The sequence below is a fragment of the Streptomyces sp. NPDC048295 genome (assembly GCF_040652135.1).
GTDB lineage: Bacteria > Actinomycetota > Actinomycetes > Streptomycetales > Streptomycetaceae > Streptomyces.
On sequence record NZ_JBEZLL010000024.1, the window covers coordinates 55,854 to 111,770 of the forward strand.

The following is a 55,917-nucleotide window of genomic DNA, read 5'->3' on the forward strand; positions in this document are numbered from 1 at the left end:
GCCGCGGTCCAGGGCGGCGGGCAGCGCGGTGGTCAGCCCGTGCCGCGTGATGGCGCGGGCGTCGGCCTCGTCGTCGGCGAGCTCGAAGCGGTTGCCGCCCGCCGACTTGGCCCGGTACATCGTGATGTCGGCGCTCCGCAGCACCTCGGCGGCGTTGCGCTCGCGGGCCGGTCCTTCGACGACCCCGATCGATCCGCGTACGGTCAGCTCGCGGCCTTCCAGGCGGATCGGGGTGCCGAGCACGCCGAGGATGCGGCAGGCGAGTTCGGCGACCTCCGTCTCGGTGTCGGGGCCGGTGGTCAGGGCCACGAACTCGTCGCCGCCGAGTCTCGCGACCATCTCGCCGGGCGCGGTCGCACAGCTCTGCAGCCGGTCGGCCACCTCGACCAGCAGCCGGTCCCCGGACGCGTGGCCGAGGCTGTCGTTGATCGCCTTGAAGCCGTCCAGGTCGAGGTAGCACAGGCCGAACCGACTGCTGTCGTCGGCGGACAGCGCCTTCTCCAGCCGCTCGAAGAACAGCGTGCGGTTGGGCAGGCCGGTGAGCGCGTCGTGCGTGGCCTCGTACCGCAGCCGCAGATTGAGCAGCCGGCGCTCGGTGGTGTCCTCCATCAGCGCCAGCTGGTACTGCGGCCTGCCTTCGGCGTCACGCAGCAGGGACACCGTCAGATTGGTCCACAGCACGGTGCCGTCGTTGCGGTAGTACGGCTTCTCGACCCGGTAGTGCTCGCGTTCGCCGCGCACCAGCTCGTCGTAGTACTTCCAGACGTGCGGCGAGTCCTCCGGGTGGACCCATTCGTTGACCTTGTGGCTGCGCACATGGTGGTCGAGTCCGCCGAACATCCGGGTGAGGGTGTCGTTGACCTCCAGCACATTGCCGTCCAGGTCGGCGATGCCGATACCGATGGCCGCGTCCTTGAACACGGCGCGGAAACGCGCCTCGGTCGTGTGCAGTGCCTGTTCGGCGTCGGACCGGGCGGTGAGCGCCGAGCGCGCGATGGCCTCCTGCTCGGACAGAGTGCGTTCGCGCAGCGCCTGGGTGAAGCCTCCCGCGAGGGCGTGCTGGATCCGGGCGCAGCGGGCTCTGCTGTCCTCCGTCGACAACGGCGTCACGCCGTTGCCTCCGCAGTAGAGCACCAGGTAAGAGTCGACGACGCCGAGCGTGCTGCTCAGCGCGTCCGGGTCCGTGCAGTGCGCGGCGACGAGGGCGGCACCCACCCCGCTCGCGGGCGCGGCGTCGAAGGGCCGGGCGTGCAGGATGTCGCTGAGCCCGCGGGCCAGCGGCAGCAGATGCTGTTCGAACTCCGTGCGCGTCAAGGAGGTGGCCGTCGAGGGGAAGATGGCCCGGCTCCAGATCGTGGCGAATCTTCGGAGCCGGTCCTCGGGACCGTCGGGCTCCGTGTCCGGCGTACCGGAGGACTGGGCGGGAATGCTCACGCCTTGCGTCCCACTCCCGCGAAGCCCGAGAACGCGAATGGGTCCTCCTGCTCCGCGACCACCGGGGTGTCCGGGCGCCAGTGCGGCATCGACACGAGTCCGGGCTCGACCATCTCGTACCCCTCGAAGAAGTTCGCGATCTCGTCGCGGGACCGCATGACCAGGGGGTTGCGGATGTTCTTGTAGACCTCGACCGTGCCGCCCGCCTCTTCCCGGGTGAGCGGAATGCCCTCGTAGGAGGCGTGGGTGAGGACGAGGAGGCTGCCGGGGGCGAGTGCCTCGCGCAGTTCGGCGACCGCGGTCTGCGGGTCGTCGGAGTCCTCGATGAAGTGGAGCACCGCGACGAGCAGCAGCGCCACCGGGCGGTCCAGATCGATCAGTCCGGAGACCTCCGGACTCTTCACGATCTCCTGCGGGCGGCGCAGATCCGCGGCGGCGATCACCGTGCGGTCGTTTCCGTCGAGTACGGCCTGGCTGTGCGCCACCGCGACCGGGTCGTGATCGACGTATGCCACCCGGGCCTCGGGGTCGGCCGCCTGGGCGACTTCGTGGACATTGCCGAAGGTCGGTATTCCGGAGCCGATGTCCAGAAACTGGGTGATGCCCTCACTCACCGCGTAACGCACGGCTCTGCGCATAAACGCGCGATTCGCCTGCATGATCTTGGGGAGTCCAGGCATGAACTCCATGGCCTTGCGCGCCGCTTCCCGGTCCACCTCGAAATTGTGCGATCCGCCCAGATAGAAGTCGTACATGCGGGACACGCTCGGCACCGAAATGTCTATGCCTCGCGGTGCCCAGGCGGGACGCTCCATCAATGTCTCCAACAAGTCGCCACGGCGATCCGGCCATGTTCATGGTCAGTGTTGTCCAGAGGCTACTGATCGTCCGCCAAGAGAGCGAGCGGAAACGGAAATTAGCCGTCCGTTATTGGTCACACACCAGTGGCATGTGCAACCAGCCCGTCGCTACGGGTGACATTTGGCATCGGACCGCTCCCGGGAGGTGTCGCGCGATGCCGGCGATACCCTGCGCCGCTCACACCCCGGCCGTTGAAGTAGCCGGTCATACAACCGGTTTCACATCGCGGAAAAAGGTCTGGACCGGATGGCGGCCGATGTCGTGCCACTTGACTCCGCCGGACCGATTGCGGGTGGCAAATCACTTGGTGGCGACGTGATCGGCAGCATTCTTTACCAATGCGGCAATAGCCGTTCCCTCCGCGGGGAAGGCGCCGGCGCCGGCCTGCTCCACCGGCCGTACGGTCCCCGCTTCCCACCACCGTCCGCCGCAGGACAGGCGAGGGGTTCGGCCAGGAGACCGCGTCAACTCACGAACCGGGCAACCTGGTTGCGAAGCGCGCCCGCTGCAACCCCCGCCTCGGGCACGGACCGTGTGCCCGCCCGGTTCACCAGGGCCTCATGACTTCCCCCGGCGGCAAACACCCGCCACCCCATGTCCCCACCATCAGGCGAATCCCGGCCTCGCTCCGCGTGTCCGGCGAGCGGCCGGAACATGCTCCCGGTCGTGTACGGATCACTCATAGGACGGCTCACGGCAGCCGTCACCCTGCTCTGGCTGCTGAGCACCCCGACGCCCGCGGCGGCGGACAGCTGCGCATACGCCTCCATCGGTGAAAGCGGCGGCAGTTCCGCGGTCGCCACGTCGGGCGACGGCAACTGCTTCGCGGGACCCATGCCCGAGCCGACGCCACCGCCCTCACCACGACCGCCGCCCCCGCCGCCCTCACCGGCTCCGCCACCTCCTCCTCCCCCGGCGCCACCCGCACCGCCGCGACCGGAGCCGGAGCCCGTGCCCCCGCTGCCTGCACCGACGCCCACACCCACCCCTACGCCCACTCCGACACCACCACCCTCACCCTCGGCACGCCCCACACCGCCATCACCCCGGCCCGTGGCCCTGCCCGCCTACCACAAGCCGGCACGCAAGGCCGTGCGGCACGGCACCTCCCTGGTCACCCTCACCCTGGTGATCACCGCGCCCGCGGTGTTCGCCGTCGCCGTACTGCGTCCACGCTCCCGCTGACCTCCGGAGGATCACCATGTCGGAATGGCTTGTTCTCGCCCTCGCCATGGTCGCGGCGAGCGCCGTCGTCCTGACCATCGCCGTGCTCAACAACCGCCGGGTCGGGGAGGACGACGACCCGTCCGAGACACCTGACGTCATCGAGTACATGACGATGATGATCGGCGTGGTCTACGCGATCGTGCTGGGCCTCGCCATCGCGGGCGTCTGGGAGGGCCGCGGCGCCGCCCAGGAGTACGTACGCCTGGAAGCCCAGGCCCTGCACGAGGTGCAGGCCCGCTCCGCCGTCTACCCGGCCGAGGTGCGCTCCCGCATCCGCGCAGACGTCGACGCCTATGTCCACCACGTCGTCCACGACGAGTGGCGGGCGATGAGCGAGCACGGCACCCTGACCGCCGAGGGGACCCGCCTCCTGGACCGGGTGCGCGCCGACGTCACCCAGTACCGGCCGAAGAACGACCACGAGGGGCAGGCATATCAGCCACTGGTCGACGAGGTGGCCGCGGCCGACGACGCGCGGGGCGCACGCGGCCAGAGCGCCGGTGCGACCATGCCGGGCGTGGTCTGGTTCGGCCTGATCACCGGAGCCCTGGTGACGGTCGGGCTGTTGTTCACGCTGCAGATCCGCAGAACCTTCCGCGAACTGCTGCTGGCCGGCCTCTTCAGTGTCCTGATCGCCTTTCTGCTCTTCCTGATCTGGGACTTCGACTCCCCCTTCGGGCGGGAGATCTCGGCCACCGCGGCACCGTTCCTCGATCTGTTCCCGCGCGCCTCGGGCGGATAGCGATCCGCCGGAACACGGGTGATGCGCCGCTCGGGCGAAGCCGGTGCCCCGAGCGGCGCACTCCGATCGCGGGCACGATGCGCGACTCCTAGCGTTCAGCGGGTCGAGGTGCATTTCTGACACTTTGTGGAAACTCGTTCCGCAAGTGCTCCTCGGGGATCCGGAGGAATCACCCATGCGCGCCGCAATACGTGTCGCACCCGTCGCCCTGCTCGGCACCGCGCTCGCCCTGACCGCTCCGTCCGCGATCGCGGACGCGGCGACGCCGGGGAGCGCGTCCTCCGCGACCGGATTCACCGTCACTCCGTCGGTGATCACGCCGGGAAGCCGGGTAACCCTGGCCGCCCGGGGGTGCCTTACCACCGCAACCGCCGGCTCGGGCGTCTTCGACACCGTCACCATTCCCACCGGCCGCTCCGTCGCGGCCACGGTCGACTGGGACGCGAGACCCGGCGCCTCCTACGAAGTGACGTTCATCTGCGACACGTCGCCCGACTCCCCCGCGAGGTCCGGTCTCACGATCGCCGCGCTCTCGCACGCGCCCGCCACCGGTGCCACGGTGGCCGCGGCCGGTGCGGGGAGCGAGTCCGGCGGCGGCGCAGTCACGAGCGGCATCGTGAAGACCGCCACCGGAACGGCGTTGGCGGTGATCGCGGCGGCCGGCGGCGTGTATCTGGCACGCCGCCGCGGGGAGAGCCGCGCGCACTGAGAGCAGGGGCGGTGCGCCGACCGGACGAGAAGTCGCCCCGGGTCCTGCCGCGGGACCCGGGGCGCCGTCGGCTCAACGGCGCTGCGGCACCGTGATCCGGTAGCCCTCGTCGAGCAGTTCCGGCAGGTAGCGGCGGAGCGCGGTCACGCTCTGCGAACGGTTGCCGCCCGCGTCGTGCGACAGCACGACGACGCCGGGTGCGGCGCCGTCCCGGACGCGGCGGACGATGGTGCCGACGCCGGGTTCGGTCCAGTCCAGGGTGTCGACGGTCCAGGCCATCGGTTCCATGCCCAGGCCGGCACCGATCTCGAAGGAGTTGCGGTTCCACGCCCCGTACGGTGCCCGGTACCAGAGCGGCGGGGCACCGGTGATCTTCTCGATGACCTCGCTGGTGGCGCCCAGTTCGTCGCGGACACCGGACCGGGAGAGCCTGGTGACCAGGGGATGGGTCCAGGTGTGGTTGCCGATGGTGTGGCCGTCGTAGGCGATGGCCCGCACCAGGTCCTGGTTGTCGTGGGCCATCTCTCCGCAGAGGAAGAACATCGCGCGGACATCGTGTTCGCGCAGGATCGCGAGGATGTGCGGGGTGTACAGCGGGTCGGGCCCGTCGTCGAAGGTGAGCACCATGGCGTGCCCGATCCCGGGCAGCTCCTCGAAGGGCCTCGTGCGGACGGGCGGTGCGGTCGGCCGGTAGCGGGCCGGGGCACCCGCGGTCATGGGCTGGAGCCGGTAGGCGGCGGGTCCCGCACGGAAGGCCGACGGGGGTCCGGCCGCCCCGGCCGAGGGCGATGCGGTGGACCGGAGCACTTCTCCGGCCGGATTCGCCGCGAACGTGTGCACGGCGGCGGTCGCACCGAGTCCGGCGGCCAGCCGCAGCAGTGCCCTGCGCCCCGGCAGCCTCTGATCATTTTTCATGACCTACTGCTCGCACGGCGGTGGTCCCGCCCTCGTCATCGACACCGGCCGCCGAGGGGTTTGCACCCAATGGAGGGATCTCCGGCACGCCATCCGGCAGCTTCCGACGAGGCCGTGCCGCAGCCCGCTACGGGGGCGGACCGGGCAGCGGATAGCCTCACTGCCGTGACAGAACCGCAGCCTCATCAGTTCGAACGTGGCACAGACGGCCCGAAAGTGATCGTCGCAGGCCTGGACGGGTCCGATTCCTCCATGCGTGCCGCGGCTTACGCTGCGGGACTGGCCCGCCGTCAGGGCGCCATGCTCGCCCTCGTATACGTCCAGCCCGTGCTGCCCGCCGGGGCCGCTCTCGGCGCCCCGGTCGCCGACACGACCGGCGAGGTCGCGGAGGGGCTGGTGAGCGAGATCCGGGAGGCGACGCACCGGATGAAGGACATATGGGACGTGCGCTGGGAGTTCCACACCTTCCGCGGCGACCCGTACAACGGCCTCGTGACCGCGGCGGACGAGCTGAAGGCGGATGCCGTGGTCGTGGGCGCCTCGGAGTCGGCGGGGCACCGGTTCATCGGCTCGGTCGCGATCCGGCTGGTGAAGGCGGGCCGTTGGCCCGTCACGGTGGTCCCGTAAGCGTCCCGGAATGCTCCGCTCCGCCGGACGGCACGCCGTCTTCCGCACCGGCCCCGCCTGAGCCATCATGAGCGCCCGTCAGGGACAGCCGTCAGCGAAGAGGTGACTCATGGCAAGGCTCCGAGTGGGCGAGGGTGTGCTGCGCCGCAAGCCGATCGAGCAGATCGACGAGAAGAGGCCCGCGGGAGATGCCTCCACTCAGCTCACCAGAACGCTCGGACTCTGGCAGCTCACCGCCATCGGCGTGGGCGGCATCATCGGCGCGGGCATCTTCACCCTCGCCGGCACGGTGGCGAACGGCACCGCCGGCCCCGCCGTCCTGATCTCGTTCCTGATCGCGGGTGTGGCGAGCGCGGCGGCCGCGTTCAGTTACGCGGAGTTCGCGGGCCTGATCCCGAAGGCCGGCTCCGCCTACACCTACGGCTACGCGGTACTCGGCGAGCTGGTGGGCTGGTTCATCGGCTGGGACCTGCTGCTGGAGTACACGGCGATCGTGGCGGTGGTCGCGATCGGCATCTCCGGCTACTTCAGCTTCCTGCTCGGGGAGATGGGGCTCGACGTGCCGAAGTGGATGCTGGGCGCGCCCGGCACCGGCGACGGCCACAAGGTGGACCTGTTCGCCGCGCTGCTCTGTCTGCTCGTCGCGTATCTGCTGACCCTCGGGATCAAGAACGCGGCCCGCTTCGAGACGATCGTGGTCGTCCTGAAGGTCCTGGTCGTCCTGCTGGTCATCGGCGTCGGTGTGTTCCACATCAACACCGCCAACTACACCCCGTTCTTCCCGTTCGGGATCGGCGGGGCCTTCACCGGTGCGGCCACGGTGTTCTTCGCGGTGTTCGGTTACGACGCCATGTCGACGGCCGCCGAGGAGTCCAAGGACGCCCAGCGCCATATGCCGAAGGCGATCCTGTACTCCCTCGCGATCTCCATGGTGCTCTATGTGGCGGCGTGTCTGGTGCTCACGGGGATGCAGAGCTACAAGGACATCGATCCGGAGTCCGGATTCTCCACGGCCTTCAAGTCGGTGGGGCTCGACCGGCTCGCCGATGTGATCGCGGTGGGCGCGATCATCGGCATCCTCACGGTGATGTTCACCTTCATGCTCGGCGTGACCCGGGTGTGGTTCTCGATGAGCCGTGACGGGCTGCTGCCGAAGTGGTTCGCCAAGACCCACCCGACCCGGCACGTGCCGACCCGGGTGACCTGGATCGTCGGTTTCGCCTCGGCCCTGATCGCCGGGTTCCTCCCGATCGGCGAGGCGGCCGAGCTGACGAACATCGGCATTCTGCTGGCGTTCGTCGTGGTGTGCATCGCGGTGATCGTGCTGCGTTACAAGCAGCCGGACCTGCCGCGCACCTTCCGTACCCCCGGCATGCCGTTCGTCCCGGCCCTCGGGGTGGTGTTCTCGGTCTGGCTGATCACCTTCCTGCAGTGGCAGACCTGGGTGCGGTTCGTGGTGTGGTTCCTGATCGGTCTGGTCATCTACTTCGGCTACTCGTACCGGAAGTCGGAGATGGCGAAGGCGCCCGGCACGGATACGGGTACGGGCTGACCCCGCTGGAGGGCGGCTGCCCGGCGCGCGTGTGCCCACCGCGCCGGCCGCCGCCCGACCGTTCACCGCACCATTCGCCGCACTGTGCGACCGCTCGTCGCACGGAGCCGCCCACCGCCTGTTCCCCGGCGCCCCGATGCGTTCGTATACGCCAGTCGGCAGCCAAACGGCAGGACCTCGGCGGAAAGGGCGTTCACGATGACCACCACGACGACCGATGAGCGGGCCCTCGCGGAGCTCCAGCGGGAGCACGGGCCCGCCCTCCTCCACTTCCTGCTCGGTCTGACCTTCGGCGACCGGCAGCGTGCCGAGGACCTGCTCCAGGAGACGCTGGTACGGGCCTGGCAGCATCCGGAGGCCTTCGACGCCCCGTACGACTCGATGCGGCCCTGGCTCTTCACGGTCGCACGGCGGCTCGCGATCGACGCCCGCCGCTCCAGGCAGGCACGTCCGGCCGAGGTCGGCGACGCGGTCCTGGAGACCACCGCGACCGAGGAGGACACCGCCGAGGCCGCGGTCTCGGCCCTCGATGTGCGCGACGCGGTACGCACCCTCAGCCCGGAACACCGCGCGGTCCTGGTCCAGATGTACTTCCGCGGGCTCACCGTGGACGAGACGGCCCGGGTGCTCGGCATCCCGGCGGGCACGGTCAAGTCCCGCTCCTACTACGCGCTGCGTCAGCTCTCCCGCAATCTGCCCGGCTACTCCAGCAGATCCTCCTCGCGCAGCAGGGCGAGCAGCGAGACGGCCTCCGCGACCGCCACGTAGTCGGCGGCGCAGCGGTCGCAGGACTGCAGATGACAGGAGACCGTGCGGGTCTCGCCGGCCGTGAGCGCGTCGAGCACGTAGGCACCGAGCGCATGCCGCATGTGGGGGCCCTTCCCGGGATCGGCGGTCATCGCATCCTCGTGTCGTGAACGGATCCTGTCCTTCTGGCCACGCGGGCCGCACTCCCCCGGTTCAATGCTCCGTGAAGCGCGGTGCCGAACAGAGAAAGAGGCGAGACGGGATGCGCCCGGAGCGTCAGGACGGAACCAGTGGGAACGGTCTGCTGGTCCCGATGGACTGGATGTACGCGGAGTACATCGCCGATGAAATGCTGCGGACCGGCGATCTGATGGAGCCGGCCACACTGGAGTACCGCGCGGGCCGCGACGCCCTCGCGCTCACCGTCTTCCTCTCCGACGGTGCGGTGCCCGATGCGCTGCCCGCGGCCCGGCTGGACGAGCTGCGCCTGCTGACGGCGTACGGGGCGGCGTGGTGCGGCTGGGTCCGGGAGCGGCTCGACGCGCTCGGCGCGGCCCCGGCGGCCGGGCCCGCCGGTGCGGGTCCCGATCTGGCGCTGGCCCGCGCGGCCTGGCGCTGGCTGGAGGAGACCGAACTGCTCGCGGCCGACCTCGATGCGATCGGTGCGCCGCCGCGCGAGGCGGTGGGCTACGAACCGGACGAGGAGGAGGCGGCCCAGGTGTGGACGCCGGCCTGGCAGCTGGGCCTTCCGCTGGGGCATCTGGCGATCCATCTCCACTGAGCGGCGACCGGCCCGCCGGTCAGGAACCGTGCACCCCGGCACGGTACTTCGGCAGCCGTACCGTGATCTTCATCCCGGCGCCGATGCCGGTCTCGATGACGAGTCCGTAGTCGTCCCCGTACACCTGGCGCAGCCGTTCGTCGACGTTGAGCAGTCCGATCCCGGTGGAGTGACCGCCCTCGCCGCGCAGGATGTGGCGCAGCCGTTCCGGGTCCATTCCGGTGCCGTTGTCCTCGATGACGACCTCGGCCTCGGAGCCGGCGTCGAAGGCGCTGATGGTGATACGGGTCGGGGTCTCCCCCGCCGGTACGGAGCCGGTGTCCCGGGGCACGGCCACGGCTCCTTCGAGGCCGTGCTTGACGGCGTTCTCGACCAGCGGCTGGAGGCAGAGGAACGGCAGCGCGACGGGCAGCACTTCGGGGGCGATCTGGAGGGTGACCGCCAGCCGTTCGCCGAAGCGGGCCCGTACGAGTGCCAGGTACTGGTCGATGGAGTGGAGTTCGTCGGCGAGGGTGGTGAAGTCGCCGTGGCTGCGGAACGAGTAGCGGATGAAGTCGGCGAACTCCAGCAGGAGTTCGCGGGCGCGTTCCGGGTCGGTGCGGACGAACGAGGCGATGGCGGCCAGTGAGTTGAAGATGAAGTGCGGGGAGATCTGGGCCCGCAGCGCTCTGATCTCGGCCTCGATGAGCTGGGTGCGGGAGCGGTCGAGCTCGGCGAGTTCCAGCTGGACGCAGACCCAGCGGGCCACCTCTCCGGCGGCTCTCGCCAGCACCGCGGATTCGCGCGGCGCGTAGGCGATCAGGGTGCCCAGCACCCGGTTGTCAACGGTGAGCGGCACGGCGACGGCCCAGCGCAGCGGGCAGTCGAGGTCGTCGCAGTCGCTGTGGAAGGCGGTGTCCCGGCCGCTGGCGAGAAGGCCCCGCACCTGGTCCATGACGTGGCGGCCGTGGTGCTCGCCCTCGCCGTCCCAGACGAGCACCCGTTCGCGGTCGGTGAGGCAGAGCGCCTCGGTGCCGAGCAGCGAGCGCAGCCTGCGGGCGGATCTGCGGGCGCTCTCCTCGGTGAGCCCGGCGCGCAGCGGGGGCGCGGCGAGCGAGGCGGTGTGCAGGGTCTCGAAGGTGGCGTGTTCGACGGGGGTCCCGACGTCGCTGGTGCGCAGGGGACGGGCGGTGCGGCGGCCGAGCAGGAACCCCGCGCCGAGGAGCAGGAGGGCGAGCAGGACCAGTACGGCGTATCCGGCTCCGGTCATCGGTGCCTCCCCGCTGTCAGCGTTTCCGGCAGGTGGAAGCGGGTCATGGCCGCGTTGGTGCCGGCGGGTATCCGGCCGGGGGTGGCGAGGGACACCAGAACCATCCCGAGGAAGCCGACCGGCACCGACCAGACGGCGGGCCAGGCGAGCAGTGCGTGCGGCCAGCCCGGCGGGCGCACCGCGCCGCTGACGGTGATGGCGACGGACAGGAACGCGGAGCCGCCGCCGAGCAGCAGTCCGGCGATGGCGCCGGGCGGGGTGAGCCGCCGCCACCAGATGCCGAGGACCAGCAGCGGGCAGAAGGATGACGCGGAAACGGCGAACGCCATGCCCACGGAGTCGGCGACCGGCACCCGGCTGACCATCAGCGAACCGGCCAGCGGTACGCACATGGCGAGGACGGTGGCCAGCCGGAAGTGCCGTACCCCGCGCGAGGGGAGCACATCCTGGGTGATGACTCCGGCGACGGCCATGGTGAGCCCGGAGGCGGTCGACAGGAACGCGGCGAAGGCGCCGCCCGCGATGAGCGCACCGAGCAGATCCCCGCCGTGCCCGTCGACGAGCCGCCCGGGCAGCAGCAGCACGGCGGCGTCCGCGTCCCCGCCGTGGATCAGCTCGGGGGCGTACAGCCTGCCCAGGGCTCCGTACACCGGGGGCAGCAGGTAGAACACGCCGATGAGTGCGAGGACGGCGACCGTCGTGCGGCGGGCGTCGCGGCCGTTGGGGCTGGTGTAGAAGCGGACGACGACGTGCGGCAGGCCCATGGTGCCGAGGAAGGTCGCGACGATCAGCCCGTAGGTGGCGTACAGCGGGTGGTCCGCGCGGAAGACGGAGAGCTGCTCGTCGAAGGTGACCCGGGGGCTCCCGTCGTCCTGCCAGGCGAGCACCAGGAAGATCGCGGGGACCAGGAGCGCGGTGAGTTTCAGCCAGTACTGGAACACCTGGACGAAGGTGATGGACCGCATGCCGCCCGCGGCGACGGCTACGACGACGACGGACGCCACGAGTACGTCGCCGAGCCAGCCGGGCGCCCCGGTGAGGATCTTGAGCGTCAGCCCCGCGCCCTGGAGCTGCGGTACGAGGTACAGCCAGCCCGCCGCGACGACGAAGACGCTGACCAGCCTGCGCACCTGCCGCGACTCCAGCCGCCCCTCGGCGAAGTCGGGCAGTGTGTACGCTCCCGAGCGGCGCAGCGGTGCGGCGACGAAGACCAGCAGCACCAGATAGCCCGCGGTGTAGCCGACCGGGTACCAGAGCATGTCCGGGCCGTGCACCAGCACCAGGCCCGCGATGCCGAGGAACGAGGCGGCGGAGAGGTATTCGCCGCTGATGGCCGCGGCGTTGAGCCGGGGCCGCACGGTGCGTGAGGCGACGTAGAAGTCGGAGGTGGTGCGGGAGATGCGCAGTCCGAATCCGCCGACGAGGACGGTCGCGAGGACGACGGCGGCGACCGCCGCCACCGCGTACGTACGGCTCACGGCGTGGGGCGGCCTTCCACGAGCCGGGCGAAGTCGCGTTCGTTGCGCTCGGCCCGGCGCACGTACCACCAGGCGATCAGGGTGAGCGGTGGATAGGCGGCGAAGCCGAGGACGGCCCAGACGAGCGCGGCGCTGTGCAGTGCCTCGAAGACCAGCGGCAGCGTCCCGACGACCACGGCGAGGACGGTGAACGCGGTGAGTCCGGCCCGCAGTTGGCTGCGCATCAGCGACCGGACGTACGCGCCGCCGAGCGCGGTCTGCTCGTCGATCTCCGACTGGGTGCGGTAGCGCGGCAGCGGACGCACCCGCCGGGGCTCCCCCGTCACCACTTCGCGCCGGGGTGTTGGCTCTGCGGACATGGGCCCGGAGTGTACGCAGCACCGGACCGCCGTGGGAAGGGCCGGACCCCGGGAGGCCCTGGTCAGCGGCCGGTCTGACGCATCAGCAGATCGCGCAGCGCCCGGGTGTGGCGGCGGCTCACCGCGAGCTCGGCGGTGCCGATGCGGACGCTCATGCTGCCCGCGTCGAGGCGGAGTTCGTCGATCCGGCCGAGGGCGACGAGATGGCGGCGGTGGATGCGGACGAAGCCGCGGGTGCGCCAGCGCTCCTCCAGGGTGGTGAGGGGGACGCGGACGAGGTGGCTGCCGGTGGCGGTGTGCAGCCGGGCGTAGTCGCCCTGGGCCTCGGCATAGGCGATGTCGTCGATCGGGACGAACCGGATGACTCCGCCGAGCTCCACCGGGATCTGGTCGCCGGCGGTGTCGATTACCGGCGCGGAGCGGTCCCCGACCTGTTCGGCGACCCGGCGCACCGCCTCGGCCAGGCGTTCGCGGCGTACGGGTTTGAGGACGTAGTCGACGGCCTTGAGGTCGAAGGCCTGGACGGCGAAGTCCTCGTGCGCGGTGACGAAGACGATGAGGGGAGGCGCGGCGAATCCGGCCAGCAGCTGGGCCACGTCGAGGCCGGTGAGGCCCGCCATGTGGATGTCCAGGAACACGACGTCGATGGCGGCCGGGTCGTCCCGGCCCGCCTCGACGGCGCCGCCGATGCGGCGCAGCGCCTCGGTGGCCCCGGTGGCCCCCTCGGCGCTGCGGATCCGGGGATCGGCGCGCAGGAGGTAGAGGAGTTCCTCCAGGGCGGGTTCTTCGTCGTCGACGGCGAGTACGCGCAGCATGGGCCGGATTGTAGAGCGCGCACGGGGGTACGGGACCGGCTGGTTGACCGCTTCTTCGCGGACCGGCCGGCCCGCGCACCCCGGCAGGTCACTTCAGCAGCCTGGAGAGCCGGCGGTCGGCGAGCGGCTTGCCGCCGGTCTGGCAGGTCGGGCAGTACTGGAGCGAGGAGTCGCTGAACGACACCTCGCGGATGGTGTCCCCGCAGACGGGGCAGGCCTCGCCGGTGCGTCCGTGGACCCGCATCCCGCTCCTCTTCTCGGCCTTGAGCTTTCCGGCCGCCAGTCCGCCGGAGCGCGCGACCGCGTCCTGGAGCGTGGTGCGTATCGCCGTGTGGAGCCGGGTGATCTGGTCGTCGGTGAGGTTCGCGGTGAGCAGGTACGGCGACATCTTCGCGACGTGCAGGATCTCGTCGCTGTAGGCGTTGCCGATGCCGGCGATCAGGGACTGGTCGCGCAGCGCGCCCTTGATCCTTCGGCGCTCCCCGGCGAGCAGTGCGGCGAAGGCGTCGCGGTCGAAGGAGTCGTCCAGGGGGTCGGGGCCCAGCCGGGCGATGCCGGGCACTTCGGCCGGGTCGTGCACCAGGTAAACGGCGAGGCGTTTGGTGGTGCCCGCCTCGGTGAGGTCGAAGCCGTCGCCGCCGGTGAGCACGGTGCGCAGCGCCAGGGGGCCCTTGCCCGGGCGTGGCGGCGCGGCGGGGAAGGAGTCCTTCCAGCGCAGCCGGCCGGCCCGGGCGAGGTGGGTGATCAGGTGCAGCGGTCCGGCCGCGATGTCGAGGAACTTGCCGTGCCGGGCGACGGCGGTGACCGTGGCGCCGTGCAGTGCCGTCGGCGGTGGGTCGTACGTCTTGAGAACACTGACGTTGAGCGGCACGACGCGGTCGATCTCCTTGCCGACCAGGTGGTCGTCGAGAAAGACCCGCAGGGCTTCCACTTCCGGCAGTTCCGGCATGGTTCCAGCCTGCCGGAAGCATCGGCCCGGCGCCTACCGGAGGCCGTAGACCCGCTCGGCCGTGGTGGCCAGGACCCGGGCGCGTTCGTCTGCGCCGAGGGCGCCGGTCAGGGCGCGGGCCGTGTCGAGCACCTCCTCGTACGTCGCCGCGAGCCGGCACACGGGCCAGTCCGAGCCGAACATGAGCCGGTCGGGGCCGAAGGCGTCGAGGACTGTGTCCGCGTACGGGCGCAGGTCGCTCACGGTCCAGGAGCGCGGATCGGCCTCGGTGACCAGTCCGGAGAGCTTGCAGACGGTGTTGGGGCGGGCGGCCAGCGCCCTGATGTCGTCCGCCCAGGGACGCAGCCCGCCGGCGGCGACGGGTGGCTTGCCGGCGTGGTCGAGCACGAAGGTCAGCTCGGGCAGCAGCGCGGCGGCCTGGACGGTGGCGGGGAGTTGGCGGGCCTGGACGACGAGGTCGTAGACGAGCCCGGCGTCGGCGACGGCACGCAGTCCGCGCCGCACGTCGGGGCGCAGCAGCCAGGCGGGGTCGGGTTCGCCCTGGACCTGGTGGCGGATGCCGACGAGCCGGTCGCCGCCGGGGAGCTCGCGCAGCGCGGCCAGTGTGCCGGCGACGTCGGGGGCCGTGAGGTCGCACCAGCCGACGACGCCCGCGACGAGGTCGCTGTCCTGGGCGAGGGCCAGGAACTCGGGGGTCTCCTCCGCGACCGTGACGGTCTGGACGAGGACGGTGGCCCGCACCCCGGCTGCGCGCGCCTCGGGCTCCAGGTCGGCCAGGGTGAAATCACGCCGGAGCGGGGCGAGTTCGTCGCCGGTGATCCAGTCCTGGTTGCGTACCGACAGGTCCCACACATGGTGGTGGGCGTCGACGATCCGTTCCTGCCCGGCCATGTCACAGCTCCCAGGCGACCGGGAGACCGGCTGCGGCGCCGTCGGCCGAGTAGTCGTGCGCCACGTCGAGCAGTTCGTCCATCCGGGCCTGCCAGGCCACGTTGACGGGGAGCTGCTCCAGTTCCGCCAGGAGCGCGGCGTAGTCCTCGCAGTCGATGACGTGGAAGAGATCGGTGCCGCTGCGCCAGATCGTCCAGGACGTGGCGCCCGCGGCGCGGATCGCGGCGGTGAGCTCCGCCGGGACCTCGCGGTGCGCGGCCTCGTACTCCTCGATGCGGTCGGCGCGGACCTTGGTGTGCAGCGCGATTCTCATGTCAGTGTCCGTTCTCGGTCAGCAGGCCCTCGGTGCGCAGCTCGTCCCAGAGCTCGTCCGGGATCTCGCGGCGGAGCAGGGCGGCGGCGTCGCGCACCTCGTCCGGGGAGCGGGTGCCCACGAGCACTCCGGCGACGGCCGGGTGCGCGAGCGGGTAGTGGAGCGCTGCGGCCCGCAGCGGGACGCCGTGTCCCTCCGTGACGGCCTTGATGCGCAGGGCCCGGTCCAGGAGCGAGAGGGGCGCGGCCGTGTAGTCGTACGTGGCACCGGGGCGCGGGTCGGCGAGCAGGCCTGAATTGAAGACCCCTCCGACGACCACGCTGCGGCCGCGGGCGGCCGCCTCGGGCAGCAGTTCGTCGAGTGCGGACTGGTCGAGGAGGGTGTAGCGCCCGGCGCAGAGCACCACGTCGACATCGGTGTCGCGCAGGAACCGGGTCAGCATCCCGGTCTGGTTCATCCCTGCGCCGATGGCTCCCACGACGCCCTGGGCACGCAGCTCCTCCAGCGCGGGGTAGGCCTCGTGGAAGGCGGCCCGCGCGTGGTCGTCCGGGTCGTGCAGATAGGCGATGTCGATGCGGTCGAGGCCGAGGCGTTCCAGGCTGTCCTCGATGCTGCGGCGTACGCCGTCGGCGCTGAAGTCCCAGCGCCGGCGGTGGGTGGCGGGCACGACGAAGCCCTCGGAGAGTCCGCCGGGGCCGTCCCCGGAGCCGCCGGGCAGCGGGTCGAGCACCCGCCCCACCTTGGTGGACAGCACGTACGAGTCGCGGGGCCGGGATCGCAGGGCCTCGCCCAGCCGCCGTTCGGAGAGGCCGAGTCCGTAGTGCGGCGCGGTGTCGAAGTAGCGGACGCCCTCGTCCCAGGCGGCGTCGACGGCGGCGGCGGCCCGCGCCGGTTCGACGGCGGTGAAGAGATTGCCGATGGCGGCCGCCCCGAAGGACAGCTCGGTCACCTCGACCGCGCTGCTTCCCAGTCTTCTGCGCCGCATGCTTCCGCCGCCCTCCCCGATGATCGCTTCCTGCACACAGCGAATATTCATCGGATCACTTGGGTGCGTCAACACCTCGGGCGCCACCGATTGCGGCACTCTCTCGGAAATATGTCCGATCTATGACCGATCAGGCGTCGGCCGCTCAGCGGATCGGCAGCAGCGCGAGCAGCTCCGCCACCTCTTCGCCGGCACAGCGCGCCAGCCGTTCCAGATCGGGCAGCGCCTTGCCGTCGGCCACCAGCCCGACCCGCACCCGGCCGCCGTAGGTGGACAGCGCCACCGCGAGGGCCTGGCCGCGGGCCAGCGGCGCCATCGGGTAGACGGCCCGCAGCGGGCAGCCGCCGAGCGAGAGCGCCGAGCGCGGCAGGGGCACGTTGGTGACCAGGACGTCGAAGAGCATCCTGGCCGCGTTCCCGGCCAGCGGGGCCCCGAAGCGATGGGCCAGCGAGGGCAGTTGGTCGGCGAGCACCGCGACCGCCCCGGCGCCGCGGAGGGGACCCGCGGCCTTGTTGCGGTCCATGTCGGTGCGCACACGGCCGAGCCGCTTCCACGGATCGGGTTCGCCGACCGGGAGCCCGAGCAGATAGGCGGAGAGCCTGTTCCCGGTCGCCGCGCCCTGGCCCGGCCTGCGGCGGGAGACCGGGACCAGGGCGCGCGGGTCCTCGTCGGGCAGCGCCTCGCCGCGCTCCCGCATCCAGCGGCGCAGCGCGCCGGCGACGATCGCGAGCAGCACGTCATTGGTGGTGCCGCCCGCGGCGCGGCGGATCCGCTGGACGGCTTCGAGGTCCAGGTCCGCGGTGGCCAGCCGCCGGGTGCCGCTGGAGCTCGCGGTGAGCGCGGGCGCGCCGCGCGGGTCGAGGCGGCTGGCCCGCACCATGGAGGCACCGACACCGAACGCCCGCCCGAGATCCTCGATCCGGCCGAGCGCGAGGCCGGCCACCTGGCGCGGGCCCGGCATCCACGAGCGGGGCGGGACCGTGCGCGCCCGGCGTGCGGACGCCCCGGCCCGGGCACGGCCGGCGGCGGCGATCTCGTCGAAGATCCCGGCACCGATGGCGACCGCGCGCATTCCGTCGGCCAGTGCGTGGTGAAGCTTGACGAGCACCGCGAAGGGGCCGCCGTCGGCGCCGCCGATCACGTACATCTGCCAGGGCGGCAGGCCCCGTTCGAGGGGCCTCTCCATCAGTTCACCGGCGAGCCGGGTGGCGCCCGCCATGAATGCCCCGCCCTCGTCCCGCGACTCCGCGCCGGTCAGCCGTACCCGCCGGACGTGCCGGTGGACATCGAAGTCCTTGTCCACGAACCACGCCGCGCCGCCGACCGGCAGCAGTACATCCCTGACCCGCATCCGCAGCCGGGGAATGGCGGCGGCACGGGTGCCCAGCAGTTCGAGCACGGCCTCCGCGCCGGCGCCGTGCGCCGGACCGGGGGCCGGGGAGAAGACGGCGAGTGCGCCGAGATGCATCGGGTGGGCATCGGATTCGAGGTGCCAGAAGGCCAGATCGAGCGGTGCCAGCAGATCGGTTCCCAACGGGTCCTCATGTCCTCGAAGACAAAGAAAGACTGACGGAGTCGCAGTCAATCGCTCGCGATCGGTTACGGTCAAGTACAGACATGTTACGTTCTGTTACTGTCGGGTAGATAAGCGTGTTTCTGTCACTCGTGTGCAGGGATGACGAATTCGCACCACACGCACTTGCCGCTGCCCCGGGATTCCACGCCCCACAGGTCCGCCAGCCGGTCCACCAGCATCAGCCCCCGCCCCGACACTCCGGCCTCGCCCGCGTCCCGGCGCCTGGGCAGCGCGCTGGAGCGGTCCTCGACGTCGACCCGCAGCCGTCGCTCGGGGCCGGTGAGCACCCGGATCGTGACGATGGCCCCGCCGTCGGTGTGCATGAGCGCGTTGGTGATCAGCTCGTCGGCGGCCAGCTCGACCTCGTCGGCCCGCGCCTTGGCGCCCCAGGCCCGTACCGCGGCCCGGATCATGTGGCGCGCGGAGCTCAGCGCCTCCGGGTCGCTCTGTGCGACATGCTGCTGGAGCCGGCCGCCGGGCTGAGGGGCGTGGGCGGCCTTGCGGCGCAACAGCAGGACCGCGACATCGTCCTCGCCGCCGCGCTCGTCGACCTCCTCGCAGAGCCGGTCGGCCAGCCGCTGAAGGTCCTGCGGACCGTTGCGCACCATGGCCGTCAGCAGCTGCATGCCCTCGTCGAGGTCGGCGCCCGGCAGCTCCACGAGACCGTCGGTGAACAGCACCAGGGTCTGGCCGGGGTCCAGCTCCACCGTGCTGACCGGGTACTCGAGCCGCCCGAACTCGGCCGAGAGTCCCAGCGGCAGCCCGCCCTCCGCGGGCAGCCTGCGGCAGTTTCCGTCGCTCTCGCGCACCAGCGGATCGACATGGCCGGCCCGGACCAGCTGGACCACCCCGGTCGTCAGGTCGACCTCGGCGTAGGTGCAGGTCGCGAAGCGTTCCGTGTCCAGCTCGTGCAGGAAGACCGAGGCCCGCGCCATCACCGTGGCCGGGCTGTGCCCCTCGGCCGCGTAGGCCCGCAGCACGATGCGCAGCTGCCCCATCACGGCCGCGGCATGGGTGTCGTGGCCCTGCACGTCCCCGATGACGGCCCCGACCCGGCCGCCGGGAAGCGGGATGACGTCGTACCAGTCGCCCCCGATGTCGCGGCCCAGCCGTGCCGATCGGTACCTGACAGCGATCTGCGCCCCCGGTACGTCCGGGATCCTGCGCGGCAGCATGGCCTGCTGGAGGCCCTCGGCGAGGTCGTGCTCCTGCTCGTACAGCATGGCCCGCTGCAGGCTCTGCGCGATGGAGCTGCCGAGCGCGACCAGGAGATTGCGTTCGTCGCCGGTGAAGCCGCCCTTGTCGCTGTAGAGCAGGCCGAGCGCGCCGATGGGCCGGGCCTGGGCGATCAGCGGCAGGTAGGCGGCCGAGGTGATGCCGAGGTGGCTGATGTGGGGCCACAGGATCGGGTACGAGGTGGCGAAGTCCGTGGCGGACTCGATGAAGCGGGGCGAGAGTGTGCGTACGACCTCGCTCATCGGGTACTGCTCGTCCGTCCGGGTGTACCGGGTGCCGGGCACGAACGAGTCCTCCGGGCCGTCGGCCACCAGATGGATGCGTCCGGCCTCCATCAGCCCCATCACCAGGCTGGTCGCCCCGAGGTGCGCCAGGCCCTGGGAGTTCTTCAGCACCTCGATGACGTCGCCGACGGTGCGGGCGTGGGCCAGTGCGGCGGTGGTGCCGTCGACCAGGCTGGTGCGGCGGCGCCGCTGCTGGTCCAGTTCGTGGCGGGCGGTGGAGTCGGCCAGTTCCTGCGTCGCGTCGCGGACGATGCCGATGATGCGGTGCGGGCGGCCGGTCCCGTCCCGCCGGATGAAGCCCTGGGTATGGGTCCAGCGCAGGCCGCCGTCTCGCCGCCTGATCCTGAAGTACGCCCCGTAATTGCTCTGCCCGCTCTTGAGCGCCTGCGCGACCATGGTGTCGAGGCGCACGCCCTCGTCCGGCGGCACCCGGCGCGCGAGCGACTCCGGCCGGTCGTCGTACTCGTCCGCCCGCAGGTCGAACACGTCGAGCGCGGGACGGTCCATGTGCATGAGGCCGCTGTCGAGGTCCCAGTCGAAGCTGCCCATACGGTTCAGGGCGAGGCTGAGATCCGGGTGGGCGGGCCAGTCGTCCGGGAGTGACAGGGCACCCGCTACCCGATCATCCATGTGGGTCACTCTGCCATCATTTGTCCGATTCTTCGAGCGAGCCCCGCACGCTTGGGCGAATCGTCTCCGCACCACCCGGGTGGCGACCCATCGCATTCCGGGGGCGGGACGACGGACCGGACGGCGGGACCGGATGTCTCGCAGGGCGAACCGCCCCGAGGTCTCTGGCGGGCAACGGATAACGTGTCCCGGGGAGCACGGTAAGCCCAGCCTTACCTTTACCCTGAGCTGCACTGCCCGCATCAGCCGTTCTAAGGACCAGCACCTGATGACCCGCCCCGTCCGTGTCGCCATAGTCGGAGCCGGCCCCGCCGGCATCTACGCGGCGGACGCGCTGCTGAAATCCGAGGCCGCCCAGGACCCGGGGGTTTCGATCGACCTGTTCGAGCGGATGCCCGCCCCCTTCGGTCTGATCCGTTACGGAGTGGCTCCGGACCACCCCCGGATCAAGGGCATCGTCCAGGCACTCCACCAGGTTCTCGACAAGCCGCAGCTGCGGCTGTTCGGCAACGTCGACTACCCCGACGACATCGGCCTGGACGATCTGCGGTCCTTCTACGACGCCGTGATCTTCTCCACCGGCGCCGACGCGGACCGCGCGCTCGACATCCCCGGCAGCGACCTGGACGGCTCCCACGGCGCCGCGGAGTTCGTCTCCTGGTACGACGGCCACCCCGACGTGGCGCGCACCTGGCCGCTGGAGGCGGAGAAGGTCGCCGTGCTCGGCGTGGGCAATGTGGCCCTGGACGTGGCCCGCATCCTCGCCAAGACCGCGGACGAGCTGCTGCCGACCGAGATTCCCGCCAACGTCCACGAGGGCCTCAAGGCCAACAAGGCCCTTGAGGTGCACGTCTTCGGGCGCCGCGGCCCCGCGCAGGCCAAGTTCAGCCCGATGGAGCTGCGCGAGCTGGACCACTCGCCGAACATCGAGGTCATCGTCAACCCCGAGGACATCGACTACGACGCGGGTTCGATCGAGACCCGGCGCGGCAACAAGCAGGCCAACATGGTCGCCTCCACGCTGGAGAACTGGGCCATCCGCGATGCCGGCGACCGGCCGCACAAGCTGTTCCTGCACTTCTTCGAGTCCCCGGCGGAGATCCTGGGCGAGGACGGCCGGGTCGTCGGCCTGCGCACCGAGCGGACCGAGCTGGACGGCACCGGCAACGTCAAGGGCACCGGGAACTTCACCGACTGGGACGTGCAGAGCGTCTACCGCGCGGTCGGCTACTACTCGCAGGAACTCCCCAAGCTCCCGTTCGACGTGGTCTCCGGCACGGTTCCGCACGCGGCGGGACGGGTCGTCGACGGCGGGGAGCACATGCCCTCGGTCTACGTCACGGGCTGGATCAAGCGCGGTCCGATCGGCCTGATCGGCCACACCAAGGGCGACGCCAACGAGACCGTGGCCTGCCTGCTGGAGGACCGGGCCGAGGGCCGGCTGCCCGCCCCGGTCCGGCCCGAGCCGGAGGCCGTCACCGCCTTCCTGGAGGAGCGCGGCGTCCGGTACACCACCCGCGAGGGCTGGCACCGCCTGGACGCGCACGAGAAGGCCCTGGGCGCCGAGCAGGGGCGCGAGCGCATCAAGGTCGTGGAGCGCGACGCCATGCTGGACGCCTCCGAGCCCCGTTCCTGACCGTACGGCGCACCTTCCGCCCGGCCGTCGTCACGGCCGGGCGGAAGGGCCCGAGGGCGGCTCCGTCCACCTCGGCCGAGCCGCCCGGTCCCCGGAGCCTCAGCGGCCCTGGAGCGCCTTGACGTTGTCCCCGAAGGTCCACCCCTTCGAGCCGTCCCAGTTGAGTGACCAGGTCATCAGGCCCTTGAGCGCGCCTCCGTAGTGGTTCCAGGCCTGCGACACCTGACCCGGCGACATGTGACCGCCGCCCGCTCCCGGCTGGGCGGGCAGTCCCGGGACCTGCTTGTCGTAGGGCACCTTGATCGTGGCGCCCTGGACGACGAGCCCCTTGTCGAGACAGTCCGTCTGGGCGGTGAACCCCTCGACCGTGCCCGCGGAGTACGAGTCGCCGGCACACCCGTACATGCTGCCGTTGTAGTACTGCATGTTCAGCCACCACAGGCGGCCGTTGTCGGCGTACTTCTTCACGATGGGCAGGTACGCGCCCCAGATCGAGCCGTACGTGATGCTCCCGCCGGTGACATAGGCGGTCTCCGGGGCCATCGTCAGCCCGAAGTTCGAGGGCATCCGGGCGAGTACGCCGTCGATGATGCGGATGAGGTTGGACTGGGAGGCCGACAGCTGGTTGATGTTGCCGCTGCCGGTCAGCCCGGTCTCGATGTCGATGTCGATGCCGTCGAAGTTGTACTTCTTGAGGATCGGCACCACGGTCTCGACGAACCGGTCGGCGACCGCGCTGGAGCTCAGGTCGATGCCCGCGGCCGCGCCCCCGATGGACATCAGGGTGGTGAGTCCGGACGCCTTCGCAGCGCACATCTCGGCGGGGGTCGGAACCTTCACGGTGGAGTCCATCCCGTCCTCCCACAGGACGGTGCCGTCCGAGAGGATGACGGGGAAGGCCGCGTTGATCACGTTGTAGCCGTGCTGGGCGATGCGGCTGTCGGTGACCGGGATCCAGCCGAGCGGCGGGTGCACACCGTTCGACGCCCCGTCCCAGTTCTCCCAGTACCCCTGGAGCACCTTCCCGGCGGGCTTCGACTTGACCGCGCAGGTCTCGTCCTGGGCGGTGCTCGGCGTTGCGCCGACCAGCATCTGTACGACACAAGCCGCCGCGAGGCCGACCCCCAGCAGGCGCGATGTCCGACCGAACATGCTCATTTCCCTTCCTGTCGCGGCCGGGCGCCGGGGCGGTGCGGATGCCCGAAGCGGCCCGGCGCAGGGCGAGTTGGCGCGTGAATGGCATGCCCCTGACAACCCCAGGCGGAATGCGGTCTCGCATTTCACGGCTCGCCACACGCTAGGGAGGACCGGACCTTCCGTCAATAGGTCTGGACCAAAGAAGCCCCCCGGACACACCGGCCGGCATCGGCACGACGCCGGAGCCGGACGCGCACACCGGGGGCCGGTTGTCGCTGCACAAAGGCTTAGCTTAGGCTTGCCTAACTCCTTGCGATCTGCACCGGGGCCGCCCGTCGTATCCGTACGGCCGTCCCTTCGGCATGCCCTCACGCGGTCGCGGGGTCCTGCCGCTCCATCCGTCAAGCATGAGGAACATCCATGTCCCGGTTCACCCGCGCGCGTCGCCGGACGCTCGCCGCAACTGCCGCCGCCGCAGCCCTCGTTCTCGCCCTCGGCGGCTGCTCGTCGAGCGACGACGGCAAGGAGACCTCCGGCGCCTCCGGGAAGAACAGCGGCGCGTTCCCCGTCTCCATCAAGAGCGCGCTCGGCACCGCGGAGATCAAGGAGCAGCCCGAACGGGTCGTCACCCTCGGCCAGGGCTCGGCCGAGACCGCCATCGCACTCGGCCACACCCCGGTGGGCATCGAGAAGTACGAGTGGGGCAGCGACAGGACGGGCTATCTGCCCTGGATCCACGAGGCGGTGAAGAAGTCCGGCGACAAGCTGCCGACCCAGTTCACGGGCGGTGAGGACATCGACTTCGAGGCCATCACCGAGCTGGAGCCGGATGTCATCCTCGCGCCGTGGTCCGGGATCACGAAGAAGGACTACGACATCCTCAAGGACATCGCCCCCACCGTCGCCTACCCCGATCTGGCGTGGAGCACGGACTGGGACCAGCAGATCGACATCATCGGCAAGGCGCTGGGACAGACGGACGAGGCCGAGGGCCTCGTCTCGAAGATCGAGAAGCAGCTGTCCGACGCCGCGGCGACCCGGCCGGACTACAAGAAGTACACGTTCTCGTACATCTACAACACCGGCCCCGGCACCCTCGGCGTGTTCAAGCCCGAGGAGCAGCGCGTCAAGATGCTCACCTCGCTCGGCCTCACCGTCGACCCGGTGGTGAACTCCTTCAAGGAGACCAAGGGCACCGACTCGGCGCTCATCGGCCTGGAGAACGCCGAGAAGCTGAAGGACAGCGATCTGCTCTTCACCTTCTACATGGATGACAAGGCCCGCAAGGAGATCGAGGCCCAGCCGCTGTACGCGGCGATGCCCGCGGTCAGGAGCGGCGCCATGGTGTACAGCAACGACAACTCCTTCGTCACGGCCTCCTCCATCATCAACCCGCTCACCGTGCCGTGGGTGATCGACCGTTACCTGCCGCTGATCGACAAGGCCGTCAAGGCCGCCGACAACGGCTGATCCGGCCACCACCCACATGGCCACCACCACGCACGCACCGCCGAGCGGTGCCGGCACCTCACGGGCCGGCACCGCTCGGCGGGTGTCCCTCCTCGTCATCGCACTCGTCGTCCTCGTGCTCGCCGTGTTCGCGAGCATCATGTTCGGCAGCCGGACCACCTCGTTCGGCGATGTGCTGGACGTGCTGTCCAAGACCGCCGACCCCAATGTCACCACCATCGTCGAGAGCCGGTATCCGCGGACCGCGCTCGGTCTGCTCGCCGGCCTCTGCCTGGCCGTCGCGGGCACGCTCATGCAGGGCGTGACCCGCAACCCGCTGGCCGATCCGGGCCTCCTCGGGATCAACGCGGGCGCCTCCGCGAGCATCGTCGCCGCGACGGCGTTCCTCGGGGCGGCAGGCAGCACGGAGACCATGTGGTGGGCGCTGCCCGGTGCCCTGATCGCCGGTCTGCTCGTCCATGCGATCGGATCGGCGGGGTCGGGCAGCGGGCTGGTGCGGCTGGTGCTCGCCGGTGCGGTGCTCTCCGCCGTGCTGATGGCGTTCATCCAGGCGGTGACCCTGAGCCGTCCGAAGGTGTTCGACAGCTACCGGTACTGGGTCGTCGGTGCGCTCGGCGGAAGGGACTTCGACGTCCTGTGGTCGGTCCTGCCGTTCGCCCTGACCGGCCTGGTGCTGGCCGCGGTGCTCGGTCCCGGCCTCAACGCGCTCGCCCTCGGGGACTCGACGGCGGCGTCCCTGGGGGCCCGCCCGGGGCTGGTGCGGGCGGGCGGGCTGTTCTCGGCCACGCTGCTCAGCGCGGCGGCCACGGCCGCGGTCGGCCCGATCGCCTTCGTCGGACTGGCCGTTCCGCATGTGGTGCGGGCGCTGGTCGGGGTCGACTTCCGGATGCAGATCCTCTTCTCGGCGCTGACCGGCCCGGCGCTGCTGCTCCTGGCGGATGTCGTGGGGCGGGTGGTGATGCGCCCGCAGGAGCTGATGGTCGGTGTCGTGACGGCGTTCATCGGGGCGCCCGCACTGCTCATTGCCGTACGCAGGATGAGGGGCAACTCATGACGTCGCATCACACCGGAATCCGCACCGCGTCGCCGAGAAAGGTCCTGACGGTCGGGGGGCGAGTGGCCCTGCCGGTCCGGCGGGTGTCCGTACTGACGGCGCTCGTACTGTTCGTACTGCTGGTGGCGGGCTCCGTCGCCACGCTCTCGCTCGGGCGGCTGGGCATTCCGCTCGCCGATCTGGCCGGGGCGGTGACCGGCGGGGCCGAGGGCAAGAACGCCTTCGTGATCGAACGGCTGCGCGGGCCGCGTCTGGTGGTCGCCGTGGGCACCGGCGGGGCGCTCGGGCTCTCCGGGGCGCTGTTCCAGTCCGTCACCCGCAATCCTCTCGGCAGCCCCGATGTGATCGGGCTGGCCTCCGGCGCCGGAGCGGGTGCCGCGATCGCCGCGCTGCTGTTCCCGGACACCGTGCCGGTGGCGCTCGGCGCGCTGCTCGGCGCCTTGCTCGCCATGGTGCTCGTCCACGTGTCGACCGGCACCGGATTCCGCAACCCGGCCCGGCTGGTCGTCGCGGGCATCGGGGTCGCCGCGATCGGCACCGCGATCACCCAGTACGTCGTCTACGCCATGGAGCGGGACCGGGCCGCCGTGCTCACCGCCTATGTCAACGGCAGCCTGTCGGCACGGTCCTGGGAGGACGCCACCACGATCTGGCTGGTCCTGCTGGCCGTTGCCCCGCTCACCGCGCTGATCGCGCGGCGGCTGTCCATCGGGGAGATGGGCGACGACATCGCGGGCGCGCTCGGATCGGAGCCCCGGAACACGAAGACCATCGCCGTGGTCCTCGCCATCGTGCTCTCCGCCGGCGCCGTCGGTGTGGCCGGGCCCATCGCGTTCATCGCGCTCACGGCACCGCAGATCGCCAAGCGGATCACCGGGGCGTCCGGCCCTCATCTGGCGCTGTCGGCGCTGACCGGCGCGCTGCTGCTGGTACTCGCGGATCTCTGCGCCCAGCAGCTGCCGCTCTTCGACAACCTGCCCGTCGGCATCTACACCATGGCCATCGGGGGTGTGTACCTCGGCTGTCTGCTGATACGGGAGTGGCGCCGGGGAGTCCTGTGACGTCCGGCACCGGACTACGCCCCGCTGCGGCTCGACCCGGCACATACATTCCGCACGGCCCTTCTTGAACGCGTTCAAGAAGGGCCGTACAGTCATCCCCGAACGCACTTGAACACGTTCAATTCAGGGGGTCGTGATGTCGGTACTGGTCGGTCTGACCGTGATGCTGGGCATGCTGGTGGTGGTCCCGGTGGGGCTGCGGCTGGCCGGTGCACCCGAACTGGACCGGATGCGCCGCTGGTGGCCGCTGTTCGCCGTCCCGGGCGCCGTGGCCCTGTGGCTGCCACGCGGCGGCCCGGCCACCGCCCTGGCGGCCTGCTACGCGCTCGGGGCCGCGCTCCTCGCCCTGCACGCGCTGCCCCGGCTGCTCCTGCTGCGCAGTCTCCCGACGTCCCGGGCACCCGCCGAGATCGCTCTGCTCACCGCCCTGGTCACGCCGTCGATCGCCGCTGCGGCCCTCGTGGCCGAACGCGCGGGGCACCCCCTCCTCGGCTTCGGGCCGGGCATCCTCGCGCTGACCGTGCCGCACTTCCACTTCGCCGGATTCGCCGCAGCGCTGGTCTCCGGGCTCGTCTGCCGGACCACCGACAGCCGTGCGGGGAGGTTCGCCGCGCTGAGCGTGCCGCTGGGCACCCTGCTCGTCCTGATCGGCTACTTCATCGGGGACCGGGCCGAACTGGCCGGCGCGGTCGTGCTGACCGCCGGGATGTGGACCGTCGCCCTTCTCACCTGGCGCTCGATCCGCGGCCGGAACCGCGACCGGATCACCCGGGCGCTGCTCGCCGTCTCGTCCGCCGTGCTCGCCGTCACCATGGTGCTCGCGCTGAGCTGGGCGCTCGGTGAGGCCACCGGACTCCCCCACCCGACACTGACCTGGATGGCCGCCACCCACGGCGTCGGGAACGCGCTGGGCTTCGCGCTCTGCTCGCTGCTCGCCTGGCGCAGGCTCCAGAACCGCACCGACCACGAAGGCAGGACCGCATGACCGCATTCACCTACCCCGAGGTCGGCTCCACCCGCCTCGGCCCGCTCCCCGACGGGTACCACCACCTCCACCACCGGACCCGGGTCGGCCGCGGCCGGGCCGACTTCGAGGCCGCCGGAGCCGCCGTCACCGGCTGGCGCATGCACCGCACCTCCGGGGCCGGGGTCCGGGCGTCGGCCGACCGCGCGGAGGCCGGAGTCTCCGTCCGGGTGTCGCTCGGCATCGGACCGTTCCGGTTCAACGCCCCCTGCCGCGTCGTCTGGGCGGCGTACGAGAAGGACCTCGTCGGATTCGCCTACGGAACGGTCGACGGACACCCCGAATGCGGCGAGGAGTCCTTCGTGGTGGAGTCGGCCGACGACGGGACGGTGTGGTTCACCGTCACGGCGTTCAGCCGCCCGGCCGCCTGGTACACCCGCCTCGCGGGCCCGCTCGTGCCGATGGCCCAGCGGTGGTACGCCCGGCGGCTCGGAGCCGCACTGCGCCGGATCGTCGCCGGGGCCGCGCGGGGCTGAAGGGCTGAGCGGAGCCGACGGGCCGATACTGGAAGCGATGGAGTGGTTCACCGCAGACGGGTACTGGCTCAGCCGGCTGGTCTTCCAGCGGGCTCTCGCGGCTGTGTACCTGGTCGCCTTTCTCGCCGCCGCGCTCCAGTTCCGGGCGCTGATCGGCGAGCGCGGCATGCTGCCCGTACCCGACTTCCTGCGGCGTACGGACTGGCGCAGCGCACCCGGACTCTTCCGGCTCCACTACAGCGACCGCTTCTTCGCCCTGGTCTCCTGGGGCGGCTGCGCGATCGCCGTCGCCCTGCTCGCGGGTGCGGACTCGTACCTTCCGCTCTGGGCGGCGATGGTGCTCTGGGCGCTGCCCTGGGCGCTGTATCTGTCGATCGTCCAGGTCGGCCAGACCTGGTACGGCTTCGGCTGGGAATCGCTGCTGCTGGAGACCGGATTCCTCGCCGTCTTTCTCGGCAACGCGCACACGGCTCCGCCGGTCCTGGTGCTGTGGCTGCTGCGCTGGGTGCTGTTCCGGGTCGAGTTCGGTGCGGGGCTGATCAAGATCCGCGGAGACGAGTGCTGGCGCAGGCTGACGTGTCTGTACTTCCACCACGAGACGCAGCCGATGCCGGGGCCGCTGAGCTGGTTCTTCCACCGGCTGCCGAAGCCCGTGCACCGGGCCGAGGTGGCGGCCAACCATGTCACCCAACTGCTGGTTCCGGTGCTCCTGTTCACTCCGCAGCCGGTGGCGAGCGCGGCCGCGGGGCTGATGATCGTCACCCAGCTCTGGCTGGTCTTCTCGGGGAACTTCGCCTGGCTGAACTGGCTGACGATCACCCTGGCCCTGTCCGCCGTCGACTGGTCGCTGTTCACCGCGCCCCCCGCCCAGTCCGCGCCGCCGCTCTGGTACGAGATCGTCGTCCTTGCGGTGACCGCGCTGGTCGTGTTCCTCAGCTACCGCCCGGCACGCAATCTGGTCTCCCGCCGCCAGGTGATGAACCGCTCGTTCGACCCGCTGCACCTGGTCAACACCTATGGCGCGTTCGGCAGCATCAGCCGGGTCCGGCTGGAGGTGGTGGTCGAGGGCACGGACGAGGAGGTGCTCCACGACGGCACCGTCTGGCGGGAGTACGGCTTCCGCGGCAAACCGGGCGATCCGCGCCGGATGCCCCGCCAGTTCGCCCCGTACCATCTGCGGCTGGACTGGCTGATGTGGTTCGCGGCGCTGTCCCCCGCGTACGCCCGCCCCTGGTTCGGCCCGTTCGTGGAGCGGCTGCTGGAGAACGACCGGGACACTCTGCGGCTGCTGCGTCACAACCCGTTCCCCGACGCTCCGCCCGCGCACGTCCGCGCCAGGGTGTACCGCTACCGGTACACGTCCTGGCGCGAACTGCGGGCCACCGGGCGCTGGTGGCACCGCACCTATGTGCGGGACTTCATGCGCCCCGCCTCGCTCGGCCCCTCCTGGATCAGTCCGACCAGGCGATCTTGAACACCCAGGCGTGCCGCCCGGTGCTGCGGGCCGCCGCCGGTACGTCGATCACCAGCGAGCCGCCCCGGACCCGCCAGTTGAGCGGCCGGTCGTGACCGAGCAGGGTGATCCGGTCGCCGCCACGGACCGGCACCGGTGCCTCGACGGTGAGGGTCGCGCCCGGCCGTACCAGGGAATGGATGTAGAACGCCCGGTTCGGCCGCAGCGTGAACCGCAGATCCTCGCCGAGCTGCGGCATCCGTGACCAGTAGGTGGTGTCGTAGATCGCCTCCCCGTTGGTCTTCAGCCACTGGCCCGTCTCGCGCAGCCTGCGCTGCATGATGCCGGGGATCGTGCCGTCGGCCCTGGGCCCGATGTCGAGCAGGAAGTTGCCGTTCTTGGAGACGATGTCGACGAGCGAGTGCACGATCTCCTCGGCGGTCATGTACTTCTCGTCCGGCGTCTGGGCGTTGTAGCCGTAGCTGTACGGATCGAGGCCGCGGCTGGACTCCCATTTGGCGGTGACGATCTGGTCGTACGTCGTGTACTCGGGCGTGGTGAAGTCGTGCGGGCCGATCCCGGAGCGGTTGTTGACGGTGACCTCGACCGGGCGGGCCCGGTTCTTGGCATGGTTGAAGTACTCGGCCAGCACCCGGTGGCTGTCGTTGTCGCCGCCGATGTCGCACCAGAGGATCTCGGGGCCGTACCGGTGGATCAGCTCCAGCATCTGCGGGCCCTGGAACTCGGTGACATAGTCCTTCCCCGCCGTGTGGCCGGTGTACGGGACGGGCTCCAGGGTGTAGGGATTGCGCGGTGCGTGGCCCATCCACGGGTGGTCGGGGTTGAACCACTCGGGCATGGAGAAGTACAGCCCGGGGTGGAGTTCGGGGGTGTAGCGGCGCGAGGCGTCGAAGAGCTCCTTGACCAGGTCGCGCCCGGGCCCCATCTTCACCGAGTTGCGGTCCGAGAGCTTGGTGTCCCAGAGCGCGAAACCCTCGTGGTGCTTCGAGGTGAGGACGTGGTACTGGGCGCCGGCGTCCCGGAACAGCTCCACCCAGGAGCGTGGGTCGAAGCGTTCGGCGCGGAACCGCGGGATGAAGTCGTCGTAGGCGAAGGACTCGCCGTAGGTCTCGCGGTGGTGGGCATAGGTGGGGTTGTCGGGGTCCTGCATCTGGCTCCAGTACCACTCGGCGTACTGGGTGCCGACCGGCGCCCAGGCGGGCACCGAGTAGACCCCCCAGTGGATGAAGATCCCGAACTTCGCCTCCTGGAACCAGTACGGCGCCTGATGGGTGGCAAGGGAGTCGTCCGTCGGCGCGTAGTCGGGGACACCGAGGGTGAGGGAGCGCCGGACGGTGGCCGCCCGCGCTCCGCGTCCACGCGCGACAACGTCGCCTTCCCGGGCGGTGCCGGGCGCGGTGCCGGATCCGCTGCGGATGCCGATGCGGACGCGGGCCTGCTCGCCGGGGGCGAGGCGGCTGACCCGGGCGGGCTCGACGGTACGGGCCCCCGGCACGTCCACGGAGAGGGTGAGACCGTCGGCGGCAAGGATGCCGACCGTGCCCGCGTTCACGACGGTGGCCTCGACGCTCTGGGCGCCGGAGTCCAGCAACGAGGTCGTGGAGTGGGCGTCGCGCAGCGACAACGCCCTTCCCTGGGCGGCCGGCTGGAGCGAGAGCGCGAAGATGTGCAGGGACGGCTTGCCCGCCTCGGCGGGCCGGGTGGTGGGCAGGGTGAGCGCGACGGCCTCCCGGCCCGGGTCGAAGGCGATCTCGCTGACGGCGATGGACACCTGGTGCGGATCCTTGGCGCCGTCGGCCGTGTAGCGGTACGGGGCGGTGAGGGCGCCGCTGCCGCCGTACCAGTCGGGCCCGCCGAGCAGCGGGGTCGTCGTGGTGCCGTCGGCGTAGTGGACCGTGGCCCTGCCGGACGCGTCGCCATAGCTGCACGAGGTGAGGAAGAGCCCGGAGAGATAGCGGCCGGGCGGCAGGCCGATGCGCTGGCCGAGGGCGACGACGTTGTTCTTGGCGCCCGCCGCGGAGCCGGGGAAGAGGAAGGCGGTGCCGCCGATCTCCCGTTCCCCGGCCGGGAGTTCCTCGCCCGGGAAGGTGTAGCCGGAGCCGTCGAAGTCACCGCCGCGGGCGTCGGCGGTGTCGATGCCGTCGTTGTCGAACCACTGGTCGAGGGGCACGGGCACGGCGGCGGGTACGATGCCCCACTCCCCCTCGTCGGTGCCTGCTCCGGTGCGCGGGGCGGCCCGGGGGTGCGGGGCCGCATCGGCGGTGGCGGGGGTGAGCAGGGCGGCGCCGACTGCCGCCCCTGCCGTCATTCCGAGTACATGGCGTCTGGGAAGTTCGGTCATGACGTCCGATGATTGGAGCGCGGAGCGAACCTGTCAATGCAATCTTCCAGACAGAACGAAACAGTTCCCCCTTACTCATCCGATGACTGACCGAGCCGTGCCCGGCACGGGTCCCTCAGGGCCCGGCCACGGCAGAGCACGTCACTTGGCCTCCTCGCGGGCCCGCAGCAGCTTGGTGATCTGCCGGACGAGTTCGTCGTCGCTGGTCACGGCCTTCCCGGAGACCAGGGCGCCGAGGCGCTCGGCCGTCTGGAAGTCGTAGGCGCGCTCCCGTTCCGTACCGGGCACACTGTCGTACTCGTCCTGCGCGCGGAAGCCGACGGCCAGATGGACCACCTTCGCGATGATCCAGGTGAGGATGAAGGAGAACGCCATCACGGAGAGGATGGCGACGAGCTGTTTGCCCAGCAGCCCCCAGCCGCCGCCGTAGAAGAGCCCCTTCTTGCCGCTGATCCGTGCGGTGGCGAACAGACCGACCATGATCAGGCCGATCAGGCCGCCCACGCCGTGCACGCCCACCACGTCCAGCGTGTCGTCGACCCCGAAGCGGTACTTGAGCGTGACGGCGAAGGCGCAGACCGCCCCGACGACGAGGCCCGTGACCACCGCCCCGAGCGTGTTGATCTCACCGCAGGCGGGAGTGATGGCGACCATGCCCGCGACGGCGGAGGAGACCACGCCCATGGTGGTGACCGTGCCGGTGCGCCACTTCTCGACCAGCGGCCAGGTGATCATGGCGCCGGCGGCGCCGAGCTGGGTGTTGATGAAGGCCCCGGCCGCGGTGCCCTGGTCGCTGAGCGCCGAACCGGAGTTGAAGCCGAACCAGCCGAACCACAACAGCCCGACACCGATCACCACGAGCGGAATGTTGTTGGGCCGCTCCTCACGGCGGGCGAAGTCGCGCGGCGCCCGCAGCGCCAGAGCGACGGCGAGCCCGGCGACCCCTGAGTTGAGCTCCACCGGCAGACCGCCGGCGAAGTCCAGCGCACCGAGATGCTTGACGATCCACCCGTCCTGGTCGAACACCCAGTGGGCTAGGGGGATGTAGACGACGAGCAGCCACAGGACGACGAAGACGAGCCAGCCCTTCATCGTGGCGCGGTCCGCGATCGATCCGCTGACCAGCGCGACCGTGATGATCGCGAAGCCCATCTGGAAGGTGCTGTAGACATAGGTGGGAATGTGACCGGTGAGCGTGTTCAGCTCGATGCCGCGCATGAACACATGGTCGAGATTGCCGATGAGTCCGGCGCCGCCGACGTCCGGGCCGAAGGCCAGCGTGTAGCCGATCACCCACCAGACGAGCGTGCCGAAGGCGAGCGCGGCGAAGCTCATCTTGATCATCATCAGGATGTGCTGGGTGCGCACCATGCCGCCGTAGAAGAACGCCAGTCCCGGCGTCATCAGCAGCACCATGGCGGTGGAGGCGAGCAGCCAGGCGGTGTCACCGGAGTCGTACGCGGGTGGCATCGGCGCGGGAGCGATGTTCATCTGCGGATACCTCGTCGTGGGGGGCGGAATGGGGTACGGGGGGTCGATGGTGCGTCAGGGCTTGCGCGGATCGGGGGCCGGGTGGCCGGTGAGCAGCCGGCGTACGGCGTCCCAGGCGGCGGTGTGCGCGGCGGCCACCCCGACCGGGCTGTCGCCCAGGAGCCGGACCCAGGCGCCGCAGTCGTGGGGCAGCACGCTGACCCCGTACAGGACGCCGAGTCCGGCCAGCGCCCCGTGGAGGGTGTCGGCGAGCTCGCCGGCCGGGGTGCGGTCGGAGACGACGAAGAGCGAGGCGACATGGTCGTGTCCGGCGAACACCCCCGGGCCGACGACCCGGTCGCCGTGCGCCCCCGCGCCCGGTGCCAGGCGCAGGGTGTCGATGGCGAGGACGGTGCCGTCGGGCCGGGCGATGTGCAGATCGGTGGCGAGGACCCGGTAGTCGTGGCGCTCGCCGCGGGCGAGCCGCCCCGCGGTCAGGGTGTCGCCGACGACCGCGGTGGCGCCGGGTGCGACCGTGACCTCGGTGCGCTGGTAGAACCGCGAGCCCCTGAACGGGATCAGCGGGTCCGGCAGGTACTCCGCGTAGGCGCCCTCGTCCACCGTGAGGTGCACGCGCTGGCTCGCGTAGTCGTGCTCCATGCGGAAGACCTTGGTGGCCGCCTGGGTGGTCAGATGCACTTCGGTGCCGGGCCCGCAGCGGAAGTCCATCCGGTAGCGGTCGGCCTGGGCGATGCCGCCGCCGGTCGCCATCAGATAGACGTAACTCATGCCGGGCATCGCCGGGTCGATCCACAGCGGCCGCATGATCTGCAGCGGGGTCTTCTGATAGCGCTCGACGAGTTCGGTGCGCCCACCCCGTACCGCGAAGGCCAGGTCGAGGATGCCGACCTTGGCCGGGGAGCCCGGCGCCAGCGTGTCCGGCACGGAGGCCAGCGCCGCCACGTCCGGGGGGACGCGGACCGCGGTGTAGTACTCGGGGGCGAGCCGGTCCGGCCGGGACGGCCACGGGCCGGGGTGCGCGGACGGGGTGGGGAGCATGTCAGATCAGCGCCTTGCGGCGCGATTCGAGGAAGGCCATGACGTCCTCGACCCCGACGCCGGTGAGGCAGTCGGTGAGGACGACCGGGCGGTTCTCGCGGACCCGGTGGGCGTCGGACTCCATGACGCCGATGTCGGTGCGGACGTACTTGGCGATGTCGATCTTGTTGATGACGAGCAGATCGGAGTCGGTGATGCCCGGGCCGCGCTTGCGGGGCATCTTCTCGCCCTCGGCGGTGTCCAGGACGAAGACGAAGAGGTCGACCAGGGCCGGGCTGAAGGTGAGAGTGAGGTTGTCGCCGCCGGACTCGTAGAGCAGCGTGTCGGTGTCGGGGAAGCGCTCCAGCAGCTCGGCACCGGCCGCCAGGTTCATCGTGGGGTCGTCGCGCACGGCGGTGTGCGGGCAGGCCCCCGTCTCGACGCCGACGACGCGTTCCGGTTCGAGGATTCCATCGAGGGTGCGCCGGATGTGCTGGGCGTCCTCCTGCGTGTAGATGTCGTTGGTGATGACGGAGGGGCGGTGGCCGCGCTCGATCAGCACGGGGACCAGCGCCTCGATGAGCGCGGTCTTGCCGGACCCGACGGGTCCGCCGATGCCGACCCGCAGTACGTTGTCGTCCATGATGCTCCCTGGCTCGTGAGGGGGATGGCTGGATCAGCTGGCGAACAGCCGCGCCTCGGCGCGTTCATGACGGCCCGACATGACGTCCGAGGCGAAGACGGTGGCGCCGACGTCGGCGAGTTCGCGACGCAGCGCCGCCTCCGCGGCCGCCTCGATGACGGGTGCGGCGGCCCGCAGCAGGACCTGTGCCCCGCGGTGGTCGGTGAGCCGCAGCCGCAGGGCGGCGCCCGCGAAGCTCGCGCAGAACGCGAACAGGTCCGAGGCGACCGCCTGACGGACCGGGACGCCGGTCGCCGCGTGGATGACGCCCGCGGCCACCGCCTGGGTCCCGGGGGACTCACGGCGTACGACACGGCCGAAGTGCTCGGTGATCTCCGGGCGGTCGAACACCTCGGCGGCCAGGTCGAGGAGCTGACGGCCGGTCCGGGTGGCCGCCTGGCGCATCTCGCGCCCCAGCTTGGTGGCGAACAGGTGCTGGTCGATACGGACGACGGCCGCCGCGTCGCCCGCCCGGGTCGCGCGGTGGGCGAGCGCGAGCGCGGTGGCGTCGGCCGGACCGACCCCGTGCAGCAGCAGATCCTCCAGCAGCAGCGGCAGGCTCTCCCGGTCGACCGCCCCGGCCTGGGCGAACCCCTCCAGGCTGTGCGACAGCGTGTAGAAGCCGCTGGGGAACGCCGAGTCGGTCAGCTGGAGGCCGACCAGCAGCGGCCCGAGCGCGGGCTCGGGGGCCGCTGCCTCGGCGGTGGCCGCGCCCGGCCCCCGGTCGGCCTCGCCCAGGACGCCCTTCTCGTCGCGGTACATCGGCCTAGACGAGGAAGAACAGGTGGTTGAGGGGCAGTTCCTCGGCCGGGTCGATGGTGGCGACCTTGCCGTTGAGCGTGACCTTGAACGTCTCCGGGTCGACCTTGATGTCCGGCAGCGCGTCGTTGCGGACCATGTTGTGCTTGCCGATGGTCCGGGTGCGGCTGACCGGGAGCACCGTGCGTTCCAGGCCCAGTGCGGCCGGTACCCCGGCGGCGATGCCGGCCTGGGACATGAAGGTGACGTGGGTCGTCGGCAGGGCCTTGCCGTACTGCCCGAACATCGGCCGGTAGATCACCGGTTGCGGGGTCGGCAGCGAGGCGTTGGGGTCGCCCATCTGCGCCCAGGAGATGATGCCGCCCTTGATCACCATCTTCGGCTTGGCTCCGAAGGAGTGGATGGGCCAGAGCACGATGTCGGCGAGCTTGCCCTTCTCGATCGAGCCCACGTGGTCGGAGATCCCGGTGGCCACGGCCGGGTTGATGGTGACCTTCGCGAGGTAGCGGAGAACCCGCTGGTTGTCGTTGCGGGCGGAGTCGCCCTCCAGCGTGCCGAGCTTGTCCTTGCAGTGGTGCGCGGTCTGGAAGGCACGGGTGACGGACTCCCCGACCCGGCCCATGGCCTGCGAGTCGGAGGAGAACATGCTGATCACACCGAGGTCGTGCAGCACCGACTCGGCGGCGATCGTCTCGGCGCGGACCCGGCTGTCGGCGAAGGACACGTCCTCGGGGATGTCGTGGCTGAGATGGTGGCAGACCATGACCATGTCGAGGAGCTCGTCCACCGAGTTCTTGGTGTACGGCAGTGTCGGGTTGGTGGAGGACGGCAGTACGTTCGGCTCGCCGGCCACCCGCAGGATGTCCGGGGCGTGACCGCCGCCCGCGCCCTCGCTGTGGAAGGTGTGGATGGTGCGGCCGTCGATCGCCGATCGGGTGTCCTCGAAGAAGCCGCTCTCGTTGAGGCTGTCGGTGTGGATGGCGACCTGGACGTCGTGCCGGTCCGCGACCTTCAGCGCGTTGTCGATCACGGCGGGGGTCGCACCCCAGTCCTCGTGGACCTTCAGGGCGCAGGCCCCGGCCTCGATCTGCTCGTCGAGCGCCTCCGGGAGGCTGCCGTTGCCCTTGCCCATGATGCCCAGGTTGACGGGGATGGCCTCGGCTGCCTGGAGGAACCGGGCGATGTTGTACGGACCGGGCGTGCAGGTGGTGCCGTTCGTCCCGTCGGAGGGGCCGGTGCCGCCGCCGATGAGGGTGGTGATGCCGTTGGTGAGCGCCTGCTCGGCCTGCTGGGGCGAGATGAGGTGTACATGGGTGTCGATGGCGCCCGCGGTGGCGATGAGGTGCTCACCGGCGATGGCCTCGGTGCCGGGCCCGATGACCAGGTCCGGGTGGACGTTGTTCTGCGTCTGCGGATTGCCCGACTTGCCGATCCCGGCGATGAATCCGTCCTTGATGCCGATGTCGCACTTGACGACGCCGACGATCGGGTCGATGACGACGACGTTCGTGATGACGGTGTCGAGCGCACCCTGGGCGGCGGTGGCCTGCGGGTCGGCCGCCATGCCGTCGCGCATGGTCTTGCCGCCGCCGTAGACGACCTCGTCGCCGTACAGGCCCTCGCTGTAGTCCTTCTCGACCTCGACGACGAGGTTGGTGTCGGCGAGGTGGAAGCGGTCGCCGACCGTCGGGCCGAACATGTCGGTGTACTGCTTGCGCGGCAGGATGGGCATCAGCGCGAACCCTTCTTCTTTCCCTTGGAGTCCTTGGAGTCCTTGGAGTCCTTGGCGTCCTTGGCGTCCTTGGCGTCCTTCGAGCCCTTGGTGGTCTTGCCGGTCCCGGGGCTCTTCTTCGGTGCTGCGGAGCCGGCGTCTTCCCGCGTCCCCTGGAATCCCAGCTCGATCGCCCTGCGGACGGCCTCGACCTTGACCGGGTGCGAGGCGAGGCTGCCGTTGAGCAGCCCGCTGAAGCCGACGAGCCGGCCGGTTCCGGCGTACGCGCACAGCTCCACGTCGCGTGTGCCGCCGGGCTCGATGCGCACCGATGTACCGGCGGCGATGTTCAGGTGCATGCCGAGCGCCTGCTGGCGGTCGAACGACAGCGCCGAGTTGACCTCGAAGAAGTGGTAGTGCGAGCCGACCTGGACCGCGCGGTCCCCGGTGTTGTGCACGGTGAGTTTCACCGTGCGGCGACCGGCGTTGATCTCGATCGGTTCCTTGCCGTAGATGTACCTCTGACGGGTCGTCATGCGGTGCTCCTGATGACTTGGCCCGCACCATGTCCATGGGTGTGCCGGTGCGGGTGCGGATGTCCGTGACCGTGGTGGTGTGCTGTGCCCGGTGGGTGGGTGTGGGAGTGGCCGTGGTTGTCGGCCGCGGTCAGTCCGGCCGCGATGCCGTCGTCACCGCGCTCGCCCCGGTGCCGCCGGGCATCGGCCACGCGCTCGGCGAGCACCCGGGCCAGCGCCGCCGGAGCGATCAGCGGACCGGCGTGCTCCACGCGCGCACCGGGTACGTCGGGTACCCGCGGCTGGGCGAACGCCGCCGGGAGCAGCACCACGTGCCGCGCGCCGAGCAGGGTGCAGCGCCGGACGCCTTCGGCGGGGTCGGGGTCGCCCCCGGTGAACGCGACCTCCACCAGGTCGTGGCTGCCGTAGCGGCGGACCAGGCAGGCGACCCGGTACAGCTCGGCGTCCTCGAACGGGTCGCCGGCCGGGGCGGTGACCAGCAGCGCGGCGGTGTCCGGGGCACGGCCGGCCGCCGCGCGCAGCCAGGCGATCAGATGCTGGGAGGTGCCGAACGGCTCGGCCAGCACGACCCGGGCACGGTCGGCGGCGGACAGTGCGCGCAGGGTGCGGGCGGTGTCCGCGACGAGTTCCGGGTCGCGGCCGAGCGTCATCGGGACGACGCAGCTCTCCTCGCCCCGGCGGCTCGGCGCGGCAACGGCACGGAACAGTTCGCGGCCGTTCGCCACGACGGTCACCCCGGGGGCCACGAGGCCGCGCAATGCCTCTCCGTACGCGGCCTCGTGGCCGCACACGGCGATCACCCGGCAGGGGTCGGACACCGGTTCAGCCGCCGATGGGGTCGTGGCAGGACACCAGTTTGGTGCCGTCCACGAAGGATGCCTCGATCTGGAGCAGTCCGAGCATTTCCCGTACGCCCGGCATCGTGTCGTCCTCGCCGACGACGTGACGGCCGAGTTCCATGCAGTCGGCGACGCTCCTGCCGTCGCGTGCGGCTTCCAGGATCGCCTCGCTGATCAGCGCCACGGACTCGCTGTAGTTGAGCTTGAGGCCGCGGTCCCGGCGTTTGCGGGCCAGATCGGCCACGACGTACACCAGCAGTTTGTCGATCTCGCGAGGTGCGAGGTTCATCGTCAGTACCTTCCTCTGGGATACGGGGAGGGGCGGGGATGGGTCCGGGTCCGGGCGTCGTCAGCCGCTCCTGCGGAAGCGGGGCAGCAGGGGGACGGCCGCCATGAGTGCCCAGGTCACGAGGATGAACGGCCAGGTGAAGGTGTGGCCGCCGAACGGTTTGAAGAACGAGGTCAGTGAGGCGGTCAGGCCGGTGGAGGCCGCGGCGCCGAAGAGCGCGTACGCCCCGTTCCACACCGTTGCGGTGAGGAAGACCGCGCCGACGGCGATGGCGACGAGCACGGCGTTGTATCCGTAGATCCCGTCGGCGATCAGTGACGTGGGGGCGCCGAGCGCCCAGGCGGCGACGATTCCGACGACGGAGCCGGCCGCCGCGTACAGCACCACGCGCACCCCGGCGAAGGCCAGGCCGACGAGCATGATGAGCCCGACGTACCACGCGTCCACGAGGAAGATCTGCGAGACATTGGTGAAGAAGGCGTGCCACAGTGCGTCCCAGGAGATCGCGGTGTCACCGCTGGTGGTGCTGGACACGGCCTTCGGCGCTCCGTGCCAGATCCGCCCGAAGGACGGCGCCCCGAGCACCATGACTCCGGAGACCAGGCAGAACGGTGCGGTGAGCGCGGTCAGTCCGTAGGGCTTGAGCAGGGTCGTCAGTGTCATCGTCAGTACGGTGCACATGATCGAGCCGATGACGGCGAGCACATACGTCGCGGGGTGGTGCCCGAGCGAGGTGACCAGTGCGATGCCGGTGAGACAGCCGGAGTACCCGTGGAGGCCCAGCGCGATGCCCGACCGGTCGACACCGAGCACGTAGGCGGTCAGGGTCGAGACGGCGGTGCCCAGGGTGGCGAAGAGTCCGATCCGCCAGCCCGCCGCCCACAGTCCGGCGAGGATGAACGCACCGGTCCAGATGCACGACTGGAGGTCCACCTGCCCGACTCCGCGCACCGAGGCGACGAGGAAGGCCGTCGGCTGCCGGCCTTCGAGTTTCCGGACGACTGCCGGCTCGGCGATGGGCAAGGGAGGCTCCAGCGGCTCGGCGGGGAAAGGGCACTCTCCACGCGGAGCGGAGGGGCCGGAAGTGGCTCACCGCCATCAACGCATATGCCGCGCGGCACTTCTCGTCCTGCGGTGTTCCACTGCGCCGTTCGAGTCCGTAAGTGAGCCTTTCCGCGCGCTGGACGTGCGTGCGCGGTTCGGCTGGCTAGGTTCGCCGGATGTCCCCCAGGATGCGACTGCACCACCACACCCACCCCGATCACCACCCCGGGGCACAGCCGGCCGTCGTGGTGGCCGTCGCGATCGGCGGCGCCGCGGGGGCCATGGCCCGCTACGGCGCCGAGCGTCTCTGGCCGACCGGCCCTTCGGCGTTCCCCTGGACGATTCTGCTGGTCAACACCGTGGGCTGCTTCCTCATGGGGATCCTGATGGTCACCATGAAGCTGCGCTTTCCCGGAGCGCCCCGGCTGATCAGCCCGCTGCTGGGCACCGGGGTGCTCGGCGGGTTCACCACGTTCTCCCACTACACGGACAATGTGCGACAGCTCTTCGAGAACGGCCTGCCCGGATACGCGGTCGGCTGTCTGCTGCTGACGGTCGTGGCGGCCCTGGCCGCCGTGACGGCGGGCGCCTTCGCCACGCATCTGGCCCTGGGGCGCGGCTACGCGGACCGGGACGGCGTCCGATGACCGACTGGCTGCTGGTCCTGGCCGGCGGACTGGTCGGTGCTCCGCTTCGCTATCTGCTCGGTGTGGATGCGAAGTTCCGTCTCCACACCGCCTTTCCGTGGGGCACCTTCGCGGCCAACGCGGGGGCCGCGCTGTTCCTCGGCTTCCTCTCCGAGGCGGTGACCGACGGGGATCTGGGGACCCGGATCCAGCTTCTGCTCGCCACCGGTTTCTGCGGCGCGCTGTCGACCTGGTCGACGTTCTCGTACGAGCTGCTGACCCTGACGTCGGCCCGCCGGCTGGCCATGGCGGCCGGATATCTGGTGCTCACCGTCGGTGCGGGCGTCGGTCTTTCGTTCGCCGGGGCGGCCGTGGCGCGGGCGGCCCTGTGAACGGCACACGCCACAACGAGCCGAGCTCCGGACCGCGCGATGCGGGCCGGAGCTCGGGTGTTGGTGCCGGGGTACGAAGCGAAGTCAGTCGATGCTCGGCAGGATGTGCGGCTCGGCGAGGTCGTCCTCGTAGCCGGCCAGCCGGATCGGCGCGGACCGGGCCCAGACCTCGATGTTCCGGAGCTTCTCGGGCCTGCGGGTCCGCTCTCCGTGCCGTTCGGCCGGTCGCTTCTCGTGCTTCGTCATTTCCGGTGTCGTCACCGCGCACTCCTTTGTGTCATGTAGCCCCGGGCATCGCCGATGCTCCGGGCTCACTACCGGGAGTCGGCCGCCCGTGGCGGGGCAGGGGGCAAGAACAGTTCGGTCGCGGTGGCGCCGGGTACGGGGCGGGACGGCGACTTGGTTGAAAGCCTGTCCCAGGACGGTCGAGGAAGGTTTGTGGACTCCTCGATTACGTCCGTTCACATCAGGGTAACCAAATGAGCGCTTCCGCGCTCGATGGAACGTGTGCTCTAGGTCACTTTCAGCCACCGGATACGGGAAAGGCCCGGTCGGGAGCGACTCCCGGCCGGGCCCACGGCGGCTCACGCACGCCGCATCGGCGGACGACTACCAGTTGGCGGGTGCGTAGTCCTTGAGGAAGCAGCCGTAGAGATCCTCGCCGTCCTCGCCGCGCACGATCGGGTCGTAGACCCGGGCGGCTCCGTCGACCAGGTCGAGCGGGGCGTGGAAGCCCTCCTCGGCGAGGCGGATCTTGTCGGGGTGCGGGCGCTCGTCGGTGATCCAGCCCGTGTCGACGGCGGTCATCAGGATGCCGTCCTTCTCGAACATCTCCTGGGCGCTGGTGCGGGTGAGCATGTTCAGGGCGGCCTTGGCCATGTTCGTGTGCGGGTGGCCCGCGCCCTTGTAGCCGCGGCTGAACACACCCTCCATCGCGGAGACGTTGACCACGTAGGCGCGCTCGGCTGCCGTCGCCGCCATCGCCGGGCGGAGCCGGCTGATCAGGATGAACGGGGCGGTGGAGTTGCAGAGCTGGACTTCCAGCAGCTCGATCGGCTCGACCTCCTCGACCGTCTGGATCCAGCTGTTGGTGTCGTGCAGGTCGGGCACCAGTCCGCCCGCGTCGATCGCCGTCCCGGCGGCGATCCGCTCCAGCGAGGCGGAGCCGGTGACCAGGGCGAGCTCGGTGACGTCCTGCGCGCTCAGGCCTTCCTTGCGGGCGGCCGGCAGGGCCGCGACCCGGTCGACGGTGCCGCTGCCGAAGGTGCCGATGACCTCGGCGGCGGGCAGCTCGCCCGCCGGGAGCGGCGCGGACTCGGCGTTGACGAGTTCGCTGTACGCGTTCGCGGAGCGGCGCACCGTCTGCGCCGCGTTGTTGATCAGGATGTCCAGCGGGCCCTCGGCGGCGACCGAGTCGGCGAGCGCGACGACCTGGGCGGGGTCGCGCAGATCGATGCCGACGATCTTCAGCCGGTGGATCCACTCGTCGCTGTCCGGCATCGCCTTGAAGCGGCGGATCGCGTCGTTGGGGAAGCGGGTGGTGATGGTGGTGTGCGCCCCGTCGCGCAGCAGCCGCAGCGCGATGTACATGCCGATCTTCGCCCGGCCGCCGGTCAGCAGCGCGCGCCGCCCGGTGAGGTCGGTCCGCGCGTCGCGGCGCGCGCGGTTCTCCTTCGCGCACGACTGGCAGAGCTGGTGGTAGAACGCGTCCACCTCCACGTACCTGGTCTTGCAGATGTAGCAGGACCGGGGCCGCTGGAGCACTCCCGCGATCTCGGCGCGGGCGGACGACGACGGCAGGACCCCCTGGGTCTCGTCGTCGATCCGGTCGGCCGAGCCGGTCGCGGTGGCCTCGGTGACCGCCTTGTCGTGCGCGGTCTTGGCGGCGCGGCGCTCCTGGCGACGGCGCTGCTTCACCGTCCGGTAGATCCCGGCCGTGGCACGGCGCACGGCGATGGCGTGGGGGTGGTCGACCTCGATGGTGTCGAGTTCGTCGAGCACGCTCAGGCAGACGGCCAGCCGCTCCGGGTCGATACCGGGACCGAACTCCTCAGTTCCGGGAGCGAGCTCCGGGCTGTCCTCTGTCACCGTCATTGCCGTTCCTCTGTCATCCGTCTCTCGTGGCGCCGACCGCCGTACCTGTTCCTGCCGGGCCGAACGCCCCGATCAAGTCTGCCATGCACCTGATGCTGCTCCGTTCGCGTGACTTCGCGCGCGTGCGGTGCGGGTGCGAACGGCCTCCGGCCGCCCCGTCCCGACGTCTCCTCCACGGGCCGGTCACATATGCTTCGCTGCCATACGGCCGGGGTGTGCCGTGCCGTACGTACGAGGGGGTGCAGTGTGACCGGGCTCCCCGCGGGCGGCTCTCCGGCGAAACCCGCGCGTTCGGACGCCATCCCCGTGCAGCCGGGTCCTGCCCCGGCCGGCACCGGTTCGGTGTGGGACGTCGACGCCGTGATCCTGCTGGTCGAGGACGACGCGGGCGATGCGCTCCTGGTCGAGGAGATGCTCGCGGACAGCGAGCTGGACTCCGCGCTGACCTGGTGCAAGACACTGACGGAGGCCCGCCGGTTCCTGGCCGGCAGCCGGACACCGTGCTGCGTACTGCTCGATCTGCATCTGCCCGATGTGTTCGGTCTCGACGCGGTCACCCAGATCGTCGAGTCGGCACCGGACGCGGCCATCGTGGTGCTGACCGGCCGGGCCGAGGCCGATACGGGGCTGTCGGCCGTGGCCACCGGCGCCCAGGACTATCTCGTCAAGGGCCGGCTCGATCCGGAGGCGCTGGGCCGCTCGGTGCGGTACGCCCTCCAGCGCAAGCAGGTCGAGCGGGCGGCGGCGGCGCTGCGCGCCAACCGGCTGATGGCTCAGGAGAACGCCCGCCTGGAACGCGGTCTGCTGCCCGTGCCGCTGTTGCACGACGACTCCTTCGAAGCGGTCGCGCGGTACGAGCCGGGCCGGGCGCACGCCCTGCTCAGCGGGGACTTCTACGACGTGGTGCAGACGTCCGACGGCACGGTGCACGCGGTGATCGGCGATGTGTCGGGGCACGGGGCCGCGGAGGCGGCGCTGGGGGTCTGTCTGCGGGTGGCCTGGCGTACGGCGGTGCTGTGCGCGACCGGCCAGCTCGAACAGGTCCGGCTGCTGGAGGAGATCCTGGTCGCCGAGCGCTCCGACCCGCATGTCTTCGCCACCGTCACCTCGCTGGCCTTCGCTCCGGACCGGCGCCGGGTGCGGGTGGTACGGGCCGGGCACCCCGGGCTGCTGCTGCGCAGTGGTGCCCGGGTGAGCTGGGAGGAGCCCGAGCCCGGGATGGCGCTGGGTCTGGTGCCGGGGACGGGGACGGCGCGGTGGAGCGTCTCGGAGCTGTCGCTGCCCGGGGACGGCCGGGCCGTCCTGTTCACCGACGGTCTCTTCGAGGGGCGCTCCGGGCCGGGTTCCCGGCTGGGCGAGGAGGGGCTGCTGGCGATGGCCCGCCGGCACGGTTCACTGGCGGCCCGTGCCTTCGTCGACGCCCTGGTCGACGGGGCCGCGGGGGCGGCGTCCCCGTACGGCGGCCTCGCGGACGATGTCGCCGTGCTCCACCTGGGCTGGGGACGGAGCAGCGGGCGATGAGCGGCCGTGACGCGAGCGGCCCTGCCTCGCGCCTGTCGGTCCAGCACCGGGTGCATCTGATCCTGGCCGTCTTCGTGCTGATCGTCTGCGCCGGATCGGTCGTCGGCGGCCTCGTGCTGTCCCGGATATCCGACCGCACCACCGAGCTGGTGGACCGTATCCAGCCCGCCCGCTCGTCGTCGTTCCAGCTGCAGAACGCACTGCTGGAACAGGAGACCGGGGTCCGCGGTTTCGCGCTCACCGGTGATACGACCTTCCTGCGCCCGTACGAGCAGGGGATGCGGGACGAGAGCCTGCGGCTGGCCCGGGTGCGGGCGCTGGTCGGGGACGAGCAGCCCTTCGCCGACGATCTCGACCGGATCGCCGAAGCCGCGAGGGAGTGGCGGGGCCGGCACGCCGAGCCGCTGGTCGCCGCGGTCCGCCGGGACGGCCCGGCCTCCGAGTCCTCCGTGCCCATCCGGCAGAGCAAGGACGAGTTCGACACGCTGCGGCGGCTGTACACGGCCCAGCAGGCCCATCTCGACGTGGCCCGCGACCGGGCCCGCGCCGATCTGGGCACCGCCCGCACCACCCGGGACCAGGTGCTCATCGCGCTGGTCGTGGGCTTTCTGCTGACCGTGGTCTCGCTGGGACTGCTGCTGCACCGGACGGTGGGACGCCCGCTGAACCGGCTGACCGCCGCCTCCGACACGGTCCGTTCGGGGGCGTTCGACAGCCGGATCGAGATCGCCGGCCCCTCGGACGTGCGCGCGGTGGCTGCGGCCGTCGAGGACATGCGCCGCCGTATCGTCGAGGAGCTCGCCGATTCCCGGGAACGCGAGAAGCTGCTGGCGGAGCAGGCACAGGAGCTGCGCCGCTCCAACGCGGAGCTGGAGCAGTTCGCCTATGTCGCCTCGCACGATCTCCAGGAGCCGCTGCGCAAGGTCGCCTCGTTCTGCCGGCTGCTGGAGAAGCGGGCCGCGGCCTCGCTCGACGACCGGGCCCGGCAGTACATCGACTACGCGGTGGACGGCGCCGACCGGATGCAGGTGCTGATCGACGATCTGCTCACCTTCTCCCGTGTGGGCCGGGTGCACGACAAGTGGAAGCCGGTCGCTCTCGACCGGACCCTGGACCGTGCGCTGGCCGATCTCGCGCTGGTCGTCGAGGAGTCCGGCGCCACGGTCGTACGGGAGGGCCCGCTGCCGGAGGTGACCGGGGACGCCACGGCGCTCTCCATGGTCTGGCAGAACCTGATCGGCAACGCGGTGAAGTTCCGCCGCCCCGGCGTACCGTGCCGGATCTCCGTCGGCTGCGTACGGGACGGCGAGGACTGGCACTTCCTGGTGGCGGACAACGGCATCGGCATCGCGCCGGAGTCCGCGCAGAAGGTGTTCGTCATCTTCCAGCGCCTGCACGGCAGGGACGAGTACGAGGGAACGGGCATCGGTCTGGCCCTGTGCCGGAAGATCGTGGAGTTCCACGGCGGCCGGATCTGGCTGGACGAGGAGACCGCCGAAGGCACCCGCATCCGTTTCACGCTGCCGGTCACCCCCGGCGTGCCCTCGCGCGCCGCGGCGGAACCGCTCGTCACGGACACCATGGCCGGGCGGCCCGGCCATGGCTGAGAACTGCCGGGTTCTTGCCGGAGTGGGACCGTTCGTCGCGGGTAGGCGGACACCGAGAAGCTGTCACAGAACACCCCTGCGTCGCCCTGGCTGGAGCACATGAACGAACAGGTCACCTCGCGGCCGGCCGGACGCCCCTGCCCGGACCGGCCCACGGAGGTTCTGCACAGCGCCGAGGTGTTCGACGGCGAACCCGGCTGCATCGCGCAGGCCCGGGCGCTGGCCGACCGCTTCCTGGTCCGGCTGGCCGCCGAGTGGCTCGCGGTCTTCGGTGAGCACACCCGCAGCGATCTCCTCCTGGCGGTGAGCGAGCTGGTCACCAATGCCGACCGCTACAGCCAGGGCCCGTATCTGCTGGAGCTGGAGGGCACCGCGGAGCGCGTCAGCGTCACGGTGTACGACTCCAGCACCGCGCTGCCGCTGTTCTACTCCCCCGACCCGACGCGCCCCGGCGGCCACGGCATGGAGATCGTGGTGGCGCTGTGCGACCGGCTGACCGCCGAGCGCGTGCCGGTGGGCAAGCGCATCCGGGCCGAGTTCGAACTGAGCAGCTGAGCTGTGGGGCGGGCGGGACGCCGCCCGCCCCACGACCACGGTCAGCCCAGTGCGGGCGGGGCGTCCGCGGTGGCGGTGCCCCAGGACGAGGGCTCACTGCCGACCGTGAAGGAGAGCGAGCGGGCCGAGCGGATGTCGTCGGTGGTCAGATAGGTGCGCGTACGTGCCGTGCCGTCGAGGCGGGCCGACCGGATGTAGCGGTCGCCGGCGGAGGTGCCGGGTGCGCTGACCGTGAACGATCCGCGCGGGTAGTAGCGGCGGTCGAGCCTGAGGTCGACGCGCTCGAAGGCGGGCGTGGACAGGCCCCAGGTGTCGGTGCCGGGCTGCACCGGGAAGACGCCGATGGCGGACAGCACCATCCAGGCGGACATGGTGCCGAGGTCGTCGTTGCCGGTCATGCCGGTCGGGGTGTCGGTGAACAGGGTCAGGGCCGCGTGCACCACATCGGTGGTCTGCCAGGGCCGGCCGGTGGAGAGATAGGTGTACGGGGCGATCAGGTCGGGCTCGTTCTGCGGGTTGTACTTGTCGGCGTTGTAGTACGCGTACGGGCCGTTCACCCAGACCTCACGGGCGGTCCTCGCGGGGTCGGCGAGCAGCTTGTCGTAGGCGAAGAAGGAGTCGAGCCGCCGGTTGGCGGCGTCCTTCCCGCCGATCAGCCCGACCATGCCGGGCAGGTCCTGCGGGACGAGCCACTGGTACTGCCAGGAGGTGCCCTCGTGGAAGCCTTCGCTCCCGGCCGGGTCGGCGGGGCCGGTGAAGGCTCCGGCGGTGTCGCGGGCGCGGAAGAAGCCGGTCGAGGGGTCGAAGATCTTCCGGTAGTTCTGGGCTCGTTCCGCGTACCGCTCTGCGTCGGCCTCGTGGCCGAGGTCGCGGGCCATCTCGCCGAGCATCGCGTCGGACAGCGCGTACTCCAGGGTGGCGGAGGCGCCGTGGTCGTAGTCCGAGTCGCCGGGCTTGGCGTGCTGCCGGCCCTTGATGTACGGGGCGAACCCGTCCCTCAGGTACTGGACGTTGGCCTCGCGGCCCACGGGTGCGGAGTCGGCGGGCGGCACCCCGTCGGCGTTCTTCTTCAGGGCGCGGTACGCCTCCTCCTCGTGCCCCTTGAGCAGCCCCTGCTGGTAGGCGTTGGTGAGGAAGGGGGTGACCGGGTCGCCGGTCATGATGTTCGTCTCGACCGTGCCGTAGCCCCACTTGGGGAGCCAGCCGCTCTCGGCGTCGATGCGCAGGACCGAGAGCGCCATGTCGCGGGACTCGCGCGGGGCGAGGAGGGAGAGGAGCTGGGCCTGGGTGCGGTAGGTGTCCCAGAGCGACCAGTTCTGGTAGTAGGTGAAGGCTCCGTCGGCGGCGACGGCGCGGTGCGTCTTCTGGTCCCATCCGGTGTAGCGGCCGTCGGCGTCGCTGCCGATGTTGGGGGCGAGGAAGGACCGGTAGAGGGAGGAGTAGAAGGTGCGGCGGAGCTGCTCGCTGCCGCCCTGTGCCCGTACGCCTTCGAGCCGTTTCTCCCAGGCCTGCCGGGCGGCGTGCTCGACGCGGTCGAAGCTGCGGCCGCCCTCGGTACGGAGGTTGAGCGCGGCGCCCTCGGCATCGACGTAGCTCAGGGCGGTGGTGGCCTCGACGGTGCGGTCCTTCGTGGTGTCGAAGCGCAGCCAGGCTCCGTTGCGGGCGCCGGCGGCGGAGGACTTCCTGGTGCCCTCGGTGACGGTGTCGCCGTTCCAGGTGCCGGAGGTGGTGAACGGCCGGTCGAAGCGGGTCACCGTGTAGAGGGTGTACGGCTTGGTGTCCTGGCAGAAGCCGCTGCCGGTGATCGCGGTCCGTACCGTCCGGCTGTCGAGGATCTCCACCTCGGACGAGAGCGTCCGGTGCAGCGACTGGCCGGCGTTGAGCAGGACGTTGGCCTTGTCCGTGGCGGGGAAGGTGTAGCGCTGCACACCGGTACGGGGGCTCGCGGTGAGCTCGGCGTCGATCCCGGTCTTCAGCCCGACCCGGTAGTAGCCGGGGCTCGCCTGCTCGTCGTCGTGACTGAACTCCGCGGCGTAATCGGCGTAGTCGGTCTCCGTGATGTCGCCGGTGGTGGGCAGGGCCGGCAGATCGCCGCCGAGCCCGCAGCCGACGCCGGAGAGATGGACGGTGGAGAAGCCCCGGATGTGGTTCTCGCCGTAGTCGTAGCCGGTGTTGTGGCCGGTGTCCGGGGAGAACTGCACCATGCCGAACGGCACGGAGGCGCCGGGGTAGGTGTTGCCCTCGTTCTGGGTGCCGATGAACGGGTTGACCAGATCGGTCAGTTGTCCGTCGGTACGGGGCGCGGCCTGGGCCGTGGCCCCGGTGGTGAGGAAGCCGCCGAGGAGCGCGACGGCGGCGAGTGCGGCCGCCGGGGCGCGGAGCCGCGGCCGTGGGGTCCGGTGCATGGGGAACTCCTCCTTGGACAACGTTGTCAGAGCGCGATCATTCTTGATTCCCCGGTGAGGGGCGTCAAGAGGTCGGACACGAACGCCGCGGCCCGTCCCGGGCGGACGGGACGGGCCGCGGCACTGTCATGGGTCAGGCGGCGGGACACCCCGCCACGACCGGCTGCGAGGCGTCGCGGACCAGCGCCTCCTGCGCCTTCCTGATCCGCTCGACATCGGGCTTGACGACCCGCCGGTCGTAGGTGAGGAGCCCGTTCAACTCCCCCTCGACGTCGGAGATCTGGGTGTAGACGGCGCCGTTGCTGCCCTGGCAGGCGAGCTTGCGCACCTCGTCGAGCCTGGCCAGGTAGTCGTCGGTGTAGGTGGCCGGGTCGACCGCGATGTACGACTGCTGCACGGCCCAGGCGTGCCCGGGTACGGCCAGGCCGAGCCCCCCGTACTCGCCGCTGACCAGGGCCCGCCGCCCGTCGGGCCGGGGCAGCGCGGGGCTCGGATAGCCGTGCGCGTCGGCGATGTCGCCGTTGCCGCCGTCCACCGCGCCGCAGCAGTTGAGCCCGCTCATGTTGTTCACCGGCCGGGTCGGGTCCCAGGACTTGGCCTGGTCGGCGATGCGGGCCTGGTCGTACTGGCCCCAGCCCTCGTTGAAGGTGACCCACATGACGACGGACGGGTGACCGGAGTGTTCGTCGATCATCTCCTTCATCTCCCGCTCGTATTCGGCCCGGGCGGCGGCGGACGGATCGACGGTGTTCATCGCGGGCATGTCCTGCCAGACCAGCAGGCCCAGCCGGTCCGCCCAGTAGAACCAGCGGTCGGGCTCGACCTTGATGTGCTTGCGAACGGAGTTGAACCCCATCGCCTTGTGCATCCGCAGGTCGTACGCGAGGGCCTCGTCGGTGGGTGCGGTGTGCAGCCCGTCGGGCCAGAATCCCTGGTCGAGGGTGGCCATCAGGAAGACCGGCTCGCCGTTGAGGACGGTGCGCGGGGTGCCGTTCACCTTCTCGACGGCGATCGACCTCATCCCGAAGTAGCTCCCGACCCGGTCGGATCCGACGGTGAGCTCCAGCCGGTAGAGATGCGGGTCGTCCGCGGACCACAGGTGCGGGTCCGGCACGGGCAGGTCCAGCGCGGCACCGGTGCGTCCCGTGACCTGTGCGACCTTGCGCCTCCCGTCGTACGCGGTCGCCGTGACGGGCACCCCGTCCCGCACCCCGCGCACCTCGACGGTGACCTTCTCGCCCGGGACGTCGGGGGTGATCCTCAGCGAGTCGGCGTGGTCGGCGGCGACCGGTTCCATCCACACCGTCTGCCAGATCCCGGACGACGGGGTGTACCAGATGCCGCTCGGGTCGAGACGCTGCTTGCCCATCGGCGGGTTCTCGCCGTCCGCGGAATCGGTCGGGTCGTGGACGCCGACGATCAGCTCCTGGGTGCGGCCGGGCTTCAGCGCGTCGGTGATGTCGGCGCTGAACTTGTCGTAGCCGCCCTTGTGTTCGGCGACCCGCCTGCCGTTGACGTACACCTGCGACTGCCAGTCGACGGCGCCGAAGTTCAACCGGAGCCGCTTGCCCGACCCCACTTTCCAGCCCTTGGGGACGGTGAAGGTGCGGCGGTACCACATCCGGTCCTCGTGCCGCTCGATCCCGGAGAGCTGCGACTCGACCGGATACGGGACGAGGATCTTCTCACCGAGCTTCCTGCCGACCGGGGGCCGCTCCCCCGCCTTCGCCGCGGCGAACTCCCAGGTGCCGTTGAGGTTCTGCCAGTTGTCCCGGGTCAGCTGGGGCCGCGGGTACTCGGGCAGCGCGTTGCGCGGCCCGACCTCGTCGGCCCACTCGGTCCGGAGCTCGTACGTGGAGCGGTTCGGCCCGCCGGACCAGAAGGCCCCGACAGCCTTCCCGTCCTCCCCGGCCAGCGCTCCCGCGCCGTCGTACCGGACATCGGCGAGCCCCTTGGCGTCCCCGGCCTTGTTGCCGACCACGGGTTCCTTGAGGGCGACGGTGAGGCTGCGCGGGTCGGACGGGTCGGCCTCGGCGGCACCCAGCGGCCACTCGGCGCCGCCGATGACCGCGTCGAGGTGGTTCACCAGCCCGGCGGGCAGGGGCGCGAGCTTCTGCGCGAAGTCCAGTTTGAGGGTGCGGCCGTCGGCGAGGACGGTGGCGGCGATGGCCCCGTCGTACGCGAAGCCGTCGGGCAGCCGGAAGGCGGACTGCGGCACCGGGACCTTGCTGCCGCCGGGTTCGGTCCACTTCAGGTGGAGGTTGGATCCTCCCTGGTGCTCGAAGAACTCCACCTTGAGGTCGTAGGCCCTGCCCGCGGTCAACTCGACCGGCTGCGAGGTCTGTTCCTTCTCCCAGTCGTCGACCCAGTGGTCGATGACCGGCTTCCCGTCGATCCAGAGCCGGAAGCCGTTGTCGCCGATCATCGAGAAGACATGGGCGCCGGTCTTCTCCGGCACGATCTTCCCGGTCCACCGGATGCTGACGTCGTCGCTCTGCCCGGTGGCCGAGGCCAGCCGCGGCTCCAGCGTCGGGAAGTCGATGGCGGGGTCGAATCCGGTCGCCCTGAGCTGCCCGAAGTCGAAGGCACCGGGGGCGGACTGGGTGTAGTACTCGCCCTTCAGACCCCGCACTTCGCCGGAGCCGGCGGGGTCGGGGGCGGCGGACGCGGTGGGCACGGCGGTCAGACCGGCGGCGCCGAGAACTGCGGCGAGAAGCAGTACCAGGTTCTTTCTGATGCGCACGGATCCTCCTAGCTGAGGAAGGGTGGCGGCTCGTTGCAGCAGGATGTACAACGTTGGAAGGAACGGCAGTTGGCATGACAGCACGACACCCGAGCCGGTGTCCAGGTGCATGACAAAGGGAGGGTCGGGTGCGCCCGCTGTCCGGTGGGACGACGGTGTGTCAGACGCTCTCGAAGACGCAGTCACCGCAGAGGCCGCCGGCCGGTGTGCGGTAGTACAGACAGCAGCTGCGCCGGCGGAACGCCGTGTCGTGCGGGGCTCCGGTGTGCCGGAGGTCGGGGTCGTCGAAGAGTTCGGCGGCCAGTGCGCGGGCCCGCGCGGCCACGTCGGGGCGGTGGTGCGTCCGCGCCCAGGCGACGAGTTGGCGCACCGCTCCCGCCAGCGCGGATCCCGCGTTGCCCCACAGCAGCCGGTCGGACAGGGGGCCGTCCCGGTGGACCGCCTCGGCGAGGGGCACGAGGTGGCCGTACTGGACGGCTTCCCTGATCCGGCAGGCGGTTCCGGGCAGCGACCCGGTGCCGTCCAGCCAGAGTTCGTCGGGGGCCGGGGGCCGCGGGTCCCAGTGGAGGACGGCGGGCGAGAGGACGGGGAAGCTGCCGGTCAGGACCGCCGGTCCGAGGGCGACCGACCAGAGGCGCGAGGCCAGCCCCAGGTGCGCGACGGAGGCGGCCACCCGCCGCTCGGAGGTGTCCAGCCGGGCGGCGACGGTGTCGATCCGGTCCGTGAGCGGTGCCTGCTCCCCCTCGTACAGCCGCGCCAGCGGGCGGTGCGTCCCGCCGGGCGGCGCGGTGGTCCGCAGCGCGAAGAACCCGCCCACCGAGGCCGCCGCGGACCCGTCCATCGATGACGATCCTTCCCGGCGCTCCGGCCTTCTGCCCCGACCCGCGCGGCCCCTGACGTGCCGCGCTCCGCCGTTCACCGTATCCCCCCGCGGGCCAGGGGTTCCGGGAGGGTCAGCGGTCTCCGGGGGAGAGCCACCCTCCGCAGGAGGACACTGGGACCACGGCCGTACTACCAAAGAAGTACGCCGAATCGCCGTCTCAAGGACGACGACGCAGCCGCGTGGAAGAGACATCGTGGTGTACATGAGTTCCCTTGCGCTGTCCGTGCTGCTGTCACTGGTCTCCGCGGTCGCGTACGCGGCCGGGGCGATCGTCCAGGAGCGCGTGGCGACGACCGGCGACGACCGCTCACTCGCACCGCTGCGCAACCGCGCCTGGTGGGCCGCCGTGGCGCTGAACGGCGGGGGCGCGGTGCTCCATGTCGTGGCCCTGGCCTTCGGCCCGCTCAGCCTCGTCCAGCCGCTCGGAGCGCTGACCATCGTCTTCGCCCTGCCGATGGCGGCGCTCTTCGTACGCCGTCGGGCGGGAGCAACGGCGTGGCGGGGCGCGATCATGGCGACCGTCGGCCTGGCCGGCCTGCTCGCGCTCACGGGGAACTCCGAGTCGCACTCCCTGAACGGCACGGACCAGCTGATCGTCGCCGGCGTGACGCTCGGCGCGGTCGCACTGCTCGCCCTGATCTCCGTGGGCGTGCGCCGGCCGGTGGTACGGAGCGTGATCCTGGCCGGGGCGGCGGGCATCGCGTTCGGCATCGCCTCGGTGTTCGTGAAGACGGTGGCGGTGGGATGGGCCTCCGGCGCCCTGGCCACGGGGCTGCCGGCGCTGGTGGCGATCGGCGGTTTCGCGGCCGCCGGGATGATCCTCTCCCAGGCCGCGTACCGGGGTGCCGGGCTGACCGCTCCGCTGGCGACGGTGACCGTGGTGAACCCGGTGATAGCGGCGGTCGTCGGCCTCACGATGTTCGGTGAGCAGTTCCGGCACGGCACGGCCGGGACCATGCTCGCGCTGGCCTGTGCGGTGCTCGCCGCGGGCGGTCTGATACTGCTCACGACGGAGCGGCTGGGCTCGGAGCACCGTGCCGCGCAGGCGGCGGGCAGCGTGCTCACGGACGCGCCGGTGGGCGGGACGGACGCGGAGGGCGAGGTGCCTGTCTTTCTGACGCCTGCGGCCCCGGTGCCCGCCACGGCCCTCGAAGCGGCCCCGGAAACGTCCTCCTCTGCGCGTCCCCTGCCCGCGCTGATGCCGCTGGACTGTCTGGGCCGGGTGGCGTTCGGTCCCGGGGCGTCGTCGTACACCGGCACGGAGCGGCGGGGCGGCTCGTCCGCGGGGGCCGCCGATCCCGACGACGCGGCCGTTCAGACGCTGACGCCGCCCGCCCTGAGGTAGACCAGCGGGTCGATGTCCGATCCGTAGCCGGGGCCGGTGCGGATCTCGAAGTGCAGGTGCGGGCCCGTGACGTTCCCGGTGGAGCCGGAGCGGGCGATCCGCTGGCCCGCGGAGACGTGCCGGCCCTCACGCACATGCAGCGCGGACAGATGGGCGTACTGGCTGTACTTGCCGTCGCTGTGCCGGATGACGACCTGGTAGCCGTACGCCCCGCCCCAGCCCGCCGAGACGACCGTGCCGGAGGCCACCGCCCTGATCGACGTGCCGGTCGGGACGGGGAAGTCGACCCCGGTGTGGTAGCCGCTGGCCCAGGAACCGGCCTGGTGGTACGGGGTGCCGATGCCGGCCGCCACGGGGGCGACGAGACCGGGGTGCTTCTCCGTCCGCTCCTTCGGACGGTGGCCCTCGGTCTTCTTCGGGTGCGGCTTCGGCTTCGCGGTGTCGTGGTGCGGCTTCGCCGTCCGGAGCCGGGGCTCGGCCGCTTGCTGCTGGGGCTTCGCCTCCTGGTGCTGCGATGAGGCCGCTCGCTGCTTCGGCACGGTGGCCGTCCGGGGCTTCGGCTCCTTCTTCGGCTCGGCCTGTGCGGGCGCGCCCGTCCGGGGTGCCGCCTTCGGCGACCGTGCCGTGTCCAGGCTCAGGCGCTGGCCGGGCAGGATGAGGTCGGGGTCGTCGCCCACGACCTCACGGTTCTGTGTGTAGAGGTGCTGCCAGCCGCCACGGACCTGCTTCGCCGCCGCGATCGCCGAGAGCGAGTCGCCGCGTGCCACGGTGTACGACTTGCGCTTGCCGGGAACGGTGGTCGGCGTGGCGGGGGCGGAGGTGCGCTTCGTCGTCGGCTTCTCCGCGGTGCTGTTGCCGGGGGCGGCCTTGCCGGGGGCCCGTACCTGACCGGTCCGCTGCGACTGCGGGTTGATGTCGGCGGCGTCCCCGCCCCTGGTCAGCCCCGCCCTCGTCGAGCAGCTGGGCCAGGCGCCCGGTCCCTGTGCGTCGAGCACCTTCTCGGCGATGGCGATCTGCTCGCCCTTGGTGGCCAGATCGGCGCGCGGGGCGTAGACCGTGCCTCCGTACGCCGACCAGGTCGACCGGCTGAACTGCAGCCCGCCGAAGTAGCCGTTGCCGTTGTTGATGTGCCAGTTGCCGGTGGACTCGCAGGCGGCGACCTTCTCCCAGACATCCGTCGACGCGGCGCCCGCCGAGGCGGCTGCGATGAGCGGGAGCGCGATGCCCGCACCGCCCGCGGTGACCGTGAGCGAGGCACGGTTGATCCGGCTGGGCTGATATCTGCGGTGCCGTCCGTTCGCGGCCATGGCTTGGCTCCCCCACTGACAGTAGGACACGTCGCAAG

The 55,917-nt window shown here is 71.1% G+C and carries 51 protein-coding genes (1 of these 51 cut by a window edge); 20 read left to right on the forward strand and 31 right to left on the reverse strand.

From position 1 onward, the window contains the following. Both AB0D53_RS29925 and AB0D53_RS29930 read right to left on the reverse strand, forming a co-directional pair. Positions 1–1,434 carry the 5' portion of an EAL domain-containing protein gene (locus AB0D53_RS29925; protein ID WP_362452166.1) on the reverse strand. The gene continues 741 nt to the left of window position 1, outside the view, so 1,434 of the gene's 2,175 nt are visible here — the first part of the coding sequence; the start codon lies at positions 1,432–1,434; the stop codon falls past the left edge of the window. After that, positions 1,431–2,249: an SAM-dependent methyltransferase gene (locus AB0D53_RS29930; RefSeq protein WP_362452168.1), complete on the reverse strand. Its 819-nt coding sequence runs from the start codon at positions 2,247–2,249 to the stop codon at positions 1,431–1,433. Before AB0D53_RS29930 ends, AB0D53_RS29925 begins: the two co-directional genes overlap by 4 nt. Before the next feature lie 1,099 nt (positions 2,250–3,348). On the opposite strand from AB0D53_RS29930, the gene AB0D53_RS29935 reads away from it, so the two are divergent. From AB0D53_RS29935 to AB0D53_RS29945, 3 genes are all read left to right on the forward strand, one after another. Then, positions 3,349–3,480: a hypothetical protein gene (locus tag AB0D53_RS29935; RefSeq protein ID WP_329818960.1), complete on the forward strand. Its 132-nt coding sequence runs from the start codon at positions 3,349–3,351 to the stop codon at positions 3,478–3,480. A 16-nt stretch (positions 3,481–3,496) separates the two neighbouring features. Continuing rightward, positions 3,497–4,264 (forward strand): hypothetical protein, encoded by a 768-nt coding sequence (locus AB0D53_RS29940; protein ID WP_362452169.1) that lies wholly within the window; start codon positions 3,497–3,499, stop codon positions 4,262–4,264. 175 nt (positions 4,265–4,439) lie between these two features. Next, entirely contained in the window at positions 4,440–4,973 is a 534-nt protein-coding gene (locus AB0D53_RS29945) for a hypothetical protein (RefSeq protein WP_362452170.1), read from the forward strand. Positions 4,974–5,045: 72 nt separating this feature from the next. Here the strand turns inward: AB0D53_RS29945 and AB0D53_RS29950 are convergent, their stop codons facing one another. Next, the gene (locus AB0D53_RS29950) at positions 5,046–5,888 is read right to left on the reverse strand and encodes a polysaccharide deacetylase family protein (protein WP_362452171.1); all 843 of its coding nucleotides are present in this window, start codon (positions 5,886–5,888) and stop codon (positions 5,046–5,048) included. Positions 5,889–6,053: 165 nt separating this feature from the next. On the opposite strand from AB0D53_RS29950, the gene AB0D53_RS29955 reads away from it, so the two are divergent. The 3 genes from AB0D53_RS29955 to AB0D53_RS29965 all read left to right on the forward strand — a co-directional run bounded on the left by AB0D53_RS29955 (position 6,054) and on the right by AB0D53_RS29965 (position 8,835). Beyond that, positions 6,054–6,515: a universal stress protein gene (locus AB0D53_RS29955; RefSeq protein WP_329818964.1), complete on the forward strand. Its 462-nt coding sequence runs from the start codon at positions 6,054–6,056 to the stop codon at positions 6,513–6,515. A gap of 109 nt (positions 6,516–6,624) precedes the next feature. Then, complete coding sequence (locus AB0D53_RS29960) at positions 6,625–8,067, forward strand: amino acid permease (RefSeq protein ID WP_362452172.1); 1,443 nt, start codon at positions 6,625–6,627, stop codon at positions 8,065–8,067. A gap of 198 nt (positions 8,068–8,265) precedes the next feature. Beyond that, positions 8,266–8,835 (forward strand): sigma-70 family RNA polymerase sigma factor, encoded by a 570-nt coding sequence (locus AB0D53_RS29965; protein WP_329818966.1) that lies wholly within the window; start codon positions 8,266–8,268, stop codon positions 8,833–8,835. Here AB0D53_RS29965 and AB0D53_RS29970 read toward each other — a convergent pair. Then, positions 8,769–8,966, reverse strand: a complete 198-nt coding sequence (locus AB0D53_RS29970; RefSeq protein WP_362452173.1) for a zf-HC2 domain-containing protein — start codon at positions 8,964–8,966, stop codon at positions 8,769–8,771. The genes AB0D53_RS29965 and AB0D53_RS29970 overlap by 67 nt on opposite strands. 110 nt (positions 8,967–9,076) lie before the next feature. Between AB0D53_RS29970 and AB0D53_RS29975 the strand changes: the two genes are divergently transcribed. Beyond that, the gene (locus AB0D53_RS29975; RefSeq protein ID WP_362452174.1) at positions 9,077–9,595 is read left to right on the forward strand and encodes a hypothetical protein; all 519 of its coding nucleotides are present in this window, start codon (positions 9,077–9,079) and stop codon (positions 9,593–9,595) included. Positions 9,596–9,614: 19 nt separating this feature from the next. Here the strand turns inward: AB0D53_RS29975 and AB0D53_RS29980 are convergent, their stop codons facing one another. From AB0D53_RS29980 to AB0D53_RS30025, 10 genes are all read right to left on the reverse strand, one after another. Then, entirely contained in the window at positions 9,615–10,844 is a 1,230-nt protein-coding gene (locus tag AB0D53_RS29980) for a histidine kinase (RefSeq protein ID WP_362452175.1), read from the reverse strand. Then, positions 10,841–12,322, reverse strand: coding sequence for a cation acetate symporter (locus tag AB0D53_RS29985; RefSeq protein WP_362452176.1), 1,482 nt, complete (start codon positions 12,320–12,322; stop codon positions 10,841–10,843). Before AB0D53_RS29985 ends, AB0D53_RS29980 begins: the two co-directional genes overlap by 4 nt. After that, positions 12,319–12,681: a hypothetical protein gene (locus tag AB0D53_RS29990; RefSeq protein WP_362452177.1), complete on the reverse strand. Its 363-nt coding sequence runs from the start codon at positions 12,679–12,681 to the stop codon at positions 12,319–12,321. The genes AB0D53_RS29985 and AB0D53_RS29990 overlap by 4 nt, the downstream gene beginning before the upstream one ends. A 62-nt stretch (positions 12,682–12,743) precedes the next feature. Continuing rightward, entirely contained in the window at positions 12,744–13,496 is a 753-nt protein-coding gene (locus AB0D53_RS29995) for a LytTR family DNA-binding domain-containing protein (RefSeq protein WP_362452178.1), read from the reverse strand. A gap of 88 nt (positions 13,497–13,584) precedes the next feature. After that, the gene (locus AB0D53_RS30000) at positions 13,585–14,445 is read right to left on the reverse strand and encodes a DNA-formamidopyrimidine glycosylase family protein (RefSeq protein WP_362452179.1); all 861 of its coding nucleotides are present in this window, start codon (positions 14,443–14,445) and stop codon (positions 13,585–13,587) included. 33 nt (positions 14,446–14,478) lie between these two features. Further along, a complete protein-coding gene (locus AB0D53_RS30005; RefSeq protein ID WP_362452181.1) occupies positions 14,479–15,336 on the reverse strand; it encodes an amidohydrolase family protein in 858 nt (285 codons plus the stop codon). 1 nt (position 15,337) lies between these two features. Further along, positions 15,338–15,649, reverse strand: coding sequence for an L-rhamnose mutarotase (locus AB0D53_RS30010; RefSeq protein ID WP_362452182.1), 312 nt, complete (start codon positions 15,647–15,649; stop codon positions 15,338–15,340). Position 15,650: 1 nt separating this feature from the next. Beyond that, positions 15,651–16,634: an aldo/keto reductase gene (locus tag AB0D53_RS30015; RefSeq protein ID WP_362452184.1), complete on the reverse strand. Its 984-nt coding sequence runs from the start codon at positions 16,632–16,634 to the stop codon at positions 15,651–15,653. 145 nt (positions 16,635–16,779) lie between these two features. Next, the gene (locus tag AB0D53_RS30020) at positions 16,780–18,168 is read right to left on the reverse strand and encodes a wax ester/triacylglycerol synthase family O-acyltransferase (RefSeq protein ID WP_362452185.1); all 1,389 of its coding nucleotides are present in this window, start codon (positions 18,166–18,168) and stop codon (positions 16,780–16,782) included. A 125-nt stretch (positions 18,169–18,293) separates the two neighbouring features. Next, positions 18,294–20,360, reverse strand: a complete 2,067-nt coding sequence (locus AB0D53_RS30025; protein WP_362452186.1) for a SpoIIE family protein phosphatase — start codon at positions 20,358–20,360, stop codon at positions 18,294–18,296. Positions 20,361–20,628: 268 nt separating this feature from the next. Between AB0D53_RS30025 and AB0D53_RS30030 the strand changes: the two genes are divergently transcribed. Further along, entirely contained in the window at positions 20,629–21,996 is a 1,368-nt protein-coding gene (locus AB0D53_RS30030; protein WP_362452188.1) for an FAD-dependent oxidoreductase, read from the forward strand. Between the two features lie 99 nt (positions 21,997–22,095). Here AB0D53_RS30030 and AB0D53_RS30035 read toward each other — a convergent pair whose 3' ends face one another. Further along, on the reverse strand, positions 22,096–23,148 hold the full coding sequence (locus AB0D53_RS30035) for a chitinase (RefSeq protein WP_362452266.1): 1,053 nt from the start codon (positions 23,146–23,148) through the stop codon (positions 22,096–22,098). 405 nt (positions 23,149–23,553) lie between these two features. Between AB0D53_RS30035 and AB0D53_RS30040 the strand changes: the two genes are divergently transcribed. The 6 genes from AB0D53_RS30040 to AB0D53_RS30065 all read left to right on the forward strand — a co-directional run bounded on the left by AB0D53_RS30040 (position 23,554) and on the right by AB0D53_RS30065 (position 29,692). Beyond that, positions 23,554–24,603 (forward strand): iron-siderophore ABC transporter substrate-binding protein, encoded by a 1,050-nt coding sequence (locus AB0D53_RS30040; protein ID WP_362452190.1) that lies wholly within the window; start codon positions 23,554–23,556, stop codon positions 24,601–24,603. Between the two features lie 16 nt (positions 24,604–24,619). Continuing rightward, positions 24,620–25,657 (forward strand): iron ABC transporter permease, encoded by a 1,038-nt coding sequence (locus AB0D53_RS30045; protein WP_362452191.1) that lies wholly within the window; start codon positions 24,620–24,622, stop codon positions 25,655–25,657. After that, positions 25,654–26,718, forward strand: a complete 1,065-nt coding sequence (locus AB0D53_RS30050) for an iron chelate uptake ABC transporter family permease subunit (RefSeq protein WP_362452192.1) — start codon at positions 25,654–25,656, stop codon at positions 26,716–26,718. The genes AB0D53_RS30045 and AB0D53_RS30050 overlap by 4 nt, the downstream gene beginning before the upstream one ends. Before the next feature lie 136 nt (positions 26,719–26,854). Then, positions 26,855–27,703 carry a YndJ family protein gene (locus tag AB0D53_RS30055; protein ID WP_362452193.1) on the forward strand — a complete coding sequence of 283 codons (849 nt, stop codon included), beginning with the start codon at positions 26,855–26,857 and terminating at the stop codon, positions 27,701–27,703. Further along, positions 27,700–28,218, forward strand: a complete 519-nt coding sequence (locus tag AB0D53_RS30060) for a DUF1990 domain-containing protein (protein ID WP_362452194.1) — start codon at positions 27,700–27,702, stop codon at positions 28,216–28,218. Before AB0D53_RS30055 ends, AB0D53_RS30060 begins: the two co-directional genes overlap by 4 nt. Before the next feature lie 37 nt (positions 28,219–28,255). Further along, complete coding sequence (locus AB0D53_RS30065) at positions 28,256–29,692, forward strand: lipase maturation factor family protein (protein WP_362452195.1); 1,437 nt, start codon at positions 28,256–28,258, stop codon at positions 29,690–29,692. Here AB0D53_RS30065 and AB0D53_RS30070 read toward each other — a convergent pair. From AB0D53_RS30070 to AB0D53_RS30115, 10 genes are all read right to left on the reverse strand, one after another. Then, positions 29,670–32,033: an alpha-L-fucosidase gene (locus AB0D53_RS30070; RefSeq protein ID WP_362452196.1), complete on the reverse strand. Its 2,364-nt coding sequence runs from the start codon at positions 32,031–32,033 to the stop codon at positions 29,670–29,672. The genes AB0D53_RS30065 and AB0D53_RS30070 overlap by 23 nt on opposite strands. Positions 32,034–32,174: 141 nt before the next feature. Further along, positions 32,175–33,524 carry an ammonium transporter gene (locus AB0D53_RS30075; RefSeq protein ID WP_362452197.1) on the reverse strand — a complete coding sequence of 450 codons (1,350 nt, stop codon included), beginning with the start codon at positions 33,522–33,524 and terminating at the stop codon, positions 32,175–32,177. Positions 33,525–33,578: 54 nt separating this feature from the next. Beyond that, positions 33,579–34,562, reverse strand: coding sequence for an urease accessory protein UreD (locus tag AB0D53_RS30080; protein ID WP_362452198.1), 984 nt, complete (start codon positions 34,560–34,562; stop codon positions 33,579–33,581). 1 nt (position 34,563) lies between these two features. Next, the gene (gene ureG / locus AB0D53_RS30085) at positions 34,564–35,184 is read right to left on the reverse strand and encodes an urease accessory protein UreG (RefSeq protein WP_362452199.1); all 621 of its coding nucleotides are present in this window, start codon (positions 35,182–35,184) and stop codon (positions 34,564–34,566) included. Between the two features lie 33 nt (positions 35,185–35,217). Beyond that, the gene (locus AB0D53_RS30090) at positions 35,218–35,985 is read right to left on the reverse strand and encodes an urease accessory UreF family protein (protein WP_362452200.1); all 768 of its coding nucleotides are present in this window, start codon (positions 35,983–35,985) and stop codon (positions 35,218–35,220) included. Between the two features lie 4 nt (positions 35,986–35,989). Beyond that, the gene (gene ureC / locus AB0D53_RS30095; protein WP_362452201.1) at positions 35,990–37,714 is read right to left on the reverse strand and encodes an urease subunit alpha; all 1,725 of its coding nucleotides are present in this window, start codon (positions 37,712–37,714) and stop codon (positions 35,990–35,992) included. Continuing rightward, entirely contained in the window at positions 37,714–38,229 is a 516-nt protein-coding gene (locus AB0D53_RS30100) for an urease subunit beta (protein WP_362452202.1), read from the reverse strand. The genes ureC and AB0D53_RS30100 overlap by 1 nt, the downstream gene beginning before the upstream one ends. Next, positions 38,226–39,047, reverse strand: coding sequence for a cobalamin biosynthesis protein CbiX (locus tag AB0D53_RS30105; RefSeq protein ID WP_362452203.1), 822 nt, complete (start codon positions 39,045–39,047; stop codon positions 38,226–38,228). The genes AB0D53_RS30100 and AB0D53_RS30105 overlap by 4 nt, the downstream gene beginning before the upstream one ends. 4 nt (positions 39,048–39,051) lie before the next feature. Next, positions 39,052–39,357 (reverse strand): urease subunit gamma, encoded by a 306-nt coding sequence (locus AB0D53_RS30110; RefSeq protein ID WP_148838475.1) that lies wholly within the window; start codon positions 39,355–39,357, stop codon positions 39,052–39,054. 60 nt (positions 39,358–39,417) lie between these two features. Further along, the gene (locus tag AB0D53_RS30115; RefSeq protein ID WP_362452206.1) at positions 39,418–40,380 is read right to left on the reverse strand and encodes an urea transporter; all 963 of its coding nucleotides are present in this window, start codon (positions 40,378–40,380) and stop codon (positions 39,418–39,420) included. Between the two features lie 197 nt (positions 40,381–40,577). Between AB0D53_RS30115 and AB0D53_RS30120 the strand changes: the two genes are divergently transcribed. Beyond that, positions 40,578–41,048 (forward strand): CrcB family protein, encoded by a 471-nt coding sequence (locus tag AB0D53_RS30120; protein ID WP_362452208.1) that lies wholly within the window; start codon positions 40,578–40,580, stop codon positions 41,046–41,048. Next, complete coding sequence (locus AB0D53_RS30125) at positions 41,045–41,419, forward strand: CrcB family protein (RefSeq protein ID WP_362452209.1); 375 nt, start codon at positions 41,045–41,047, stop codon at positions 41,417–41,419. Before AB0D53_RS30120 ends, AB0D53_RS30125 begins: the two co-directional genes overlap by 4 nt. Before the next feature lie 84 nt (positions 41,420–41,503). On the opposite strand, the gene AB0D53_RS30130 is transcribed toward AB0D53_RS30125, so the two are convergent. Further along, a complete protein-coding gene (locus AB0D53_RS30130) occupies positions 41,504–41,680 on the reverse strand; it encodes a hypothetical protein (RefSeq protein ID WP_329819128.1) in 177 nt (58 codons plus the stop codon). A 348-nt stretch (positions 41,681–42,028) separates the two neighbouring features. Next, the gene (locus tag AB0D53_RS30135) at positions 42,029–43,513 is read right to left on the reverse strand and encodes an SDR family NAD(P)-dependent oxidoreductase (RefSeq protein WP_362452211.1); all 1,485 of its coding nucleotides are present in this window, start codon (positions 43,511–43,513) and stop codon (positions 42,029–42,031) included. Positions 43,514–43,813: 300 nt separating this feature from the next. Between AB0D53_RS30135 and AB0D53_RS30140 the strand changes: the two genes are divergently transcribed. The 3 genes from AB0D53_RS30140 (at position 43,814) to AB0D53_RS30150 (ending at position 47,196) form a co-directional block, all read left to right on the forward strand. After that, on the forward strand, positions 43,814–45,034 hold the full coding sequence (locus AB0D53_RS30140; protein WP_362452268.1) for a fused response regulator/phosphatase: 1,221 nt from the start codon (positions 43,814–43,816) through the stop codon (positions 45,032–45,034). Next, positions 45,031–46,641, forward strand: coding sequence for an ATP-binding protein (locus AB0D53_RS30145; protein WP_362452212.1), 1,611 nt, complete (start codon positions 45,031–45,033; stop codon positions 46,639–46,641). The genes AB0D53_RS30140 and AB0D53_RS30145 overlap by 4 nt, the downstream gene beginning before the upstream one ends. Positions 46,642–46,740: 99 nt before the next feature. Then, a complete protein-coding gene (locus AB0D53_RS30150; protein ID WP_329818989.1) occupies positions 46,741–47,196 on the forward strand; it encodes an ATP-binding protein in 456 nt (151 codons plus the stop codon). A gap of 41 nt (positions 47,197–47,237) precedes the next feature. On the opposite strand, the gene AB0D53_RS30155 is transcribed toward AB0D53_RS30150, so the two are convergent. The 3 genes from AB0D53_RS30155 to AB0D53_RS30165 form a co-directional block, all read right to left on the reverse strand. Beyond that, a complete protein-coding gene (locus AB0D53_RS30155; protein ID WP_362452213.1) occupies positions 47,238–49,601 on the reverse strand; it encodes a GH92 family glycosyl hydrolase in 2,364 nt (787 codons plus the stop codon). Positions 49,602–49,734: 133 nt separating this feature from the next. After that, positions 49,735–52,344 (reverse strand): PA14 domain-containing protein, encoded by a 2,610-nt coding sequence (locus AB0D53_RS30160; RefSeq protein ID WP_362452214.1) that lies wholly within the window; start codon positions 52,342–52,344, stop codon positions 49,735–49,737. A gap of 160 nt (positions 52,345–52,504) precedes the next feature. After that, positions 52,505–53,185, reverse strand: coding sequence for a (2Fe-2S)-binding protein (locus AB0D53_RS30165; protein WP_362452215.1), 681 nt, complete (start codon positions 53,183–53,185; stop codon positions 52,505–52,507). A gap of 244 nt (positions 53,186–53,429) precedes the next feature. Here AB0D53_RS30165 and AB0D53_RS30170 point away from each other — a divergent pair, with 244 nt between their 5' ends. After that, the gene (locus AB0D53_RS30170; RefSeq protein ID WP_362452216.1) at positions 53,430–54,572 is read left to right on the forward strand and encodes a DMT family transporter; all 1,143 of its coding nucleotides are present in this window, start codon (positions 53,430–53,432) and stop codon (positions 54,570–54,572) included. Here the strand turns inward: AB0D53_RS30170 and AB0D53_RS30175 are convergent. Further along, positions 54,542–55,879, reverse strand: coding sequence for a transglycosylase family protein (locus AB0D53_RS30175; protein WP_362452217.1), 1,338 nt, complete (start codon positions 55,877–55,879; stop codon positions 54,542–54,544). The two genes, AB0D53_RS30170 and AB0D53_RS30175, sit on opposite strands and share 31 nt — an antisense overlap. Between the last annotated feature and the right edge of the window lie 38 nt (positions 55,880–55,917).

What these genes read in the sequence shown, in the direction of transcription:
- AB0D53_RS29930 (WP_362452168.1), bottom strand. Translation starts at nt 2,249, where the DNA reads ATGGAGCGTCCCGCCTGGGCACCGCGAGGCATAGACATTTCGGTGCCG.
- AB0D53_RS29940 (WP_362452169.1), top strand. Translation starts at nt 3,497, where the DNA reads ATGTCGGAATGGCTTGTTCTCGCCCTCGCCATGGTCGCGGCGAGCGCC.
- AB0D53_RS29945 (WP_362452170.1), top strand. Translation starts at nt 4,440, where the DNA reads ATGCGCGCCGCAATACGTGTCGCACCCGTCGCCCTGCTCGGCACCGCG.
- AB0D53_RS29950 (WP_362452171.1), bottom strand. Translation starts at nt 5,888, where the DNA reads ATGAAAAATGATCAGAGGCTGCCGGGGCGCAGGGCACTGCTGCGGCTG.
- AB0D53_RS29960 (WP_362452172.1), top strand. Translation starts at nt 6,625, where the DNA reads ATGGCAAGGCTCCGAGTGGGCGAGGGTGTGCTGCGCCGCAAGCCGATC.
- AB0D53_RS29965 (WP_329818966.1), top strand. Translation starts at nt 8,266, where the DNA reads ATGACCACCACGACGACCGATGAGCGGGCCCTCGCGGAGCTCCAGCGG.
- AB0D53_RS29970 (WP_362452173.1), bottom strand. Translation starts at nt 8,966, where the DNA reads ATGACCGCCGATCCCGGGAAGGGCCCCCACATGCGGCATGCGCTCGGT.
- AB0D53_RS29975 (WP_362452174.1), top strand. Translation starts at nt 9,077, where the DNA reads ATGCGCCCGGAGCGTCAGGACGGAACCAGTGGGAACGGTCTGCTGGTC.
- AB0D53_RS29980 (WP_362452175.1), bottom strand. Translation starts at nt 10,844, where the DNA reads ATGACCGGAGCCGGATACGCCGTACTGGTCCTGCTCGCCCTCCTGCTC.
- AB0D53_RS29990 (WP_362452177.1), bottom strand. Translation starts at nt 12,681, where the DNA reads ATGTCCGCAGAGCCAACACCCCGGCGCGAAGTGGTGACGGGGGAGCCC.
- AB0D53_RS29995 (WP_362452178.1), bottom strand. Translation starts at nt 13,496, where the DNA reads ATGCTGCGCGTACTCGCCGTCGACGACGAAGAACCCGCCCTGGAGGAA.
- AB0D53_RS30000 (WP_362452179.1), bottom strand. Translation starts at nt 14,445, where the DNA reads ATGCCGGAACTGCCGGAAGTGGAAGCCCTGCGGGTCTTTCTCGACGAC.
- AB0D53_RS30005 (WP_362452181.1), bottom strand. Translation starts at nt 15,336, where the DNA reads ATGGCCGGGCAGGAACGGATCGTCGACGCCCACCACCATGTGTGGGAC.
- AB0D53_RS30010 (WP_362452182.1), bottom strand. Translation starts at nt 15,649, where the DNA reads ATGAGAATCGCGCTGCACACCAAGGTCCGCGCCGACCGCATCGAGGAG.
- AB0D53_RS30015 (WP_362452184.1), bottom strand. Translation starts at nt 16,634, where the DNA reads ATGCGGCGCAGAAGACTGGGAAGCAGCGCGGTCGAGGTGACCGAGCTG.
- AB0D53_RS30025 (WP_362452186.1), bottom strand. Translation starts at nt 20,360, where the DNA reads ATGGATGATCGGGTAGCGGGTGCCCTGTCACTCCCGGACGACTGGCCC.
- AB0D53_RS30030 (WP_362452188.1), top strand. Translation starts at nt 20,629, where the DNA reads ATGACCCGCCCCGTCCGTGTCGCCATAGTCGGAGCCGGCCCCGCCGGC.
- AB0D53_RS30035 (WP_362452266.1), bottom strand. Translation starts at nt 23,148, where the DNA reads ATGTTCGGTCGGACATCGCGCCTGCTGGGGGTCGGCCTCGCGGCGGCT.
- AB0D53_RS30040 (WP_362452190.1), top strand. Translation starts at nt 23,554, where the DNA reads ATGTCCCGGTTCACCCGCGCGCGTCGCCGGACGCTCGCCGCAACTGCC.
- AB0D53_RS30045 (WP_362452191.1), top strand. Translation starts at nt 24,620, where the DNA reads ATGGCCACCACCACGCACGCACCGCCGAGCGGTGCCGGCACCTCACGG.
- AB0D53_RS30050 (WP_362452192.1), top strand. Translation starts at nt 25,654, where the DNA reads ATGACGTCGCATCACACCGGAATCCGCACCGCGTCGCCGAGAAAGGTC.
- AB0D53_RS30055 (WP_362452193.1), top strand. Translation starts at nt 26,855, where the DNA reads ATGTCGGTACTGGTCGGTCTGACCGTGATGCTGGGCATGCTGGTGGTG.
- AB0D53_RS30060 (WP_362452194.1), top strand. Translation starts at nt 27,700, where the DNA reads ATGACCGCATTCACCTACCCCGAGGTCGGCTCCACCCGCCTCGGCCCG.
- AB0D53_RS30065 (WP_362452195.1), top strand. Translation starts at nt 28,256, where the DNA reads ATGGAGTGGTTCACCGCAGACGGGTACTGGCTCAGCCGGCTGGTCTTC.
- AB0D53_RS30070 (WP_362452196.1), bottom strand. Translation starts at nt 32,033, where the DNA reads ATGACCGAACTTCCCAGACGCCATGTACTCGGAATGACGGCAGGGGCG.
- AB0D53_RS30075 (WP_362452197.1), bottom strand. Translation starts at nt 33,524, where the DNA reads ATGAACATCGCTCCCGCGCCGATGCCACCCGCGTACGACTCCGGTGAC.
- AB0D53_RS30080 (WP_362452198.1), bottom strand. Translation starts at nt 34,562, where the DNA reads ATGCTCCCCACCCCGTCCGCGCACCCCGGCCCGTGGCCGTCCCGGCCG.
- ureG (WP_362452199.1), bottom strand. Translation starts at nt 35,184, where the DNA reads ATGGACGACAACGTACTGCGGGTCGGCATCGGCGGACCCGTCGGGTCC.
- AB0D53_RS30090 (WP_362452200.1), bottom strand. Translation starts at nt 35,985, where the DNA reads ATGTACCGCGACGAGAAGGGCGTCCTGGGCGAGGCCGACCGGGGGCCG.
- ureC (WP_362452201.1), bottom strand. Translation starts at nt 37,714, where the DNA reads ATGCCCATCCTGCCGCGCAAGCAGTACACCGACATGTTCGGCCCGACG.
- AB0D53_RS30100 (WP_362452202.1), bottom strand. Translation starts at nt 38,229, where the DNA reads ATGACGACCCGTCAGAGGTACATCTACGGCAAGGAACCGATCGAGATC.
- AB0D53_RS30110 (WP_148838475.1), bottom strand. Translation starts at nt 39,357, where the DNA reads ATGAACCTCGCACCTCGCGAGATCGACAAACTGCTGGTGTACGTCGTG.
- AB0D53_RS30120 (WP_362452208.1), top strand. Translation starts at nt 40,578, where the DNA reads ATGTCCCCCAGGATGCGACTGCACCACCACACCCACCCCGATCACCAC.
- AB0D53_RS30125 (WP_362452209.1), top strand. Translation starts at nt 41,045, where the DNA reads ATGACCGACTGGCTGCTGGTCCTGGCCGGCGGACTGGTCGGTGCTCCG.
- AB0D53_RS30135 (WP_362452211.1), bottom strand. Translation starts at nt 43,513, where the DNA reads ATGACGGTGACAGAGGACAGCCCGGAGCTCGCTCCCGGAACTGAGGAG.
- AB0D53_RS30145 (WP_362452212.1), top strand. Translation starts at nt 45,031, where the DNA reads ATGAGCGGCCGTGACGCGAGCGGCCCTGCCTCGCGCCTGTCGGTCCAG.
- AB0D53_RS30150 (WP_329818989.1), top strand. Translation starts at nt 46,741, where the DNA reads ATGAACGAACAGGTCACCTCGCGGCCGGCCGGACGCCCCTGCCCGGAC.
- AB0D53_RS30155 (WP_362452213.1), bottom strand. Translation starts at nt 49,601, where the DNA reads ATGCACCGGACCCCACGGCCGCGGCTCCGCGCCCCGGCGGCCGCACTC.
- AB0D53_RS30165 (WP_362452215.1), bottom strand. Translation starts at nt 53,185, where the DNA reads ATGGACGGGTCCGCGGCGGCCTCGGTGGGCGGGTTCTTCGCGCTGCGG.
- AB0D53_RS30170 (WP_362452216.1), top strand. Translation starts at nt 53,430, where the DNA reads ATGAGTTCCCTTGCGCTGTCCGTGCTGCTGTCACTGGTCTCCGCGGTC.
- AB0D53_RS30175 (WP_362452217.1), bottom strand. Translation starts at nt 55,879, where the DNA reads ATGGCCGCGAACGGACGGCACCGCAGATATCAGCCCAGCCGGATCAAC.